We start from the raw sequence: 44,753 nt of genomic DNA, 5'->3' as shown, positions 1-44,753 counted from the left end.
GGCCGGCGACACGCGCCGGCCCGGGAGACTTCAGCGGCCGGACGTGGTGGTCGTCGCGCCCGGCTCCTGGATGCCGAAGCAGCCGCGATAGGTCGCGTAGAACGAGCAGTACAGCATCGTGACGATGACGATCGTCAGCGGCATCATGATCGTCAGCGCATAGGCGCCGGCGCCGAGCGCCTGCAGCAGCAGCGACAGCGCGAGCGACGTGCCGAGCGCGACGCCGAACCACAGCGCGCCGTACACGACGAACGCGCCGCGATTGCGCCAGCAACTGACGACGCTGAAGAACAGCGCCTTGGCGGGCGGCACGTCGTGCCACGCGACCAGCACCGGCGCGAACCAGAACAGCATTGCGACCGGCAGGTAGAGCAGCGTCGCGAACATCAGCGCGCCGAACGTGCCTTGCGCGGCGAGCGTTTCCGGCGTCGCGCTCGCTTCGTCGGCCGCGCCCATCATCACGTGGAACAGCGCGCCGCCGTCCACGAACGACGAGGCGGCGAACACGAGCACCATCGACGCGACGTAGATCACGCCGAGCACGAGCAGCCGCTGGGTCGCGACGGTGCCGTACGAGCGGAAGCCGTCGACGAGGATCGTCGGCATCACGGTCTTGCCGGCCACCGTGTCGCGGCATGCGGCCATGAAGCCGACCGCGATGCCGGGAATGAACACCAGCGGCAGCGCGGAGCCGATCACGGGCACCTGCGACACCAGCGTGATCGCCAGCAGGTACGTGAAGAACAGCGTGATGAACGCGAGCGGGTTCCGGCGGAACAGCCAGATGCCTTGGCGGAACCAGACATAGCCCGTTTTCGCGGGCACTTCGATCAGTTGCATGCGGTTTGGATCTCGGGAAGCGCGGGCGTATGCGCGATACGCTCGCGCAGGATGCGTTCGAAATGGCCGGGGTCGTGCGGCTTGAGCATCTCGGCCGCGCGCGGCAGGTAGAAGTCGTACAGGCGCGACACCCAGAAGCGGTACGCACCCGCGCGCAGCATGTCGCTCCAGTGGCGGCGCTCCTCGGCCGTGAACGGCCGCACGGTCTGGTACGCGCGCAGCAGCGCATCGGCGCGCGCGACGTCGAGCACGCCGGTCGCGAGGTCGACGCACCAGTCGTTGACCGTGACCGCGACGTCGAACAGCCACTTGTCGCAGCCCGCGAAATAGAAGTCGAAGAAGCCGCCGAGCCGCACGTCATGGCCGGTGCCGGGCGCCGCGTGCGCGAACAGCACGTTGTCGCGGAACAGGTCGCAATGGCACGGCCCGGCCGGCAGCGCCGTGTAATCGTCCGACGCGAAGAAGCCGGCCTGGTGCGCGAGTTCGCTTTCCAGCAGCGCGCGCTGCGCGTCGGTGATGAACGGCGAGATCGCCGGCACGTTCTCCTGCCACCACGGCAGGCTGCGCAGGTTCGGCTGGTTGCGCGGATAGTCGCGGCCGGCCAGGTGCATGCGCGCGAGCATCTGCCCGACCTCGATACAGTGTGCGACCCCCGGCGCGAGTTCCGCCGAGCCGTCGAGCTTCGTGACGATCGCGGCCGGCTTGCCGTGCAGCTCGCCGAACAGCGCGCCGTCGTCACGCGGGATCGGATCCGGCACCGGTACGCCGTGGCCGGCCAGATGGCGCATCAGGTCGAGGTAGAACGGCAGTTGCTGCGCCGTCAGCTTTTCGAAGATCGTGAGGACGTACTCGCCGCGCGTCGTCGTCAGGAAGAAATTGCTGTTTTCGATACCGGACGGAATGCCGCGGAACGCAAGCACGTCGCCCAGTTCGTAGTGGCGCATCCATTGCGCGAGATCGGAGTCGGAAACAGCTGTGAAAACGGCCATGCGGGATGCGTCAGGTCAGGGTGTCGGCACGCGGGCGGCGTGCGTCGCGACAGCAGGTGAAGGAAGGCGGCGCGCGGCGTTCGGTGCGGCGCGCCACGGAATCAGTAGCGCAGGTTCAGCGACGGCAGGCGCGTGATCGGGATGCCCGCGTCGTGCGGCTTCGGCGACGTGTCGGGCGTCGAGCTCATCTGGTAGCGCGTGCCGAAGTTCGACTTCACGTCGATCTCGACCGGCTTGCCGCGATCGCGGTACTCGGTAACTTCGGTGCCGTTCTTGCTCTTTTCGTGGAAGCTCGGCGTGCGGCGGATGTCGGCGAAGTCGACTTTCGACGTGACTTCGGCGCCCGGCCGGTTGATCTTGCGGAGATCGGGCAGGCCGGCGGCCTCGTTGGCCTCGGCCCGTGCCTGCGCGTCGGCGTCAGGCGTGCCGCCGGCGGCGTAAGCGGCGCTGGCGGCGGCAAACGCGGCGGCAGCGACGACGAGAATGAGCGGCTTCATGATGAGTCTCCAGTGAACCCACCGATTTTAGCAAATACTGCGCACCATCCGGCCCTCGCGTGCGTGGGGGCAGCCACAAGGGCGACCGGGTTCCGTGGTAATGTCGCCGGATCAGACGAGGTGATGAAAATGAAGAACGATTTGAGCCGCCGGCACCGTGTGCTGACGCCCGAGAGCCCGTCGGTCGAGGCTTTCGACGATCCGGTCGCCGCCGTCGCGCGGCTGTCCGCCATTTACGACACGAACACGGGTTTCCTGCGTGACGCATTCGCGCGCTATCGCCGCCACGAACCGATCACCGAGCACGTGCGCGCGTGCTACCCGTTCGTGCGGATCCGCACCGATGTCAACACGCACGTCGATTCGCGCCGCTCGTACGGATTCGTCGCGGGCCCCGGCGTGTTCGAGACGACGGTCACGCGCCCCGACCTCTTCGCGAACTACTATCGCGAGCAACTGCGCCTGCTGGCGAAGAACCACCATGTGAAGATCGAGATCGGCGTGTCGTCGCAGCCGATTCCGATCCATTTCGCGTTTCCCGAAGGCATCCATCTCGAGGGCGAGCTCGACCGCGACCGCCTGCTCGCGATGCGCGACATCTTCGATACGCCCGACCTGTCGTATCTCGACGATCGCATCGTCAACGGCACGTTCGAGCCGGCGCCGGGCGAGCCGCATCCGCTCGCGCTGTTCACGGCCGCGCGCGTCGACTTCTCGCTGCACCGGTTGCGCCACTACACGGCGACGTCGCCCACGCATTTCCAGAACTACGTGCTCTACACGAACTACCAGTTCTACATCGACGAGTTCGTGAAGCTGGGCCGCACGGTGATGACGGAGAGCGACGATCCCGAGGTGCGCGCGTATCGCAGCCAGTACAGCTCGTTCGTCGAGCCGGGCGATGTCGTGACCTACAACGCGAACCTCGGCAGCGAGCCGGCCGAGGGTGCCGCGCCGCCGCGCCTGCCGCAGATGCCCGCGTATCACCTGAAGCGCGCGGACGGCAGCGGGATCACGATGGTCAACATCGGCGTCGGCCCGTCGAACGCGAAGACGATCACCGATCACATCGCGGTGCTGCGTCCGCACGCATGGGTGATGCTCGGTCACTGCGCGGGGCTGCGCAATACGCAGCGTCTCGGCGACTACGTGCTCGCACACGGCTACGTGCGCGAGGATCACGTGCTGGATGCCGACCTGCCGCTGTGGGTGCCGATTCCGGCGCTCGCCGAAGTGCAGCTCGCGCTCGAGCGCGGGGTGGCCGACGTCACGCAGCTCGATGGCGTCGAACTGAAGCGCGTGATGCGCACGGGCACCGTCGCGAGCGTCGACAACCGCAACTGGGAGCTGCGCGATCATCGCGAACCCGTGCAGCGCCTGTCGCAGAGCCGCGCGATCGCGCTCGACATGGAAAGCGCGACGATCGCCGCGAACGGTTTCCGCTTCCGCGTGCCGTACGGCACGTTGCTCTGCGTGTCGGACAAGCCGCTGCACGGCGAGCTCAAGTTGCCGGGCATGGCCGACACGTTCTATCGCGGGCAGGTCGACCAGCATCTGCAGATCGGCGTGAAGGCGATGGAGATCCTGCGCACGAACGGGCTCGACAAGCTGCATAGCCGGAAACTGCGGAGCTTCGCGGAAGTGGCGTTTCAGTAATGTGAACGGCGGCCCCGGGTGCGGTGTGCGTCGCGATGTCAGGCGCAGTCGCGAACCGGGGCATACCGGGCTTCAAGGCGGCAGGCGTGCACTTGTACCTCTCCGTCTTGCCGTGCATAGCCACTCGCGGTGGCCGCGTCGCGGCCTTAGTACTGGAACGCGATCATTTTCTGCAATTTGGAAGTTGTCCTATTGGTTGCCCTTGTCATCGAGAATATGCTCTCCTGCGTGGCGTTATTCGACGCCCGTACGAAGGAACGGCGAACAGTCGATCCGATCGATTCCTATCGAATTGAAAGAGGGCATACCTGATGAAAATCAATTTCTTGCTGGCTTTCCTGATGCTCACCACATCTCTGTCGGCAATGGCCAGAACCGCTGTGATCGGCCCGTCCAATCCCTGTGCACCCGTCGCAGTAATCGGCCCGTCCAACCCCTGCAAACCCGTCGCGGTGATTGGCCCCGGCCCTGTCAAAAAGTGTCCGTGCTACTGACCGAATAAGTGATTAAACAGGTGCGCTCGCCCTTGGGCGCATCTCGTCCGTGTATTGCTTTCACGTGCCGTACGGCACACTGCCGTGCGTGTCGGACAAGCCGCTGCGCGCCGGTGTCAGCGCGCGGCTTGGGCGGCCGATTCATGCGGCCCACTCCGAGCCGTTTCCAACATCGAATCTCGCACCGCATCGATAACCCGACCCGCATCCGCCTGTCGCTTGATCGCCAGCCGCCATTCCCCGAGCGCCCGCAGTTCGGCGCCGCCGAAATATTCCATGATGTCCGGCAGGCGGCGCACGACGCCGCGGCTGCCCCAGCAGCCGTCGTCGATTTCCGTTGGAAAGACCCACACGCGCGTCGCGACGGCATCGACCGGCAGGCCCTCCGCGCGCGCGACGGCAGCGGTCACGTCTGCGATCAGCCCGGCACGCGCGGCATCCGTGTACTGACCTTCCGGCACGGTCGGCACGATCCGGTAGATCGGCGCAGGCGCGACAGCCCCGGCGCGGTACACGGCTGCCGGCCGATGGACGAAGATCCAGGTCACGTCCCGCGTGCGCGGATTGTCGGGATCGAGTCCCTCGTGACGGATCAGCGTTCCCGTCAGTTCTTCCATCAGTTGGGCTTCGGCCTGCGGTGCGAGCGCACCTTCGGGGATGTAGACGTCGATCATCGGCATGATGGTGTCCTGGTTCGGTGAGGATGGCGTCGCCCCGATGCCGGGCGACGTGAATCCAGTGTACGAACCGCATGCCGGCGCGCGGAGTGGCGAAACTGCCATTCGACGATGCCATTTCCGACACCGCCCCCGACGATGGTTGCGCGCGCTTATCGCGTGAAGCGACGGCGATACTCGCCGGGGGAGATGCCGGTCTCGCGCTTGAACAGTTGCCGGAAGCCGCTGATGTCCATATAGCCGACGCGCTCGCAGACGGTGTCGATCGCGAGCGTCGTTTCCGCGAGCAGCCGTTTCGCGACTTCGATCCTGAGCGTCTGCAGATACCTGAGCGGCGGCGCGCCCACGGCGTCCCTGAAACGGCGATGGAGCGTGCGTTCGCTCATCGCGACGTGATCGCTCAGCCGGGCGAGGCTGAACGGCTCGCGCAGGTGCTTTTCCATCCAGCGTTGGGCGCGTGCAATGGCCGCATCGGCGTGCCCGTCATGCCCCATCCGGCCGAGATCGATGAATGAATCCTGCGACACGCGGTTCACGTCGATCAGCATGACCTTGGCGACGGCCGCGGCAAGGCGCGCGTTCGCGAGTTTGTCGACGACCCGCAACGCGAGATTCTGATACGACGTGATGGCGCCGCCGCACAATATGCCGTCCTGTTCGGTCAGGACGTCCGACGCGCGCAATGCCACGTCCGGATAGCGTACGCGGAAGCTCGATGCTTTCGACCAGTGCGTCGTGGCGACGCGGCCGTCGAGCAGCCCGGCTTCCGCGAGCAGGAACGCGCCCGTGCAGTACGTCGCGATCAGTGTGCCGCGCGCATGTTGCCGGCGCAGCGCGTCGAACAGCGGCGCGAGTGACGCGGGCCGGGCGAGCAGCCGCTCGAGATCGGCGACGAACGGAGCGGTGAGCCAGATCGCATCGGCGGTGCCGTGACCGTCGATCGTGCCGTCGACCGCGGCGGCCTGGCCGGAAGCCGTGCGCACCGGCTTGCCGTCGATCGATTCGATGCGCCAGCGAAACGGGGCCTGCGGCCGGCCGTTACGTAATGACGGGGCGAGATGATTGGCTGCCGTGAAGATGTCGGTTGGCGCGGCGATGCCAGACGCAAGGGCATGGTCGACAGCCCAGATCCGGATGAGTGGCATGGGTGGCGGGAATGGCCATGGACAGGGTCGATCCTACCATCGGTGCCACGCGGTCATGGAGGCGGTTGCAGGCGCGCGATGCGCCGGCTCGCAGCGTGCGCGGCAGTCGGGCTTTCCGCTCGCATCGTCGGTAGGGGGCAGGGATGGCACGGAACGCGCCGCTGAAAGCGACAAGGCCGCCCGGCGCTGAAGCGCACGGGCGGCCTTGCCGGTCAGGCGAGTGCGTTGTCGCTCAGCACTCGCCCTTCTTCGCGTGCCCCGGCGGGCAGTGATAGCCGCGGCGATCCGGGCCGTGTTCGCGGTCGCGATAACGCTGGTGATCTTCCCATTCGCGGCGTTCCCAGTAGCGGTGGCCGTCCCAGTAGCGGTCGCCGTGCCAGCCGACGATGACCGCGGGTGCCGGGGCGACCACGACGGGCGCGGGCGCGACGACGACCGGTGCGGGCGTGCCGATGTTGACGTCGACGTTGACGGCGTGGGCGAGGCCGGACAGCGAAAGGCCGAGGCCGGCGAAGGCAAGGGCGATCAGGGAGCGTTGCATGTTCTTTTCCGTGATGTCGTTGTAAAAGGCCGGCGCGACGCGATGGAAGCGAGGGGGGGATCGTTCCACCGGGGGAAACGCCGCACCGACACATGCAGTGTGCTGGTGCGCGACGGAAAACGCGAGGCGGGTTTGTTACGGCGGATTGGCGGCCGGCAGGGGCAGGGTACAGGCGCCGGGTCGCGTCATTTGACAATGGCGGCCCGCGTTTGCGGATGATTGCGCGCGTCGCACGGCACCGGCCTCGCGAATTTGACATTCGACGGCGAACGGCGCGCCAGGCGCGATTAATGGCACGTTACAAAGTGACACGCGGCAGGTGGTGGGATCGCCAAGCCTGCCGCGCGGAAAGCGGGATGCCGGCCCTCGGGCCGGCGGTCTTCATCGACCGGTTACAGGTAGAACATCCGGTCTTCTTCGGGGCGCGGCGGATGGCCATCGTCGTCCGAACCTTCTTCCTCGCCGCTGTCCTCGTAGAACGCGAGCACGGCGTCGAGCACCTGGTCGGGATCGTCGATCACCTGCATCAGGTTCATGTCTTCCGGATTGATGAGGCCCATCGGGATCAGCTGGTCGCGGAACCACTGCAGCAGCCCCTTCCAGAACTCGCTGCCGACGAGGATGATCGGCACGAGGCGCGACTTCTTCGTCTGGATCAGCGTGAGCACTTCCGACAGCTCGTCGAGCGTGCCGAAGCCGCCCGGCATCACGATCACCGCATCCGAATTCTTCACGAACGTGACCTTGCGCGTGAAGAAGTGGCGGAAGCGCAGCGAGATGTCCTGGTAGTGGTTGCCGGCCTGTTCGTGCGGCAGCTCGATGTTCAGGCCGACCGACGGTGCCTTGCCGGCGTGCGCGCCCTTGTTCGCGGCTTCCATGATGCCGGGGCCGCCGCCGGAGATCACGGCGAAGCCTGCATCGGACAGCTTGCGCGCGATCTGCGCGGCCAGCTTGTAGTGCGGCGTATCGGGTTTGAGGCGGGCAGAACCGTAGATGCTGACGGCCGGGCGGATCTCCGACAGGTACTCGGTCGCCTCGATAAACTCTGCCATAATCGTGAACATCTGCCACGATGCGCGGGCCTTCTTGGCTGTCGCGCGCTCTTGATCTGCGAGCGAACGCAGACTCGGAATCACTTTTCTCTTGTTCATAATGCCTGAAGAACGAAATCTGGAAGGTAAGACCCTGCTATTGGTTGACGGTTCGAGCTATCTGTATCGGGCTTACCATGCGATGCCTGATTTGCGTGGCCCTGGCGGGGAGCCGACCGGAGCGCTCTACGGAATCATCAACATGCTGCGCCGTATGCGCAAGGAAGTCAGTGCAGAGTATAGCGCTTGCGTGTTCGATGCAAAGGGCAAGACGTTCCGTGACGACCTTTATGCCGACTATAAGGCAAACCGTCCGTCGATGCCGCCCGATCTTGCGTTGCAGGTCGAGCCGATCCACGGCGCCGTGCGTGCGCTCGGCTGGCCGCTGCTGATGGTCGAAGGCGTCGAGGCCGACGACGTGATCGGCACGCTCGCGCGCGAAGCCGAGCGGCACGGGATGAACGTGATCGTGTCGACGGGCGACAAGGATCTCGCACAGCTCGTGACCGACCGCGTCACGCTCGTCAACACGATGACCAACGAGACGCTCGATCGCGACGGCGTGATCGCGAAGTTTGGCGTACCGCCCGAGCGCATCATCGATTACCTCGCGCTGATCGGCGACACCGTCGACAACGTGCCGGGCGTCGAGAAGTGCGGGCCGAAGACGGCCGTGAAATGGCTGGCCCAATACGACAGCCTCGACGGCGTGATCGAGCATGCGGGCGACATCAAGGGCGTGGTGGGCGACAACCTGCGTCGCGCGCTCGACTTCCTGCCGCTCGGCCGCAAGCTCGTGACCGTCGAGACGGCCTGCGATCTCGCGCCGCACCTCGAATCGATCGAAGCGTCGTTGAAGACGGACGGCGAAGCCCGCGACCTGATGCGCGACATCTTCGCACGCTACGGCTTCAAGACCTGGCTGCGCGAAGTCGACAGCGCGCCGCCCGAAGGCGGCGGCGCCGATGCGCCGGAAGGCGAGCCTGCACCGGTGGTGGCGGCCGACATCGTGCGCGAATACGACACGATCCAGACCTGGGAGCAGTTCGACGCGTGGTTCGCGAAGATCGATGCGGCCGCATTGACCGCGTTCGACACCGAGACGACTGCGCTCGACCCGATGCTCGCGCGGCTCGTCGGCCTGTCGTTTTCGGTCGAGCCGGGCAAGGCCGCGTACCTGCCGGTCGCACACCGCGGCCCCGACATGCCCGAGCAACTGCCGATCGACGAGGTGCTTGCGCGCTTGAAGCCGTGGCTCGAATCGGCCGATCGCAAGAAGGTCGGCCAGCACCTGAAATACGACGCGCAGGTGCTCGCGAACTACGACATCGAACTGAACGGCATCGAGCACGACACGCTGCTCGAATCGTACGTCGTCGAATCGCACCGCACGCACGACATGGACAGCCTCGCGCTGCGCCATCTGGGCGTCAAGACGATCAAGTACGAAGACGTGGCCGGCAAGGGCGCGAAGCAGATCGGTTTCGACGAAGTGGCGCTTGCGGAGGCCGCCGCATACGCGGCCGAAGATGCGGAGATCACGCTGCAGCTGCATCACGTGCTGTATCCGCAGGTTGCACGCGAACCGGGCCTCGAGCGCGTGTATCGCGAGATCGAAATGCCCGTGTCGCTCGTGCTGCGCAAGATGGAACGCACGGGCGTGCTGATCGACGATGCGCGCCTGCATGCGCAGAGCACCGAAATCGCGACGCGCCTGATCGAGCTCGAAGCGCAGGCGTACGAACTGGCCGGCGGCGAATTCAATCTCGGCTCGCCGAAGCAGATCGGGCAGATCTTCTTCGAGAAGCTGCAGCTGCCGGTCGTGAAAAAGACGCCGAGCGGCGCGCCGTCGACCGACGAGGAAGTGCTGCAGAAACTCGCCGAGGACTACCCGCTGCCGAAGCTGTTGCTCGAGCATCGCGGGCTGTCGAAGCTGAAGTCGACCTATACCGACAAGCTGCCGCGCATGGTGAATCCTTCGACGGGCCGTGTGCACACGAACTACGCGCAGGCCGTCGCGGTCACGGGCCGTCTCGCGTCGAACGACCCCAATCTTCAGAACATTCCGGTGCGCACGGCCGAGGGCCGGCGGATCCGCGAGGCGTTCATCGCGTCGCCGGGCCACCGGATCGTGTCGGCCGATTATTCGCAGATCGAACTGCGGATCATGGCGCATATCTCGGGCGACGCTTCGCTGCTGCGCGCGTTCTCGCAGGGCGAGGACATTCACCGCGCGACGGCCGCCGAGGTGTTCGGCGTGACGCCGCTGGAGGTCAATTCCGACCAGCGCCGGATCGCGAAGGTGATCAACTTCGGGCTCATCTACGGGATGAGCGCGTTCGGGCTCGCGTCGAACCTCGGCATTACGCGCGATGCGGCGAAGCTCTACATCGACCGGTATTTCGCCCGTTATCCGGGCGTCGCGCAGTACATGGAAGACACGCGCTCGGCGGCGAAGGAGAAGGGCTACGTCGAAACCGTTTTCGGTCGCCGCCTGTGGCTGCCCGAGATCAACGGCGGCAACGGCCCGCGCCGCCAGGCGGCCGAGCGCGCGGCAATCAACGCGCCGATGCAGGGCACGGCGGCCGACCTGATCAAGCTGTCGATGATCGCGGTGGACGACTGGCTCACGCGGGACAAGCTCGCGTCGCGGATGATCATGCAGGTGCACGATGAACTGGTGCTCGAGGTGCCCGACGAGGAACTGTCGCTGGTGCGCGAGAAACTGCCGGAAATGATGTGCGGCGTCGCGAAGCTCAAGGTGCCGCTCGTCGCCGAAGTGGGTGCCGGCGCGAACTGGGAAGAGGCACACTGACGCACCGCCACGCGGTTCCCGATTCCTGCGGCATATTGTTGCAGGGATGCTGAATATCGAGATGGTTTGCTTGTGGTCAACGCGCAAGCTCCCGGACAATGCATGTCATGGACACGGGGGCTTGCGCACCCCGCGTTCCCGGGGCGGTTGCATCGAAGTGCTTCGAACTGCACATCGATGATGTCCGAACCGGTTAATCCAACGGGTGGCGCGAATGCATTGCGTTCGCGCTGTCCGGCGGCAGCAGTGTCGAATCGCAAAGGGGGAACAGATGCATCGGATCATCATCGTAGGCGGAGGCGCGGGCGGCCTGGAACTGGCGACGCGGCTCGGCGACCGTTACGGCGCGCGCGGCAATCGTCCCGCGCGTGCGCTTGTCACGCTCGTCGACCGCAATCCGACCCACATCTGGAAACCGCTGCTGCATGAGGTCGCGGCCGGCAGCATGGATCCGTTTACGCAGGAGCTCGAATATGCGGCGCAGGCGCGCTGGCATGGCTTCGAATTCCAGCAGGGCGAGCTGACCGGGCTCGACCGCGCGGCGAAACGCTTGACGCTGTCACCCATCAACGACAGCGACGGCGAGGAACTGCTGCCGGCGCGCGAGCTGGAATACGACACGCTCGTGATCGCGATCGGCAGCACGACCCACTTCTTCGGCGTGCAGGGCGCATCGGAAAACGCGATCGCGCTCGATACGGTCGGCGAGGCCGAGCGTTTCCGCAAGCGGCTGATCGCCGCGTGCATGCGTGCGGAACATCAGGCGCCGGCGCCGACCGCGCCTGGCGAGGCGGCCGAGCCGCGCATCCAGGTCGTGATCGTCGGTGGCGGCGCGACGGGCGTCGAGTTGTCCGCCGAGTTGCGCAACACCGCGCAGGTGTTGTCGGCCTACGGGCTGCACAAGCTCGACCCGCGGCACGACGTCGGCATCGTGCTGATCGAATCGGGGCCGCGAATTCTCCCGGCGTTGCCGGAGCGCGTGTCGTCGGCGACGGCCGAACTGCTCGAAAAGATCGGCGTGCGGCTGATGCTTGCCGAGCGCGTGACCGAGGTGGCGCCCGGCGCCGTCCATACGGCGAGCGGCAAGACGGTGCGCGCCGACCTGACGGTCTGGGCCGCGGGCATCAAGGCGCCGTCCGTGCTCGCCAATCTCGATGGCCTCCAGGTCAACAAGCTCGGCCAGCTTGACGTGCGCCGCACGCTGCAGACCTTTACCGACGACAACGTGTTCGCGCTAGGCGATTGTGCGGCATGCGCATGGCCCGGCAACGAGCGCAACGTGCCGCCGCGCGCGCAGGCTGCGCATCAGCAGGCGAGCTTCCTGCTGAAGGCAATCGGCTGTCGGCTCGACGGGCGCCCGCTGCCCGAATTCACCTATCGCGACCTCGGCTCGCTCGTGTCGCTCGGCCACTTCAGCGCGGTCGGCAATCTGATGGGCGGGCTGATCGGCGGCAACATGCTGATCGAAGGGCTGTTCGCGCGCTTCATGTACATGTCGCTGTACCGGATGCACATCGCCGCGCTGCACGGCTATCCGCGCATGATGCTCGACACGGTTGCGCACTGGCTGCGGCGCACGACGCTGCCGCGCGTCAAGTTGCACTGAGCGCGCGTTCGCGCGGGAAGCGGGCGGGGAGTGCACGTCGTGCGTCGTCCCTGCCCGTCTTTTTTTTGCGTGCTGCCGTGCCGGCATGTGGCGGGCAACATCGACCGCGTGTTTTCCGTTTCAATTCGCCACCATCCGATCGCGCGATGGCGATCGACATGCGGCTTGTTGCATCGCGATTCGATGGGGCGCCTGCGGTTTTTGCGCGGCGATCGACGTGTCGAAGCAACGCGCCGTAATCGAGTCTTACATATCCGACAGTTGACGTGACAACGGATTATTGGGCATCTTGTCCGGGTTTCCGTTTGCGGCGGGGTGCCAACCGCCGCGACATCCGCGCCGCATGCCGGCGCGATGCCACGTCATGCCGTATCCGCGATCGTGACGGCGGCGCCCAATCGAGGAGTGCATTCATGTTGAAACCCGAAGTCGACAGCCTGGTTCCCCACGTTCCGTTCTCGCGCCGCAAGTTCATGCAGGCCGCGCTGGGCGGTGCCTTCGCAGCGGCGGTGCTGCCCGTGTCGGCGCAAACGGTCACGACCGACAGCGAAGGGCTGGACGTCGACACCGTCGAGATCCGCTCGGGAGACGCGAGCGTGCCCGCGTATCGCGCGCAGCCGAAGGACAAGACGAACCTGCCGGTCGTCATCGTGATTCACGAGATCTTCGGCGTGCACGCGCACATCGCCGACGTCTGCCGCCGCTTCGCGAAGCTCGGTTATCTCGCCATCGCGCCCGACCTGTTCGTGCGGCAGGGCAATGCGGCGAAGTATCCGACGATCAAGGATCTGTCCGAGCACATCATCAGCAAGGTACCGGACCGGCAGGTGACCGAGGATCTCGATGCGACCGTCGCGTGGGCCGGCAGGAACGGTGGCGACCTGTCGCGTCTCGGCGTGGTCGGGTTCTGCTGGGGCGGCCGTCAGAGCTGGCTGTATGCCGAGCACAACCCGCACGTGCGTGCGGCCGTTGCATGGTACGGGTTCGTCGAAGGCAAGACCGACGAGATGACGCCGTTCAACCCGGTCGATCATGCATCGTTGCTGAAGGTGCCCGTGCTCGGGCTCTATGGCGAGAAGGACGCGAACATCACGCAGGTATCGCTTGCCGACATGCGCAAGGCGATCCAGGCGAGCGATTCGAAGCTCGCGCGCGAATCGGAGATCGTCGTGTATCCGGATGCCGGCCACGCGTTCTTTGCCGATTACCGGCCGAGTTATGTGAAGGCCGATGCGGAGGAGAGCTGGAAGCGCGCGATCGCGTGGTTCCACAAGTACGGCGTGATGTAAACGGCAAGCGGCGGCACATGCCGCCGCTGTGTTGTGGCCGCGCTTACGGTGTCGGGCCGGTTGCGATCGGTCGCGACGGATCGGCGCTCCATTCGCTCCACGAGCCCGGATACAGCGACGCGCCGTGCAGGCCCGCCACCTCCAGTGCAAGCGCATTGTGGCAGGCGGTGACGCCGGAGCCGCATTGCAGGATCACGCGGTTCGGTTCGGTGCCCGCCAGCACCGCGGAAAACGCTTCGCGCAGTTCATGGCCGGTCTTGAAGCGGCCGTCCGCGGCGAGGTTGTCCTTGAAGAAGCGGTTGCGCGCACCGGGGATGTGGCCGCCCACACGATCGATCGTTTCGTTTTCGCCGCGGTAGCGGTCGGGTGCGCGCGCATCGATCACGACGCGCGTGGGTGTGCTCACGTTGGCGAGCACGGCTGCCGCGTCGACCGTCGATTCGAGCGGCGCCGCCGCGCGGAAATCGCCGGCGGCCGGGTGCGGCACGTCGGTCGCCAGAGGCTGGCCGGCTGCTTCCCAGGCCTGCAGGCCGCCGTCGAGCACGGCGACCGAATCGTGGCCGAGCCAGCGCAGCAGCCACCACAGGCGCGCCGCATAGGCGCCGCCCTGCGCGTCATACGCGACGACTTGCTGGCCCTGCTTGAGGCCTCGGCTCGCGAGCAGCGTGGCGAGTGCGTCGCGGGTCGGCAGCGGATGGCGGCCGTTGGTGCCCGTCTTGCGGCCCGACAGGTCGCGGTCGAGATGAAGATACTGTGCGCCGGGGATATGGCCGGCCGCATACGCGGCTTCGCCGGCGGCGGGATCGGCGAGATCGAAGCGGCAATCGAACAGTACGACGCTGCCGGGCGCCGCCGCCAGGCGCTCGGCGAGATTGGCGGCGGAAATGAGCGTGGTGTAGTGGGTGTGTGGCATGACGGCTCCCTGGAGTGCGAATGGCCTGACATTCCAAGTCTAAACAAAAAAAGACGGGCCGAAGCCCGTCTTTTCGTCTGCCGGATGCCGTGCGGCGTCAAAGCGCCGCACCGGCTGTCAGATGTCGCCGAGGTGGCGGCGCAGGAACTCGTGGAAGTGCTGCATGCCGTCTTCCATCGGGCTCTGGTACGGGCCGACCTGCGACTCGCCGCGTGCCATTAGCGCACGGCGGCCTGCGTCCATCCGCATCGCGATCTCGTCGTCCTCGACGGCCGTTTCCATATAGGCGGCGCGTTCCGCCTCGACGAATTCGCGTTCGAACAGCGCGATTTCCTCGGGGTAATAGAACTCGACGATGTTGGTCGTCTTTTGCGGGCCTTGCGGGATCAGCCACGACACGACGAGCACGTGCGGATACCACTCGATCATCAGGCCCGGGTAGTAGACCATCCAGATCGCGCCGAACTCCGGCGGCACGCCGTTGCGGAACTTGAGCACCTGCTCGTGCCATTTCTGGTAAGTCGCGCTGCCCGGTTTCGCGAGTGCGTTGTGCACGCCGACCGTCTGCACGCTGTACCAGTCGCCGAACTCCCACTTGAGATCGTCGCACGACACGAAGCTGCCGAGGCCCGGGTGGAACGGGACGACATGGTAATCCTCGAGATAGACCTCGATGAACGTCTTCCAGTTGTAATCGCACTCGTGCACTTCGACGTGATCGAAGTGGTACTCGGAGAAATCGAAGTGATGCTTCGTGCCGAGATCGGCGAGATCGCGCGCGACATTCCGGCCTTCGGCTTCGAACAGCAGCCCCTGCCAGTTCTGCAGCGGGCTCTTGCCGAGGTTCAGGCACGGCTTGTCGGGGAAGTGCGGCGCGCCGAGCAGCTGGCCTTCCAGGTCGTACGTCCAGCGATGCAGCGGGCACACGATGTTCTGTGTGTGGCCGCGCCCGTTGAGCATGATCGCCTGCCGGTGGCGGCAGACGTTCGACAGCAGTTCGATCTGGTTCGCGGGGTTGCGGACCAGCACGCGACCTTCCTTCTCGGACGGCAGCGCAAAATAATCCCCCGCCTCGGGCACCATCAACTCGTGCCCGACGTAACGAGGTCCTTTCTTGAAGAGGGTTTCGATCTCGCGCTCGAGTAGCGCCTCATCGAAGTATGCAGTGACTGGAAGCTGGCTGTGGGCCGACTTCAACTGAAGCGCATCGCTCAGATTGGACATTCCCACTCCCGGTGTTAGCGTGAAAGCAGTGAACAACCCAACCATCGAAAAATCGATTTAGGGAAACGGGGAATTATACCCGGTTCGCCTCGCAAGGCTAGGATTAAGTGCCTGATTTGTGTCAATTTTTTGTCGGGCGGCAATCGGAAGGCGCACAATGTGCGTCGAAGGTGGGGCCGGAATATGTAGCGGGTGCCCAAGACGGCAGGTCGGAAAATTCTCTTTTGCCGTAGAATGTCCGACTTGTTTTGAAATTTGACACCCTCGTCCATGGCGAAAACCGCATCCCCAGGCGCCACGCCGCCCGGCAATGGCACCGAACCGTTGCCGGACAATTATGAGATGGCGCTCGCGGAGCTCGAGACGCTGGTTGCCCGGATGGAAGGCGGCGCGTTGAGCCTCGAGGATTCACTGACGGCATACCGCCGCGGTGCGACCCTCGTTGCGTTTTGCCAACAGCAGCTTGAGAAGGTGGAACAGCAGGTTCGCGTGCTCGACGGCGCGACGCTGAAGCCGCTTTCGTCCGGAACGGCCGCCACGGACGGCGAAGACGACGATCTATGACATTCGAACAATGGATGCGGTCCGTGCTTGACCGTGTCGAGGACGCACTCGGCCACTATTTGCCCGCTGAAACCGCGGTGCCGGTGAAACTCCACGAGGCGATGCGCTACGCGGTCCTCGGCGGCGGCAAACGCGTTCGCCCGCTGCTGTGCCATGCAGCAGGCGAACTGACCGGCGCGACGGAAGCGGCGCGCAATGCGGCGGCGGCGGCACTGGAGATGATCCATGTCTACTCGCTCGTGCACGACGACATGCCGTGCATGGACGACGACGCACTGCGTCGCGGCAAGCCGACCGTGCACGTGCAGTACGACGAGCCGACGGCACTGCTGGTCGGCGACGCGCTGCAGTCGCAGGCGTTCGTCGCGCTGACCGATGCCGCTGCGCTGTCGCCGGTGCAGCAGGCCGCGCTCGTGCGCGAGCTGGCGCTGGCGAGCGGCTCGATCGGCATGGCCGGCGGGCAGGCGATCGACCTGGCGAGCGTCGGCCTCAAGCTGACGCGCGAGCAGCTCGAGACGATGCACCGGATGAAGACGGGCGCACTGCTGCGCGCGGCCGTGCGGATGGGCGCGCTGGCCGGCGAGACGCCGTCGGCGGAAACGATGGCGGCGCTCGATGTGTACGCAGGGGCCGTGGGTCTGGCCTTCCAGGTCGTCGACGACATTCTCGACGTCACGACCGATTCGGCGACGCTCGGCAAGACGGCCGGCAAGGATGCGGCGAACGACAAGCCGACCTACGTATCGATCCTCGGCCTCGAGGCGTCGCGCGAGCTCGCAGCACAGCTGCGCGCCGAAGCGCACGACGCGCTGAAACCGTTCGGCGCACGCGCTCAGCGTCTCGCCGAACTTGCCGACCTGGTAGTGAACCGGGTCAGCTGACGCGAAAGCCCGCCGCCGCGCACATGCTACGGTGCGTGCAACAGAATGCGGGCGCGTTTGATTTCCTACAATGGAACGACGATGTACGACTTGCTGAAAACCATCGACGACCCGGCGGACTTGCGCCGCCTCGATCGTCGCCAACTTCAACCGCTCGCGGATGAACTGCGCGCGTTCGTGCTCGACAGTGTGTCGAAGACGGGCGGCCATTTGTCGTCCAACCTCGGGACGGTCGAGCTGACGATCGCGTTGCACTACGTGTTCAACACGCCGAACGATCGCATCGTCTGGGACGTGGGGCACCAGACCTACCCGCACAAGATCCTGACGGGGCGTCGCGACCAGATGCATTCGCTGCGTCAGCAGGACGGCATCTCGGGTTTCCCGCGCCGTTCGGAGTCGGAATACGACACGTTCGGCACCGCGCACTCGAGCACGTCGATCTCGGCCGCGCTCGGCATGGCGATCGGCAGCCAGCTGAACGGCGACGACCGCTTCTCGATCGCCGTGATCGGCGACGGCGCGATGACCGCCGGCATGGCGTTCGAGGCGATGAACAACGCGGGCGTGTCGGAAGACGCGAAAGTGCTCGTGATCCTCAACGACAACGACATGTCGATCTCGCCGCCGGTCGGTGCGCTGAATCGCCATCTCGCACGCCTGATGTCGGGCCGCTTCTACGCGGCTGCGCGCGCGGGCGTCGAGCGCGTGCTGAGCGTTGCGCCGCCGGTGCTCGAACTCGCACGCAAGCTCGAGGAGCACGCGAAGGGCATGGTCGTGCCGGCCACGCTGTTCGAAGAGTTCGGCTTCAACTACATCGGCCCGATCGACGGTCACGATCTCGATTCGCTGATCCCGACGCTGCAGAACATCCGCGAATTGCGCGGCCCGCAGTTCCTGCACGTGGTGACGAAGAAAGGCCAGGGCTACAAGCTCGCCGAAGCCGATCCCGTGCTCTACCACGGCCCGGGCAAGTTCAATCCGGCCGAAGGCATCAAGCCGTCCGCCACGCCCGCGAAGAAGACGTACACGCAGGTGTTCGGCGAGTGGCTGTGCGATGAAGCCGAGCGCGACACGCGCGTCGTCGGCATCACGCCCGCGATGCGCGAAGGCTCGGGCATGGTCGAGTTCGAGAAGCGCTTCAAGGATCGCTACTACGACGTCGGCATCGCCGAGCAGCACGCGGTGACGTTCGCCGGCGGCCTCGCGACCGAAGGGCTCAAGCCGGTCGTCGCGATTTACTCGACGTTCCTGCAACGTGCGTACGATCAGCTGATCCACGACGTCGCGCTGCAGAACCTGCCGGTCGTGTTCGCGATCGACCGCGCGGGCCTCGTCGGCGCGGACGGCGCGACGCATGCGGGCGCGTACGATCTCGCGTTCATGCGCTGCATTCCGAACATGACGATCATGGCCGCATCCGACGAGAACGAATGCCGCCAGATGCTGCACACGGCGCTGCAACAGCCGAACCCGACCGCGGTGCGTTATCCGCGCGGCGCGGGTACGGGCGTGGCGACGGTGAAGGAGTTCACCGAGATCCCGCTCGGCAAGGGTGAGGTGCGTCGCCACACGTCGCAGCCGGAAGGCAAGCGCGTCGCGATCCTCGCGTTCGGCACGATGGTCGCACCGTCGCTTGCCGCCGCCGAGGAACTCGATGCAACCGTCGCGAACATGCGCTTCGTGAAGCCGGTCGACGCTGCGCTCGTGCGTGAACTCGCCGAGACGCACGACTACCTCGTCACGGTCGAGGAAGGCTGCGTGATGGGCGGCGCGGGCTCGGCCTGCGTGGAAGCCCTGATGGAGAGTGGGGTTATCCGACCCGTACTACAATTGGGCCTCCCTGACCTGTTCATCGATCACGGCGACCCCGCGAAGCTGCTGTCGCAATGCGGCCTCGACGGCGCGGGTATCGCGAAATCGATTCGCGAACGCTTTCTGAATCCGGCGGCCGATGTCGCCGGTCAGGCGAAGCGCGTCGCATAAGCTGGCGCCGCCCGCGGGCGGTGCCGGTGCGACTGACGCGACCGGTCTTCATTGATGCGGAAAACATGGGCCTGCGGGCCCATGTTGCTTTTCCGGCTGCCGCATGACGCGGCGTGCGCGTCATCGAACGCGCGGCTTACAAGGATTGAACAAGATGAACCAGATGAATCCCGCCTTCGTGATGCCCGACGTGCAGAGCACGGTGGATACCCGCCAGATTCCGATTCAGCGCGTGGGCGTGAAGGCGGTCCGGCATCCGTTGACGGTGTGTACCGAAGGCGGCGACGTGCAGCCGACCGTCGGCGTCTGGAATCTCGACGTCCGCCTGCCGGCCGACCAGAAGGGTACGCACATGTCGCGCTTCGTCGCGCTGCTCGAAGAGAATCGCGCACCGCTGACGGTCGAGCGTTTTCGCGCGATGCTCGCGTCGATGCTCGAGAAGCTGGAAGCCGAGGCGGGCCGCATCGAGGTCACGTTCCCGTACTTCGTGAACAAGACGGCGCCGGTGTCGGGTGTGCAGAGCCTGCTCGACTATGAAGTGACGCTCGCGGGCGAAAGCCGCAACGGCGACACGCGCCTGTTCCTCAAGGTGCTCGTGCCGGTGACGAGCCTGTGCCCGTGCTCGAAGAAGATCTCGCAATACGGCGCGCACAACCAGCGCTCGCACGTGACGATCGACGCGGAGCTCGCGGCCGACCTGCCGGTCGAGGCACTGATCCGCATCGCGGAGGAAGAGGCGTCGTGCGAGCTGTGGGGCCTGTTGAAGCGTCCGGATGAGAAGTTCGTCACCGAGCGCGCATACGAGAACCCGAAGTTCGTCGAGGATCTCGTGCGCGACGTCGCGCAGCGTCTCGACGCGGACGAGCGCGTGGTCGCGTATGTGCTCGAAGCCGAGAACTTCGAGTCGATCCACAATCACAGCGCGTATGCATTGATCGAGCGCGACAAGCGGCAGGCTGCATAACGCTGCGTCGTTTTGCCGCGCCGATGAAAAAGGCCGCTCGTATGAGCGGCCTTTTCGTTTGTCGGTGTGGCGTTGTGTCGCGGGGCGTCGCTCAGCGTGCGAGCGACGCGAGATCCCAGCGCGGCTTCACCGTGAAGGCGTAGTCGGCATTCGCCTGCTCGGGCCAGCGGCCGAGCCGCAATGCGCCCGCGAGCGCGATCATCGCGCCGTTGTCGGTGCAGAGCGCGAGGTCGGGGTAGTGCACGTCGAAACCGCGCTTGGTCGCGGCGGCCGACAGCGCGGCGCGCAACTGGCGGTTCGCGCCGACACCGCCCGCGACCACGAGGCGCTTGAGCTTCGTTTTCTTCAGCGCGGCGAGCGACTTCGCGACGAGCACGTCGACGGCCGCGTCGACGAAGCCGCGCGCGAGGTCGGCCTTTGCGCGTTCGAGCGCAACGCCCTCCAGCTTCGCCGCTTCGAACTTCTTCATCTGCGTGAGCACGGCCGTCTTCAGGCCGCTGAAGCTGAAGTCGAGATCGCCCGAATGCAGCATCGGGCGCGGCAGCACGACCGCACCCGGCGTGCCGGTTTCGGCGAGCTTCGAGACTTCCGGGCCGCCCGGGTAGCCGAGGCCGATCAGCTTGGCCGTCTTGTCGAATGCTTCGCCGGCCGCGTCGTCGAGTGTTTCGCCGAGCGTCTCGTACACGCCGACGTCGGTCACGCGCATCAGTTGCGTGTGGCCGCCCGACACCAGCAGGGCGACGAACGGGAACGGCGGCGGCTCGTCGACGAGCAGCGGCGACAGCAAGTGGCCTTCGAGGTGATGGATGCCGACGGTCGGCTTGTTCCAGGCAAGCGCGAGCGCATTCGCGATGCTCGCGCCGACCAGCAGCGCGCCAGCGAGGCCGGGGCCCTGGGTGAACGCGATCGCGTCGATGTCGTCGCGGCGCGTGCCGCTTTGTGCCATCACTTCCTCGAGCAGCGGCAGCGCGCGGCGGATGTGGTCGCGCGACGCGAGCTCGGGCACGACGCCGCCGTACTCGCGGTGCATCGCGATCTGCGAATGGAGCGCGTGCGCGAGCAGGCCGCGCTGCGTGTCGTAGAGCGCGAGGCCGGTTTCGTCACAGGAGCTTTCGATGCCGAGAACGAGCATGGGTGCGGGGCAGGGCGCGCCGTATCGAGCGCGCCGCAGGAAGGTCAACGTAACCCGAAATTATAGCAGGCGGGGGTAGGTCGCCGCCGCAGGCAGCCCGGGCCGGAGGCCGGGCGGGTACAATCCGCGCCATGGAAACTTATGACATCGCCGTGATCGGCGCGGGCGCCGCCGGGATGATGAGCGCCGCGGTTGCCGGGCAGCTCGGCCGCCGCGTCGTGCTGATCGACCACGCGCCACGGCTCGCCGAGAAGATCCGCATCTCGGGCGGCGGCCGCTGCAACTTCACGAATCTTTACGCGGGCCCCGACAACTATCTGTCGGCGAATCCGCATTTCGCGCGCTCGGCGCTGGCGCGCTATACGCCGCGCGACTTCCTCGGGCTGCTCAAGCGCCATCATGTGACCTGGCACGAAAAGCACAAGGGCCAGCTCTTTTGCGACCACGGCAGCGACGCGATCATCGACGCGCTGAAGCACGAGTGCGACGCGGGCGGCATCGCGTGGCGCAGGCCCGTCGTCGTCGACGCGGTGCGCCACGCGCCGGCCGACGGCTTCGCGCTCGACACGCAGCAGGCGGGGACGATCGGCGCGCGCGCACTGATCATCGCGACCGGCGGCCTGTCGATTCCGAAAATCGGCGCGACCGACTTCGGTTACCGGCTCGCCAAGCAGTTCGGCCACAAGCTGATCGACACGCGGCCCGCGCTCGTGCCGCTGACGTTCGCGCAGCAGGACTGGGAGCCGTTCGCGGCGTTGTCCGGTGTATCGCTCGAAGTGCGCGTTTCGACCGGCGACAAGAAGCGCGGCGGAGAATTCGTCGAGGACCTGTTGCTGACCCATCGCGGCCTGTCCGGGCCAGGGATCCTGCAGATTTCGAGTTACTGGCAGCCGGGCGACCCGATCCGCGTCGATCTGTTGCCGCAACGCGATACGGTGGCCGACCTGCTCGACGCGAAGCGCACGTCGAAGCGCCAGATCGGCTCGCTGCTCGCGGACTGGGTGCCGTCGCGCCTTGCGCATGCGTGGCTCGACACGCATCGTGTCGCGGCCGACGCGCGGCTCGCGGACCTGCCCGACAAGACGCTGCGCCAGATCGGCGACGCGCTGTCCGGCTGGACGCTGACGCCGAACGGCACCGAGGGCTACAAGAAAGCCGAAGTGACGAAGGGCGGGGTCGATACGCGCGACCTGTCGTCGGCGACGATGATGAGCGCGCGTGTGCCGGGGCTGTTCTTCGTCGGCGAGGCGGTGGACGTGACGGGCTGGCTCGGCGGCTACAACTTCCAGTGGGCGTGGGCATCCGGCACGGCGGCCGGGCAGGCTGCCGCGGAGTATTCGCGTGGCGCCTGACATGCCGGGCCGACGCCGTTTTGGCGGGACCAGGCCCCGTGCCTTTGGGCAATCGCTCTGCTATACTCGGTAGTCTTTCCCTGCAAACCTTTATTCGTGTCGGATCATGACGATCATTCGCGTTAAAGAGAACGAGCCGTTCGAAGTTGCAATGCGTCGCTTCAAGCGCACGATCGAGAAGAACGGGTTGTTGACCGAACTTCGCGCGCGCGAGTTTTACGAGAAGCCGACCGCGGAGCGCAAGCGCAAGAAGGCGGCAGCGGTGAAGCGTCATTACAAGCGTATCCGCAGCCAGACGCTGCCGAAGAAGCTGTACTGAACGATTGGGCGCCGCGCGGTTCGCTGAGCGGCGCACCGGCGACTCCGCGCGATCGGGCGATCGCGGAAGATCGAGCATGATCGTGCGACCGATCAGGCGAGCCGCCGATGCCGGATTCGAGCAACCCGCTTGAGACACAGTCCCAAGCGGGTTTTTGTGTTGACGCCCGTATGGCGGGCGTCGGATTCACGTTTCCTTCCCGGGTGAAAGATGAGTTTGAAAGAGCAGATCAGCGAAGACATGAAGGCCGCGATGCGCGCGAAGGAAAGCGAGCGCCTGGCAACGATTCGCCTGCTGATGGCCGCGATCAAGCAGCGCGAAGTCGACGATCAGATCACCCTCGACGACGCGGGCATCACGGCCGTGATCGACAAGATGATCAAGCAGCGCAAGGATTCGATCAGCCAGTTCCAGGCCGCCGGCCGTGACGACCTCGTCGCGAAGGAGCAGGCGGAACTGGTCGTGCTGAGCGGCTACATGCCCGAGCAGCTGTCGGAGGCCGAGGTGGCCGCTGAAGTCCAGGCCGCGGTCGCGCAGACGGGCGCCGCGGGCCCGCAGGACATGGGCAAGGTGATGGGCGTCCTGAAGGGCAAGCTCGCCGGCCGTGCCGACATGACGGCCATTTCCGCACTGGTCAAGGCCGCGCTTTCGAAGTAACACCTGTCTCCCCGGCGCGCGCGGTGCGTGCGCCGGGGTGTCGTATTGTCTTTTTTCGCTCGATCCCACGGTGATTCCGCATTCGTTCCTGCAGGATTTGCTGAACCGCGTCGATATCGTCGACGTGGTGGGCCGGTACGTGCAGCTCAAGAAGGGCGGCGCCAACTTCATGGGGCTGTGCCCGTTCCATAACGAGAAAAGCCCGTCGTTTACGGTCAGCCCGACCAAGCAGTTCTATCACTGCTTCGGCTGCGGCGCGCACGGCACGGCGATCGGCTTCCTGATGGAACACGCGGGTCTCACGTTCCCGGAAGCCGTGCAGGAGCTCGCGCAGTCGGTCGGCCTGACCGTACCGCACGAGCCGTCGATGCGTGGCGGCGGTGGGGGCGGAGGCGGTGGCGACTATCCGGCGCCGGTGTCGAAATCGGTTGCGACCGCGCTGTCCGATGCAATGACCGCCGCGTGCGACTACTACCGCAAGCAGTTGCGTGGCGCGACCGTCGCGATCCAGTACCTGAAAAACCGGGGCCTGACCGGCGAGATCGCCGCGCGCTTCGGGCTCGGCTATGCGCCGGACGGCTGGCAGAACCTCGAGGCAGCATTCCCCGACTATCGCGACGAGTCGCTCGTCGAGTCGGGGCTCGTGATCGTCAGCGAGAAGACCGATGCGCAGGGCGTCGCGCGCCGCTACGACCGGTTCCGCGAGCGGATCATGTTCCCGATCCGCAATGTGAAGGGGCAGGTGATCGGCTTCGGCGGCCGCGTGCTCGGCAGCGGCGAGCCGAAGTACCTGAACTCGCCTGAAACCCCGTTGTTCAACAAGGGGAGCGAGCTGTACGGCCTGTTCGAGGCGCGGCTCGCGATTCGCGAGCGCAAGTACGTGCTGGTCGTCGAAGGCTACATGGACGTCGTCGCGCTCGCGCAGCTCGGGTTCCCGAACGCGGTCGCGACACTCGGCACCGCGTGTACGCCGATTCACGTGCAGAAGCTGCTGCGCCAGACCGATACGGTCATTTTCAGTTTCGACGGCGATTCGGCCGGGCGGCGGGCGGCCCGGCGCGCGCTCGAGGCATGCCTGCCGCATGCCGGCGACAACCGTACGATCCGGTTCCTGTTTTTGCCGGCCGAGCACGATCCGGACAGCTACGTGCGCGAATTCGGCGCGGATGCGTTCTCCGAACAGGTCGAGCGCGCGATGCCGCTGTCGCAATTTCTGCTGAACGAAGCAATTGCCGGCAAGGCGCTCGATCAGCCGGAAGGCCGCGCGAAGGCGTTGTTCGATGCGAAGCCGATGTTGCAGGCGCTGCCCGCGAACGCGTTGCGCGCGCAGATCATGCACATGTTCGCCGACCGCCTCGATATCCCGTTCGAAGAGGTCGCGGGGCTGTCCGACGTCGATACGCGGATCGCGGCACCGCCGCGCCAGGCGCCCGCACGCAGCGAGCGGCGCCGCGTGACGGACAGTGAAAAGCGTGCGTTGCGCACGCTGGTGATGCATCCGCGCATCGCGTCGCAGCTCGACGATGAACAGCTTGCGACCCTGCGTGCGTTGCCGCGCATCGGCGAACTGTTCGCGGAGGTCGTCGATCATGCCCGCGCGCTGGGCGACGGCGCGGAGTTCCGGCTGCTTTCCGATGTCCTGCGGACGTCCTCGAATGGAGCGACTTACGAGGAAATCTTCCGCGAAATTCTGGACTATGATGAAAACGTCCGCGATTTGCTGTTACAGAATCCGGAAGACGAGACGGTGCCCGAGCGGCAGCGTGAGCAGGAACGGATCGCGGGGGAGGAGTTGCAGGCCGCGGTGCTCAAGATGCGTTACGACGCTTGCTGCGACCGGCTTGACAGGCTGGCGCGGCAATCCACCTTCACACCCGAGGAATTGGCCGAATTGACGGAATTGAACCAGCAGCGAACCGACATGAAGCGTCGGCTCGGGCTGTAGGCGGCCGGGGAGCTTAGAGAGGGTTCCCCAGCGTGCTATAATATAAGGTTTCCAGCGGTTTGTTTTCCAAGCAAAGGCGAGAATCGCGATGGCAAAGACGACAGGCGGAAAGAAAGCAACAGGCAAGGGCTCGACGGAGCCGACCAAGAAGGTCACAGCGGCCAAGTCTGCTTCTTCCACCAGGACAACGTCTTCAGCCACGTCAGCCCCAGCAGGAAAAAAAACCGCGGCCGGCACTGCTCAGGCTGCGCCGGCGCCGGCAGCCAGAACACGGGCTGCCGCCAGACCCGACTCCGGGCCGGCCAAGCCGGCGGCGAAGCGGGCAAGTGCGAAAAGCGCAAGGGACACGACTGCCGCCGCGGACGAAACGGCAGTACGTACTACTCATGCACCCACGGTTCAACCGGCTGTCGTCCAGCAGCCGCGAGTCGATATAGCCGGTACGGCGAACTCCATGACCAAAAAGCTGAACGAAGTATCCGTCGAAGACGACGCAAATCAGAGCGACGAGCAGCCCGCAGCAGCAGCGGCTGCACCGGGCAAATCCAAGGTGCGCGACCGTCGCGCCAAGGAAAAGGCGCTGCTGAAGGAAGCGTTCGCGACGAGCACGCCGGGTACGGCCGAGGAGCTCGAAGAGCGCCGCGTGAAACTGCGCGCGCTGATCAAGCTCGGCAAGGAGCGCGGCTTCCTCACGTACGCCGAAATCAACGACCACCTGCCGGACAACTTCACCGAGACCGAAGCCCTCGAAGGCATCATCGGCACGTTCAACGACATGGGCGTGGCGGTCTACGAGCAGGCGCCGGACGCGGAAACGCTGCTCCTGAACGACAACGCGCCCGCCGCGTCGTCGGACGATGAAGTCGAAGAGGAAGCGGAAGTCGCGCTGTCCACCGTCGATTCGGAATTCGGCCGCACGACCGATCCGGTCCGGATGTACATGCGCGAAATGGGCACGGTCGAGCTGCTCACGCGTGAAGGCGAAATCGAGATCGCGAAGCGGATCGAGGACGGCCTGCGCCACATGGTGATGGCCATCTCCGCGTGCCCGACGACGATCGCCGACATCCTCGCGATGGCCGAACGCGTCGCGAACGAAGAGATCCGCGTCGACGAGCTCGTCGACGGCCTGCTCGATCCGAATGCTGCGGACGCCGCCGATACGGACGGCTTCTCCGCGAAGGAAGCGGAAGCCATCGAGAACGAGGACGAGGAAGCCGAAGAGGAAGAGGAAGAAGAGGAAGAGGAGGAAGATGACGGTGCCGCACAGGCATCGGCCAACGCCGCCCAGCTCGAAGCTCTCAAGCGCGCGTCGCTCGAGAAGTTCTCGCAGATCAGCGAGTGGTTCGACAAGATGCGCCGCGCGTTCGAAAAGGAAGGCTACAAGTCGAAGGCCTACCTGAAGGCGCAGGAAACGATCCAGACCGAACTGATGACGATCCGCTTCACCGCGCGTACCGTCGAACGCCTGTGCGACACGCTGCGTGCGCAGGTGGACGAAGTGCGTCAGGTCGAACGCCAGATCCTGCACATCGTCGTCGACAAGTGCGGCATGCCGCGTTCGGAATTCATCGCGCGCTTCCCGGGCAGCGAAACCGACCTCGACTGGGCCGAGAAGATCATGGCCGAAGGCCATTCGTACAGCGCGGTGCTGTCGCGTAACATTCCGGCGATTCGCGAACAGCAGCAGCGCCTGCTCGACCTGCAGGCGCGTGTCGTGCTGCCGCTGAAGGACCTGAAGGAAACCAACCGCCAGATGGCGGCCGGCGAACTGAAGGCGCGCCAGGCGAAGCGTGAAATGACCGAGGCCAACCTGCGTCTCGTGATCTCGATCGCGAAGAAGTACACGAACCGCGGCCTGCAGTTCCTCGACCTGATCCAGGAAGGCAACATCGGCCTGATGAAGGCGGTGGACAAGTTCGAATACCGTCGCGGCTACAAGTTCTCGACCTATGCGACGTGGTGGATCCGCCAGGCCATCACGCGCTCGATCGCGGACCAGGCGCGCACGATCCGTATTCCGGTTCACATGATCGAGACGATCAACAAGATGAACCGCATCTCGCGGCAGATCCTGCAGGAAACCGGTCTCGAGCCGGATCCGGCAACGCTCGCCGAGAAGATGGAGATGCCGGAAGACAAGATCCGCAAGATCATGAAGATCGCGAAGGAGCCGATCTCGATGGAAACGCCGATCGGTGACGACGACGATTCCCATCTCGGCGACTTCATCGAGGACACCAACACGGTCGCGCCGGCGGATGCCGCGCTGCATGCGAGCATGCGCGACGTCGTGAAGGACGTGCTCGATTCGCTGACGCCGCGCGAGGCGAAGGTGCTGCGGATGCGCTTCGGTATCGAGATGAGCACCGATCACACGCTCGAGGAAGTCGGCAAGCAGTTCGACGTCACGCGTGAACGGATCCGTCAGATCGAGGCCAAGGCGCTGCGCAAGCTGCGTCACCCGAGCCGTTCCGACAAGCTGAAGTCGTTCCTCGAAGGGAACTGATTTCCAGCGTCTCTCCTGCGAACGCCGCCGGTATCCGCGTGATGCCGGTGGCGTTTGTCTCCTTTGTTGTTACAATGCCGGCCCGGCTTCTTTGCCGGGGCAGCGTGTGACACGCTTCGATTCTTTTCAGGGCTTGTAGCTCAGCGGTTAGAGCAGTCGACTCATAATCGATTGGTCGCGGGTTCGAACCCCGCCGGGCCCACCAGATTTCATGCGCGCGCTCGCGCCGCATGCCGAGAACCCGCGATGGCTTCATGCGTCGCGGGTTTTTCTTTGTATCGACGCGTGCCGCGATCAGGAAAGTACCGAGAGGGTGCCGCGCCGCTGTCAATCGAAGTATGCTGTAGCGCGGCCGTTCCACACGCGACACCGGGTACGGCCGAACAAAAACCAGGCAGCCCCGCGATCCGTCCGGCGGCGAGAACAAACAGACTTCGGCCGGGAGCGGGACTGCAATCATGACCATGCTGCGTTCGTGGGGTGCGATTCTTTCGTTGCTGGCGCTCGTCGCATGCGCGAGCCTGCCGCCGCAGGCCGATCGCGCGCCGACGCACGCGTACACCGATACGGACAACACACGGCTGGGCGTCGCGTTCCAGCAGCAAGCCAGCGCCCATCCCGGGCAGGACGCGTTTCACCTGCTGACCGATCCGGTCGACGCGCTGGATGCGCGCGTGTTGCTCGCCGATCGCGCGGACCGTTCGCTCGACCTTCAGTACTACATCTGGCACGACGACCTGACCGGGCACGAACTGGCCGACGCGATCATTCGCGCGGCGGATCGCGGCGTCCGCGTGCGTGCGCTGCTCGACGATCTCGGCACGAACGCGGACGACCGCAAGCTGCTCGAGATCAGTTCACACCCGAACATCGAGATCCGGCTGTTCAATCCGGTCGCCACGCGGCGGTTCAAGAAGATCGGCACGGTGTTCGAGTTCGCGCGCGTCAACCGGCGCATGCACAACAAGGCGATGATCGCGGACAACCAGGCGGCGATCGTCGGCGGCCGCAATATCGGCGACGAGTATTTCGGCGCATCGTCGATGCTGGAGTTCGGCGATCTCGATGTCGTCGTCCACGGCCCGGTCGTGAAGGACATCTCGACCGAATTCGACACGTTCTGGAATTCCCCGTACGCGTATCCGATCAGCGCGCTGGTCGGGCACGAGGCGGCACCGGGCGGGCTGGACCGCGAGCGCGAACGGTTGCGCGACTACCTGAGGGCCATGGAGGACAATCCGTACGTGCTCGAGGCCAGGCAGCGGCTCGACCGGATCGTTCACGGGCAGGGCACGGAACTGTCGTGGGGGCGCGCAACGGTGCTGTACGACGATCCGTCGAAGATCGCGCACGCGCCGAAGGACAGCGACGGGCATTTGATGCCGCAACTGCGGGCGCTCGCGTTGCAGCCCGAACATGACCTGCTGATCGTGTCGCCGTATTTCGTGCCGGGCAAGGATGTCGTCGAGCGGCTGCGCGCGCTCACGGCGCGCGGCGTGCGCGTCACGGTGCTGACCAACTCGCTCGCGTCGACCGACGTGGCGGCCGTGCATGCGGGCTACCGGCATTACCGGAGCGATCTCGTGGCAGCCGGCGTGCGGCTTTACGAACGGCGGCCGTCGGGCGACAAGAGCATCTCGAAGCAGGTCATCATCGGATCGTCGCGTGCGTCGCTGCATGCGAAGACCTACGTGTTCGACCACAAGAGCATTTTCATCGGTTCGATGAATCTCGATCCGCGTTCGCTGAACCTCAATACGGAGATCGGCGTTTACTGCGAGAGCCCGGCGATTGCGTCGCAGGTGGCGAACGATCTGGAGGCGCGGCTCGATCGAATCGCGTGGCGCGTCGAGCCGAGGACCGATCCGGCAGGCAACGGGCAGCTCAAGTGGATTCAGACCGATTCGGACGGGAAGGTCACCGAGCTCGATCACGAACCGGAAGTGTCGGCCGGGCGGCGGATGGAAGTCTGGTTTCTCGGGCTGTTTCCGCTGGAATCGCAACTGTGAGCGAGGATGCCGCGTGTGACGCTCAGTCACGCGTGCGGCTCTGCTCGTCGATGACGGCTGCGAGCTGCATCGTCGCGGTCTCGATCGTCGCATCGCTCAGCCCGGAGTATCCCAGCACGAAGCCGTTGTACGGCCGGCCGTCGCCGACCCGGTAGCTGCTCAGCGGCTGAAGCAGCAGGCCACGCGAGGCTGCGGCGCGGGCGACGTCGGTATCGCGCAGCGGAAGCGCGAGATCCGCCGACAGATGCATGCCGCCCGGGCTTTCCCGAACGCACAGCGCGGTGCCGAGGTGGCGGGCGAGTGACGTTTCCAGGTTGTTCCGCCGCTCGGCATACAGCGTCCTCATCCTGCGCAGGTGCCGCGCAAAGAGGCCGGTGTCGATGAACTCGGCCATCGCGAGTTGATCGGCCGGGTGGCCGCGATGAACGAGTTCGCGCAGCGTTCGGGTGAAGCGGTCGACCAGAACCGGCGGAACCACCATGAAGCCGAGCCGAAGGGCGGGAAACATCGTCTTGCTGAAGGTGCCGAGATAGCAGACCGGTGCGTCGGCATGCAGGCCCTGGATCGCGGGCAGCGGCTCGCCGTCGTGGCGGAACTCGCTGTCGTAGTCGTCCTCGATGATCCACGCACCGCACGCACGTGCGTGCTCGACGAGCGCCGCTCGTCGCCGGGGGCTCATCAGCGCGCCGAGCGGGTATTGATGCGACGGCGTCGTATAGATCAGCCGGGGTGGCCGGGTGCGCCACTGTTCGTCGGTGGGCGCCATCCCTTCGTGGTCGACCTCGATCGGCACGAGATCGAGGCCGGTCGAGCGGAATGCGGTACGGGCGCCGTTGTAGCAGGGGTTCTCGAGCCAGCTGGGTTCGCCGGGATTCGCCAGCATGCGCGCGCACAGTTCGAGGCTGCCTTGCGTGCCGTCGGTGATGAATACCTGGCCTGTTTCGCAGCGCACGCCTCGCGAGACGCGAATATAGGCCGCCACGGCACGCCGCAATTCGGGCAGCCCTTCGACCGGACCGTATGCGAGCTGCGCGGGCTTGATGACTTTCCATGCACGCTCGATGCAACGGCGCCATTGGGCAACGGGGAATTCGTCGAGCGACGGAAGACCGGGAACGAACGGCAGCATGCGTTCGGGTTCGGGATCGGCGTTCTCCAGCCCGTGCACGCGCTCGGACAAGCGAACCGTGGCCGGCCCGCTCTCGAGCCCGGCGCTCGAACGGCCGCATCCGTCCCAGCGCGTGATCGTACCGTTGCGCGTGGCCGACACGAAGCCTTCCTCGGCAAGGCGCTCGTACGCATAGACCGCCGAATTGCGCGCGATGCCCAACTCGGCCGCGAGCACGCGGGTCGACACGAGCCTTGTGCCGGACGGGATATGCCCGTCCAGCAGCATGTTGCGCAGGCTCCGGTAGAGGGCCTCCTGCTGGCTGTGGCGTGTCGTGCCGTCCTGTCTGGAAAGCGATGAGCGGAGCAGCGCGAGATCCATGGGTTGGTTCCAGAATTTTTCGGTGAGCTGGTTCTTTTGAAGATTCGGCGCGCATCATATCGTTCACGTTCTCGCGGTGCCGGCCGGTGCGCGGGGCCTTCCGGCGATCGTCCCCGATTGCGGCACGCGCGTATTTTGATCGATTTGAAGCGCGACTGTCGACGGGGCGATCGATCGGTCGTTCAGGCGTGGAAGTCGCACGCGTTCAATTCGATTAACTTCGCAGTACAAATATATTCCGTGCGGATCATCGAGCCTTGCCGGAACGCGGGCCGCTCGATGTGCGCAAGGGCGCGCGAACAGGAAAACGAAACATGAAAGACCAGACCGTCATCGCTTCCACACCCCGCACCACCATTCGCCGCCTGCCGGAATTGGCGAATCGCGATCGCACGACGCTTCATCGCATCGTGGACGAAGCCTACGTCTGCCACATCGCGTTCGGTGCAGGCGACGACACGCATTGCATCCCGACCGCGCACTGGAGACGGGGCGATGACCTCTATATTCACGGGTCCAACGGTAGCCGGATGATCAAGGCGCTGTCGGCGGGCGCGCCGGCCTCCGTCGCGATTACGTTGCTGGACGGGCTCGTGCTGGCCAGGTCGGCCTTCAACCATTCGATGAATTATCGATCCGCGGTGATCTACGGGCGGTTCGACGTCGTGGCGGGTCGTGACGACAAGCTGGCGGCACTGGATGCGTTGATGGACAAGATCGCACCCGGTCGCAAGCATGACGCGCGGCCCGGCAACGAGAAGGAAATCAATGCGACCAGCGTGCTGCGGATTGCGCTCGCGGAAGCGGCGGTGAAAGTCAGCGATTCGCTGCCTTCCGACAAGGATGAAGATCTCGCGCTTGCTGTCTGGACGGGAGTCCTGCCGCTGAAGACGACGCGCGGCGCACCGGTTCATGCCGACGGCAACATGCCGGCGCCGGACTACGTCCGGAACTGGGCCGAGTGAGTTGTGCGGCAAGGCCGCGCGGTTTCGCGGAAGGCGGCGGGGTACGGCGTCGGGGGCGTGCTCGCGTCGCGTGGCGGCACGACGCGCGTTTCGCCGGCAGGCAGCGTGAATACCGCGCTGCCGTGACGGGGTGCGTTTCACTCGGTGCGATGCTCATGCAAGGGTAACGAACATGAAAGTTGCGTGAGCAACTATTTCAAGGTCGGCTAGTGCGTCGTCGCACCGGATGCTGCCCTGCGAGATCGCGCGGAACGCAAAAAAACCGCGACGGCCTGGCAGCCCTCGGGGGTTATTTGAACGACCACATCCGGTTCCAGACGTGCGCTCCGGAGCGCACGCGGAACCGGTGCAGTCAACGGTTCATCAGCGCGCGAAATCCGGCGTGCTCTGGATGAACGCGTTCAGCTTCGAGATGTTCACGCTGCCGAAACCCGTCGTCGCGTCCCAGCCGGCCTTCGCCTTGTAGCCGTAGGTGCCGCTGCCGTTGTTGCCGGACGTGACATCGTGCAGCAGCGCCGCGTTGCTCGGGAAGTACTTGTAGAGGCTCGATGCGGGGAACCCGAGCGCATTGTTGTTCGCGGACTGCAGCCGCGCCCAGATGCCCGTGAAGATCGGCGCGGCGAGGCTCGTGCCGCCTTCGTTGTTCAGGTAGCCCGAGCCCCACAGCGTGTCGGACGTCTGGCCGTTCACGACGAGTATCGCGCCGGTGCGCAGGTCGGCATCGAAGCCGACGTCGGGCAGTGCGCGCTTGGTCGATCCCGTGAGGCTCGACGATTGCCACGACGGCGCGGCTTCGTACTTGCTGTACCCGCCGCCCGTCGACCACACGGTGCCCGGCTGCCAGCTCGGATCGTTCCAGACGATCTCGCTGTTGTAAGCGTTGGTCGACGTATTGGTGAACAGCGTCGTGCCGCCCACTGCGATCACGTACGGCGACGTTGCCGGCTCGCTCACCGTGTAGGTCGAGCGCGACGGCGTGCCGCCCGCGCATTCGTATGCGCCGTGGTCGCCGGCGGATACCGAGAAGGTTTGCCCCTGCGCGATCGCCTGCTTGAAGATGGTGTCGTCGGTTGCCTGCGAGCCGGTGCTGTTCGCGGACGATTCGCACACGCCGAGCGACACGTTGATTACCTTCGCGACGTTGTCGGTCACGGCCTTGTTGTACGCGGCGGTGATCGCCGTGAGCGTCATCGACGGTGCGACGTAGAACACGACCTGCTTCACGCTGCCGCCGGCCGCGCCGACGATCGACTGGCTGTCGAGGTTCCATTCGACGGTGCCGTCGGTGTCGGTGTACGAACTGCCGGACGGGCCCGTCTTCACGATGCTGCTGCTGATCGTGCCGAGGCCGTTGTTTGCGGCGAACGTGTTGAGGTCGCTCACGGTCTGCGACAGGTCGCCTTCGGAGATGATGCCGACGGTGGTCTGCGAGGCCGTCGGCGTACCGTTGCCGCCGTAGATCGACGAGAACTCGGTCGGGTTGTGCGGCACCGCCGATGCGCCGGCCGGAATCGTCAGGTTGCTGGTGTTGCCTTGCGGCTTGCTGCCCGCGCCCGTGTGCATCAGTTCGACGTTCTGCAGGCCCAGCACCGCGCCCACGACGCCGCCGATCGCGTTCGGCACCTGCGCGGCGTCGGTATTCGCATAGACGCTGCGGCCGTTGCGCGTGAAGCGCTTGAGCGTCGTGCGGAACGCGGACTTGATGGTCGCTGCGGTGCCGGACGCGGACACCAGCAGGCGGTTCGGTGCGACCACGATGTTCACGAAGCCTTCCTTGCGCAGGTGCGCGACGACCGAGGCGACCTGCTGGTCGGTCGGTGCATATTGCGCGGCGAACTGCGCCGGTGTGAGGAACTGCCGGTAGTGCGGCGAGCCGGGCGTATGCAGGTCGTGCAGGTATTGGTCGAGCTGTGCTTCGTTGCGCAGGTTCAGTCCGAGCACGATGTCCACCGATTCGCCAGGCGCCATCTCGATGGCTGCCGTGGCAGCGGCGGCCGTGCTGGCGGCAGGCGCGCCGGCCGTACCGGCTTCGCTCTGCTGCACGAGCGGCAGGAAGCCCTTGGTGCGCGTTTCCGTCCAGCCGGCCGCGGGCGCGGCATGGACGGTCGCGATGCCGAACGATGCGGCTGCCGCGGCGGCGAAGGCGAGCTTGACGAAGCGATTGTGCTTTTGATTCTTGTCTGCAACCTGATTCATTTGAATTACCCCTCCGGTTGAACATCGAACGGCACGAACAACAACGGTCGACAGCGGTGCGGATCGTGCACCGCCGATTTCTGTCGCATGCGTGCGGATGGCACGGACGCGACAGGGCCTTTCGCCCGATCCGGAAAGGTGTTGTTTCTCCGGGGGCGAAATTCGGAAAATGCGGTAGCGAGAGGGCTGCGTCGCGATACGGCGCAGTCGCGCGGACTGGGCGCGGGCGGGATTGCTAGAGCAACAGTTTCGTTGTCCTGCTCATTTGATTCGATCCTTCGGCCCGCTGCCGGATGGCAGTCGTCCAATGAAATGCATCGGGATGTCGCATGGCCGGCGCGCGAACGATACGGCCGGCGGCTGGCACTTCGGTGCGGCGGAAACGAAAAAAACGTGGAGCGGAAGCGATTGCGCAGTGAGCAATTTGTCAGATTGCTTGCATCGGACGGTATCAAGAACGAAAGCGGCGTGTCAAACTTTTTTTGGTTATATGAAACAAATTTAAAGCGAATAAATGCAATGTTTTTGAAAATATTGGCAGTAATTTGTAATATTCGGCGCCAACGAAGAAAGTAATGCTGAATGCGGTTCGCCGATCGTTTCCGGTTCGATGCGTAATTGGCGCGACTGCGTCGACCGTGTTCGAGGCGCGACTCGAATCACCGAGGCGAGATATCGAAGCCGAGCTCGGCAGTGAATGGGTCGCGCCTTTCGTCGACCGGTACGGAATCGGGCAGCCCGATCCGGGCCGGATCGCGTTCTCTTTCTACCGGCTGCTCGACGAGTTTTTCTGATTCATCGGGTGGTCACGGGCGGCGCGCGAAACGGTTTTTCTGTCCCGCGCGTCGCCGTGGTCGATGCGGTTGCAGCCGCGACAAACCCGGCCGCACGGCACCGCTCGACTCACCGTCAACCCGCGCCCGTCTGCCACCCGAGCCCGAGGCTCTTCTGCACCGACACGTAGTCCTTGATCAGTTCGGCCTGCCCGGCAATCACGTTCTGTTGCGCGGAAAGCGCTTCGCGCTGCGTATCGAGCAGGTCGATCATCGATGCGACGCCCGCGCGATAGCGTTCATCCATCAGCGATCGCGAATGCACGGCGGAGGTTTGAACCCTGGTGAGCGCAACGACATGCTCGCGCTGGTGCCCGTAGCGCTGCAATGCCGTATTGGCATCCTGCAACGCACCGAGCACCGCCTTCTGATAGTTCGCTTCCGCTTCGTCGCGCGATGCTTCGGCCGCGCGCACCGCGCCACGCGTGCGCCCGAAGTCGAGAATGTTCCATTGCAGATACGGCGCGCCGACCCACGTGAAGTTCTGCTTGCGGAGCAGGTGGCCCGGGTCCGTCGCGCTGAAGCCGAGATCGCCGAGCAGCGTCACCTTCGGGAAGTAATCGGCGACATGCTCGCCGATCTGCGCATTGCTCGATGCGAGCCGGCGCTCGGCCGCGCGAATGTCGGGGCGCTGCTTCAGCAGCGTGGCCGGATCGCCGATCGCGACGCTGCCGGGCAGCGTCGGCAGCGGGGCGGCCGGTGTCGTCAGCGCCGCGTCGAGCGCACCCGGCGCGCGCCCCGTCAGGATCGCGAGCCGGTCGAGCGATTCCGTCACCTGCGCGTCGAGCGGGATCAGCGAGGCTCGCGTGTTCTCGACCTGTGTCGTCAGGCGTTCGATGTCGGCATCGGCCGCGACGCCGCGCGCGCGGCGCTGCTGCGTGAGTTCAAGCATCTTCTGTTGCAACTCGGCGGTGCGTCGCGACAGCGCAAGCCGCTGCTGCTGATCGCGGAGGTCGACATACGCGTTCGCGACTTCTGCCGCGATCGACACCTGCGTGTCGGCGAGATCGGCGTCGACTGCTTCCGCTTGCGCGGACGCGGCTTCGACCGCCCGGCGCGTACCGCCGAACAGGTCGATTTCCCAGGTTGCGTCGAAGCCTGCCGAATAGAGCTGCAGCGGACCCGAGCCGCCCAGCGACGGCGATGCACTGCCCGACTGGTTCGAGCCGTTCGACGGCAGCAGCGAACCGAGCGCGCCGACGTCCGGCTCGCGCATGCGGATGGCGGCGACGGTGGCGGACGATTTCGGCAACTGCGCCGCGCGCTGTTGCGAGAGCTGCGCGCGCGATGCGCGCAAGCGTGCCTGCGCAGCGTGCAGATCGGGGTTGTACGCGAGCGCCGCAGTGATCAGGTCGTCGAGCTGGCGATCGTTGAGCGCGTGCCACCACGCGCTCGGCGCGGGCGCGGCGGTGTCGACACCGGAGGCCGGCGCGCGCACGAAGATCGGCGCATCCGGTGTGGCGGGCGCGCCGCGGTAGTCGGGGCCGACCGTGCAGCCGGCGAGCAGGCACGCGGCCGCACACAGCGTGAGCACGGGGCGGCGGGGCAGGAAGAAGGGTTTCATCGCGTAAGACGGTTCAGTGGCCGGACGACATCGGCTGCGGCCCGCGCGGCGTTCTCAGCAGCAGCGCGAGCGGCACGCAGGCGAGCAGTGCAAGGCCCAGCAGATAGAAGGTTTCGGAATAGGTCATCACGACGGCCTGGACCTGGATCTGCTGCGCCAGCTGTCCGAGCGCGCGCATGTTCGAATACGCGAGATCGCCGGTGTGTGCGAACCAGTTGGCCGCGTAGGCCGACAGCCGGTCCTGCCCGATCAGCGAGTTCGCCGTCACCGATTCGCGCAGCGCGGCCGTATGGAAGGTCGTGCGCCGGTCGATCACGGTGCCGATGATCGCGAGCCCGATCGAGCCGCCGAGGTTGCGTGCCATGTTGTAGAGCCCGGCTGCATCGCCGGAGTCTTCGCGTGCGACGGCCGCCATCGATGCCTGGTTGAGCGGCATCATCGCGAGCATCTGCGCGACGCCGCGAATCAGTTGCGACCAGACGAAGTCGTGGCCGACGCTCTGCGCGGTCAGGCTGATGTCGAGCATGCAGCTCAGGCAGAACAGCAGCAGCCCGGAGATCACGAGAATGCGGAAATCGACCTTGCCGAGCAGGCGCGGCAGGATCGGCATCACGAGAAAGGCCGGCAGCCCCGACAGCAGCATGATTGCGCCCGCCTGTTCCGCGTTGTAGCCGGCGACGATCGCGAGGAACTGCGGCAGCAGGTAGGACACGCCGTACAGGCCAGCACCGACCGCGGACACGATCACGATCACGCTCGCGTAGCGCGGGTTGCGCATCAGCGACAGCCGCATGATCGGCCGCTTCGCGAAGCGTTGCGACAGCGCGATCAGGATCATCCCGGCGAGCGACACCAGGCTCAACGTGACGATCATCTGCGATTCGAACCAGCGTTCGCGCTGGCCTTCCTCGAGCACGACGGTGAGCGAGCTCAGCCCGATCGCGAGGCCGGCGATCCCGAGCCAGTCGGCGTTGAAGAACGTGCTCCATTGCGGACGGTCGGACGGCAGCCCGAACCACAGCAGCCCCATCAACAGCACGCACACCGGCAGGTTCAGGAAAAAGCACCAGCTCCAGTTCACGTTTTCCGCGAGCCAGCCGCCGAGCACCGGGCCGAACAGCGGCCCGAGCAGCACGATCAGGCCGAACAGCGTCATGCCGACCGGCAACTGAGACAGCGGCAGCCGCGTGCGGATGATGGTCTGCGCGGTCGGGATCAGCGCGCCGCCGGTGAAGCCCTGGCCGATCCGGCCGGCGATCATCATCGGCAGCGAATGCGACCAGCCGCACATCATCGAGAACGCGATGAACAGCGCGGAATTCGTCAGCAGGAAATTGCGCAGCCCGAACACGCGCGTGAGCCACGCGGCGAGCGGGATCATCACGATCTCCGACATCAGGTAGCCGGTCGAGATCCACGTGCCTTCGGTGCCGGTCGCGCCGATTTCACCCTGGATCTGCGGCAGCGCGGAATTCGTGATCGAGATGTCGAGCGTCGCCATCAGCGCGCCGAGCGCGCCGGCCGCGACCGCGATCCAGTCGGTCACGCTCGCACGGCCTTCATGCGGCGGCGCGGGCATCGTGGCGGACGGTTCAGCCATGATGCGACTCGTCGCGGGCCGAGCGTGTATCGACGTCGACCGTCACCGACAACCCCGGCAGCAGCATGCGCTGCGCGCGGGCGTTCGCGGCGAGGCGGATGCGCACCGGCACGCGCTGGACGATCTTCGTGAAGTTGCCGGTCGCATTCTCGGGCGGCAGGAGGGCGAACTGCGCACCGGTGCCGGGTGCGAAGCTGTCGACGACGCCGGACAGCGCACCGTCCGGCAATGCGTCGACATGCAGTTCGACCGGCTGGCCGATACGCATGTTGCCGATCTGCGTTTCCTTGAAGTTCGCGACGAGGTAGATCGAATCGACGGGCACCACGGTCAGCAGGCGCGTGCCGGGCTGCACGTATTGACCGACGCGCACCGTGCGATCGCCGACGCGGCCGGCGAGAGTGCTGCGCACGATCGTGTTGTCGAGGTCGAGCTGCGCCTGTGCGGCACTGGCCTGCGCGGCTTCGAGCTGCGCGCGCGCCTGCTGGAGCTGGGCGGTGAACGACGCGATCTGCGTGCGTGCGGCCGCGATCGACGCAGTGTTCGCGGCGAGCGTCGCGACCGCCTGATCGCGCGTGCTCTTCAGGTCTGCCACACGTTCGTGCGTCTCCGCACCGGTCGCCGCGAGCGGCGCATAACGCGCGTATTCGTCGCCGGCGTGCTGCGCATTGATCCGCGACACCTTCGCCTGCGCGTCGGCCTGTTCGAGATTCGCGCGCTGCTGGCTGATGTCGGCCTCGGCGCGTGCGATATCCGCGCGGCGTGCATCGACGGTCGCAAGCGATTGCGCGAGCGCAACCTGGTACTGGCGGACGTCGAGTCGCACGAGCGGATCGCCGGCCTTCACGGCCTGGTTGTCGCGGACATACACATCGGTCACGTAGCCGGCGACCTTCGGCGCGGCAGTCATGCTGTCCGCCTGCAGGTACGCGTCGTTGGTACTTTCGATGAAACGGCCGACCGTCCACCAGCGGCCGAGCCAGACGGCGCCGCCGATCGCCGCGAGCACGGCGACGACGAGCAGGATGCGCCGTTTCGATCCGTTTCCGGATTTGCCTCCCGAGCCGCTGCCATTTCGCGGTGTTGTTCCGTTTTCCTGACGATCTGCTTGCTGTGGCGGGTCTTGCGGCGTCGACATTCCGGTGTCCAATTTATTCCAAGTGGAAGAATTATTCCAGTTGATAAAATTGTGTCAAGTAGAATATCGATCGATCGAATGACGGGGAAGGCATGAACGAAGCGAAGAAGCTGCGCCGGACGTCGGCGGGCGGCTACGCCCGCGGCGACGAAACGCGCCAGCGGATCATCGAGGCGGCGATCGAACTGTTCGGCGAGCGCGGGTTCGCGGGTGCATCGACACGCGAGATCGCCGCGATGGCCGGCGTGAACGCGCCGGCGCTCCAGTATTACTTCGAGAACAAGGAGGGCGTGTACCGCGCGTGCGTCGAGGCGATCGCGGAGAACGGCAGGGAAGTGTTCGCACCGTCGGTCGGCCATGCGAGGGCGATGCTCGATGCGGACGCGGACGTCGACGTGCTGATCGACGCGTTCATCGGGCTGCTGCGCGCGCTGTCGGACCGGATGTTCACCGCGCCGAAGACGATGAACCAGCGGATGTTCTTCGCACGCGAGCAAGGCGGCCAGGAGCCGGCGAGCGCGAGCGAGATCCTGATGAAGCGCATGCGCAAGCCGCTCAACGACGTGAGCGCCGAACTGATCGGCCGTATCTCGGGCCGGCCGGCCAACGATCCCGTCACCCGATTGCGCGCGCTGAGCCTGTTCGGGCAGATCACGGTGTTCCACATCGCGCAGCGTTCGGCGCTGCAGTTGCTCGAATGGGAGGCGTTCGAGGGCGAGCGCGCGGCATTGCTGATCGACACGATCGCCGACCAGACACGCGTGCTGCTCGAGCAATGGCATGCGCAGCGCGACGTATCGGCTGCCGATCCGGAAGCCGGCGCGAAGCGCGGGCAGGGCGCGGCGGCGAAACGTGCGGCCAAGGCGAAGGCGGGGGCATCGGCGCCCGCCGCGAAAAGCACGCGGCGCGTGAACAAGCCCGCCTCGCGTTGAGCGCGGGGCGGCATCGCCCCAGGCCGGTCAACCCGGCTTGCGCCCCGGTTCGGCGGGCGACGGCGGCCGGGCCGCCGGTTCTGCAGCATGGCCGTTGCCGCTGTTGTCACCGTCGCCGCCATTGCCGCCGTTTTCGCCTTCGGCGACAGGCCGCGATCCGTCCGCATAGGCGACGACGTTGCGCTGCGGATCGGCGATACGGATGCCGCGTTCGCGGAACGTCTCCGCGATCCGCCGGTTGAATTCACGCTGCACGCTCCAGCGCGTCGCGTCCGTGCATTGCATCTGTCCGGACAGCGCGAGTGCCGCGCCGTCGACCTGGTCGATCCCCCAGTAGCTGAAGTCCGACAGGATGCCGTCGCGGTATTTCGGATCGTCGCGCAACGCCGCGCCGATCTCCTTGAGCGTCGCGATCGCGCGATCGATATCCTCGCCGTAGGCAATACTGATCTTGACGGCGGCGTTGCCGAGCCCGCGATTCGTGTTGTTGACGGTCGTCACGGAGCTGAACGGAATCGTGTACAGCGACCCATCGCCCGCGCGCAGCCGCACGGTGCGGATCGACAGGTACTCGACCGTACCCGACACGCCGGCGAGCGTGACCCAGTCGCCGACCTGCATCGCGTTTTCCATCAGCAGGAAGATCCCGGTGATGAAATCCTGCACGAGCTTCTGCGAACCGAAGCCGAGCGCGACACCGAAGATGCTTGCGCCGGCAAGCAGCGGGCCGACGTTCACGCCGAGCTGGCTGAGGCCCGTCAGCACGACGACGAGCGCGATCATCACGAACAGCAGCGAGCGCAACATCGGCAGCAGCGTGCGCAGTCGCGCCGCGCGCACGAGATTGCCTTCGCGCGTCCACCGCTGCAGGCGGCGCTCGATCGCGATGTTCGCGGCTTCCCACACGAGGAGCGCGACGATGGCCGCGATCGCGATCGTCACCAGCGCCGACGCGAGGCGGTGGCCGATGGTGCCGGTTTCGAACGCGCGGAAGATCGGCACGCCCCAGATCTGCAGCAGCAACACGACGGTCACGATGCCGATCGCGCCCGACACGATCTGGCGCAGCAGCGGGTAGTAGCGGTACGCGTGCAGGTGGACGAGCGTGCGGTCTTCGTCGCGGCCCTGGAACAGCCGCGCGAGCGCGCCGAACACGACGATCGAGACCATCCGCATGCCGATCATCACGGCGATCGAGCGGCCGCCGAGCGTGATCAGCACGCGATAGCCGTTGTGGACGTCGAGCGCCCACACGAACCACAGCGCCATCACGATGAATACCGACACAGGGGCCCACGCGTCCGCGAGCGCATTCGCGACCATCTCGAAGGACGCACGGTCGTCGCCGGCCGCGCGAATCCGCGCGGCGACCGGCTGGCGGCACCGCAGGATCAGCGCCGACACCATCAGGTGCCCGACGAGCGCGACGGCTTTCAGCAGGGCGACATGACCGGCCTCGCTGAGGCCGAAGCTCGCGGCGATCTCGACAGCGGCCGTGCAGGCGCCGACCACGATCACGATCCGCGCGATCGAGCGTTGCGCGAAATCGGCCCACGCATCGCTGATGTGCAGCAACCGCAATTGCCGCGCATCGGGCTGGAAGAACAGCCGGCTGACGATCGTGACGAGCCGGCAGATCACGTAGATGTCGATCAGCGCTTCGAGCGCGGATTCGATCGGGGTGCCCGTCTCTCCGATCGCGGACATCGTCAGGCTCGCGACACCGACGAACACGAGCAGCGGCACGGCCCGCAACGCAAGGCTGACGAGCGCGCGCGGCATCCGGTGCAGCAGCGTGGTGTGGCGGCGTGCGTGGCCTCGGCCTGGTGACGACGCGGGGGCGGTGTCGGGTGCATTGGCGGGATCGGCGGCGTCGGGTTTGGCGGGGGTGTCCGGCGGCGCGTCGTCGTCATCGGGCGTGGCGGAGTCCGGCGCGGTGCGGCGCGACGTGTCGGCACGCCGTGCGGCCACCGCGGCCAGCGCGCGTCGCAACAGCCGCTTTGCCAACCATTCGACGAAGAGCGCGGGCACGAGCACGGCGACGATGATCCAGAACGCGTGCGCGAGATCCGCGCGCTCGTCGGCTCGCACCAGCCTGTCGTGCCACCAGCTTCCGACCGAGCCGACATCGAGCAGCGAGTGCAGCGACTCCTTCAGCGCGCCGCCGATTTCGGTGGCCCAGCGCGATCCCTGCCGGACGAGCATCGACGCGAGCCCGTTCGACGTGAGCGCGCCCGGGGCCGCGGCAGCCGATGCGCCGCTGGCCGCCGCCGCATTGCTTGCAACGACCGCGGGTGCGCTCAGCGCGCCGACGGCCGCGATCGCACGCAGCGTCGTTTCGACCTGCGCACGATCGCGGGGATTTTCGAGCACGTCGAGTGCCTGCCGAGCCTGTTGCGGCGTCAGCGCGGGCGCGGTGCCGGAAGCGGCCGACGCGGCGGCCGGGGCGGGAGCGGCCGCGTGAGCGGCCGTGACGACGGTGGCAAGCAGCCAGCCGAGGAGGATATGTCGCATGGAGTGGGCATGCGGGCGCGCATCGGCGCGCGGCCCGCCGGGCTGAACGATGGACGGGAAGTTAACATGATCGCGCCCGGAACCGAATAGTTCCGTCGACGATCATTCGAATCGGGCATGCACGACGCGGCACGGCCGTTCGCGGCGCGTTTCCGCAGTCATGTGGCTGACGCAGGGAGGGTGAGGCGACTCGATTGCCGGCGTGTCAGGCGCGCGTAATGCCCGCTTGCGGGCAACGGCGAGCGCCGCGCGCATCGCGCCGAATTCATCCGGAATCCTGCCAAATCACGCTTCCCCGTCGTGAAAAACCGGCAGGACGTGTTCCGCGATTTCTTCGATGACGTCGCGCACGGGTCGGTCGGAGCCCGGATTCAGCGTGACGTGATGCGTGCCTGCCGCGCGCATGTTCCGCAGGATGTCGATCAATGCGCGGCGTCCGGTTGCATAACCGAGCGGCAATGCGGTGGCCGGCGCATCGGGATCCGCGACGAGGTCGACGCGCATCGACACGCCGAACGCGCGAAAGGCCGGCGACGCGAGCCTTTCAACCGCCGCGCGCCACATCGAATAGCGTGCGCGTTGCGTGTCCGGATCGCGGTGATACGTCATCCAGCCGATCGAGTGACGCGCGATCCAGTCGACGCTTTGCCCGCCCGAGCCGACCGCCAGCATCGGCACCGCGTCGGCGCCGCGAGGCAGCAGCGTGAAGTCGGGCGCATCGGGCGGCGCCTCGTCGGGCAGCACGCGCGATGGCACGCCGAGCGCGGCCGCGACGACGTCCCAGTGCGCGCGGTACCGGTCGCGGCGCGTTTCCGCGTCGACACCGAACGCCGCATATTCGGGCGGCCGGTCGCCGGAGCCGAGCCCGAGGATGAAGCGTCCGCCCGACAGCGTCGCGACCGACAGCGCGCCTTTCGCGATATGCAGCGGATGGCGCAGCGGCAGCACGATCGCGCCGCTGGCGAGTGCAATCCGGCGCGTGCGTGACGCCAGTGCGCCGAGCAGGACCCACGGGTCGAGGTGGCCGACCGGGTCGGGATAGTCGGCGCTGTTCAGCGGCACGTCGCGAATCCACAGCGCGCGAAAGCCGAGCGTGTCGGCCAGCGCCGCGAGTTCGAGTTGCTCGTCGAAGTCGGCGACGACATGGCCGGTGCGAAGCAGCGGCAACGTGAGGCCGATCGACAGCTGCCCGGCCGAAAAGACGCGATGCGCGACGTGCCGCTGAACAGCGCCGACTATCCCGACCCGGTCGGCCACCTCGACCCGTGGGTCCTGCTCGGCGCACTGGCGTCACGCACGCGCCGGATTGCACTCGCCAGCGGCGCGATCGTGCTGCCGCTGCGCCATCCGCTGCATATCGCGAAAGGCGCGCTGTCGGTCGCGACGCTGTCGGGCGGACGCTTCATCCTCGGGCTCGGCTCCGGCGA

Annotated in this window: 33 protein-coding genes, 1 tRNA gene and 2 pseudogenes; 19 read left to right on the top strand and 17 right to left on the bottom strand. The window is 66.0% G+C overall.

Annotation, left to right across the window (positions count from 1 at the left end; all coding sequences use genetic code 11):
- Positions 1-30: 30 nt before the first annotated feature.
- The 3 genes from FOZ70_RS27360 to FOZ70_RS27350 all read right to left on the bottom strand — a co-directional run bounded on the left by FOZ70_RS27360 (position 31) and on the right by FOZ70_RS27350 (position 2,326).
- Positions 31-840, bottom strand: coding sequence for a BPSS1780 family membrane protein (locus tag FOZ70_RS27360; protein WP_021160836.1), 810 nt, complete (start codon positions 838-840; stop codon positions 31-33).
- Positions 831-1,829 carry a homoserine kinase gene (locus FOZ70_RS27355; protein WP_059857252.1) on the bottom strand — a complete coding sequence of 333 codons (999 nt, stop codon included), beginning with the start codon at positions 1,827-1,829 and terminating at the stop codon, positions 831-833. The genes FOZ70_RS27360 and FOZ70_RS27355 overlap by 10 nt, the downstream gene beginning before the upstream one ends.
- Before the next feature lie 101 nt (positions 1,830-1,930).
- Complete coding sequence (locus tag FOZ70_RS27350) at positions 1,931-2,326, bottom strand: hypothetical protein (RefSeq protein ID WP_021160838.1); 396 nt, start codon at positions 2,324-2,326, stop codon at positions 1,931-1,933.
- Positions 2,327-2,455: 129 nt separating this feature from the next.
- Between FOZ70_RS27350 and FOZ70_RS27345 the strand changes: the two genes are divergently transcribed.
- Entirely contained in the window at positions 2,456-3,982 is a 1,527-nt protein-coding gene (locus tag FOZ70_RS27345; RefSeq protein ID WP_021160839.1) for an AMP nucleosidase, read from the top strand.
- A gap of 610 nt (positions 3,983-4,592) precedes the next feature.
- On the opposite strand, the gene FOZ70_RS27340 is transcribed toward FOZ70_RS27345, so the two are convergent.
- The 4 genes from FOZ70_RS27340 to FOZ70_RS27325 all read right to left on the bottom strand — a co-directional run bounded on the left by FOZ70_RS27340 (position 4,593) and on the right by FOZ70_RS27325 (position 7,990).
- Positions 4,593-5,156, bottom strand: a complete 564-nt coding sequence (locus tag FOZ70_RS27340; RefSeq protein WP_059857504.1) for a hypothetical protein — start codon at positions 5,154-5,156, stop codon at positions 4,593-4,595.
- A gap of 149 nt (positions 5,157-5,305) precedes the next feature.
- A complete protein-coding gene (locus FOZ70_RS27335) occupies positions 5,306-6,298 on the bottom strand; it encodes a helix-turn-helix domain-containing protein (protein WP_059857251.1) in 993 nt (330 codons plus the stop codon).
- A gap of 232 nt (positions 6,299-6,530) precedes the next feature.
- A complete protein-coding gene (locus tag FOZ70_RS27330) occupies positions 6,531-6,839 on the bottom strand; it encodes a hypothetical protein (RefSeq protein WP_021160843.1) in 309 nt (102 codons plus the stop codon).
- A gap of 392 nt (positions 6,840-7,231) precedes the next feature.
- Entirely contained in the window at positions 7,232-7,990 is a 759-nt protein-coding gene (locus FOZ70_RS27325; protein WP_048022163.1) for a TIGR00730 family Rossman fold protein, read from the bottom strand.
- Between the two features lies 1 nt (position 7,991).
- Here FOZ70_RS27325 and polA point away from each other — a divergent pair, with 1 nt between their 5' ends.
- The 3 genes from polA (at position 7,992) to FOZ70_RS27310 (ending at position 13,640) form a co-directional block, all read left to right on the top strand.
- Entirely contained in the window at positions 7,992-10,745 is a 2,754-nt protein-coding gene (gene polA / locus FOZ70_RS27320; RefSeq protein ID WP_219707229.1) for a DNA polymerase I, read from the top strand.
- Between the two features lie 271 nt (positions 10,746-11,016).
- Entirely contained in the window at positions 11,017-12,351 is a 1,335-nt protein-coding gene (locus FOZ70_RS27315) for an NAD(P)/FAD-dependent oxidoreductase (RefSeq protein ID WP_042975832.1), read from the top strand.
- 413 nt (positions 12,352-12,764) lie between these two features.
- On the top strand, positions 12,765-13,640 hold the full coding sequence (locus FOZ70_RS27310) for a dienelactone hydrolase family protein (protein ID WP_219707228.1): 876 nt from the start codon (positions 12,765-12,767) through the stop codon (positions 13,638-13,640).
- A gap of 43 nt (positions 13,641-13,683) precedes the next feature.
- On the opposite strand, the gene FOZ70_RS27305 is transcribed toward FOZ70_RS27310, so the two are convergent.
- Together FOZ70_RS27305 and FOZ70_RS27300 are read right to left on the bottom strand one after the other, a co-directional pair.
- Complete coding sequence (locus FOZ70_RS27305) at positions 13,684-14,553, bottom strand: sulfurtransferase (protein WP_021160849.1); 870 nt, start codon at positions 14,551-14,553, stop codon at positions 13,684-13,686.
- 117 nt (positions 14,554-14,670) lie between these two features.
- Positions 14,671-15,777, bottom strand: a complete 1,107-nt coding sequence (locus FOZ70_RS27300) for an aromatic ring-hydroxylating dioxygenase subunit alpha (protein WP_048022159.1) — start codon at positions 15,775-15,777, stop codon at positions 14,671-14,673.
- A gap of 270 nt (positions 15,778-16,047) precedes the next feature.
- On the opposite strand from FOZ70_RS27300, the gene FOZ70_RS27295 reads away from it, so the two are divergent.
- From FOZ70_RS27295 to folE2, 4 genes are all read left to right on the top strand, one after another.
- Positions 16,048-16,341, top strand: coding sequence for an exodeoxyribonuclease VII small subunit (locus FOZ70_RS27295; protein ID WP_011355806.1), 294 nt, complete (start codon positions 16,048-16,050; stop codon positions 16,339-16,341).
- Positions 16,338-17,222 (top strand): polyprenyl synthetase family protein, encoded by an 885-nt coding sequence (locus tag FOZ70_RS27290; protein ID WP_042975833.1) that lies wholly within the window; start codon positions 16,338-16,340, stop codon positions 17,220-17,222. Before FOZ70_RS27295 ends, FOZ70_RS27290 begins: the two co-directional genes overlap by 4 nt.
- 81 nt (positions 17,223-17,303) lie before the next feature.
- Positions 17,304-19,208 carry a 1-deoxy-D-xylulose-5-phosphate synthase gene (gene dxs, locus FOZ70_RS27285; protein WP_021160852.1) on the top strand — a complete coding sequence of 635 codons (1,905 nt, stop codon included), beginning with the start codon at positions 17,304-17,306 and terminating at the stop codon, positions 19,206-19,208.
- Positions 19,209-19,362: 154 nt separating this feature from the next.
- Positions 19,363-20,172, top strand: coding sequence for a GTP cyclohydrolase FolE2 (folE2, locus tag FOZ70_RS27280; protein WP_021160853.1), 810 nt, complete (start codon positions 19,363-19,365; stop codon positions 20,170-20,172).
- Between the two features lie 91 nt (positions 20,173-20,263).
- Here folE2 and tsaD read toward each other — a convergent pair whose 3' ends face one another.
- Complete coding sequence (gene tsaD, locus FOZ70_RS27275) at positions 20,264-21,304, bottom strand: tRNA (adenosine(37)-N6)-threonylcarbamoyltransferase complex transferase subunit TsaD (protein ID WP_042975834.1); 1,041 nt, start codon at positions 21,302-21,304, stop codon at positions 20,264-20,266.
- A 131-nt stretch (positions 21,305-21,435) separates the two neighbouring features.
- Between tsaD and FOZ70_RS27270 the strand changes: the two genes are divergently transcribed.
- The 7 genes from FOZ70_RS27270 (at position 21,436) to FOZ70_RS27240 (ending at position 30,095) form a co-directional block, all read left to right on the top strand.
- Positions 21,436-22,656 (top strand): NAD(P)/FAD-dependent oxidoreductase, encoded by a 1,221-nt coding sequence (locus tag FOZ70_RS27270; RefSeq protein WP_111996884.1) that lies wholly within the window; start codon positions 21,436-21,438, stop codon positions 22,654-22,656.
- 106 nt (positions 22,657-22,762) lie between these two features.
- Entirely contained in the window at positions 22,763-22,975 is a 213-nt protein-coding gene (rpsU, locus tag FOZ70_RS27265; RefSeq protein WP_006479415.1) for a 30S ribosomal protein S21, read from the top strand.
- A 210-nt stretch (positions 22,976-23,185) separates the two neighbouring features.
- Positions 23,186-23,632, top strand: a complete 447-nt coding sequence (locus tag FOZ70_RS27260; RefSeq protein ID WP_021160855.1) for a GatB/YqeY domain-containing protein — start codon at positions 23,186-23,188, stop codon at positions 23,630-23,632.
- 70 nt (positions 23,633-23,702) lie between these two features.
- On the top strand, positions 23,703-25,577 hold the full coding sequence (dnaG, locus tag FOZ70_RS27255; protein WP_059554647.1) for a DNA primase: 1,875 nt from the start codon (positions 23,703-23,705) through the stop codon (positions 25,575-25,577).
- A gap of 88 nt (positions 25,578-25,665) precedes the next feature.
- A complete protein-coding gene (rpoD, locus tag FOZ70_RS27250) occupies positions 25,666-28,086 on the top strand; it encodes an RNA polymerase sigma factor RpoD (protein WP_081052572.1) in 2,421 nt (806 codons plus the stop codon).
- 129 nt (positions 28,087-28,215) lie between these two features.
- Positions 28,216-28,291 (top strand) — tRNA-Ile (locus FOZ70_RS27245).
- Positions 28,292-28,544: 253 nt separating this feature from the next.
- Positions 28,545-30,095: a phospholipase D family protein gene (locus FOZ70_RS27240; RefSeq protein WP_042975839.1), complete on the top strand. Its 1,551-nt coding sequence runs from the start codon at positions 28,545-28,547 to the stop codon at positions 30,093-30,095.
- A 22-nt stretch (positions 30,096-30,117) separates the two neighbouring features.
- Here the strand turns inward: FOZ70_RS27240 and FOZ70_RS27235 are convergent, their stop codons facing one another.
- On the bottom strand, positions 30,118-31,584 hold the full coding sequence (locus tag FOZ70_RS27235; protein WP_219707227.1) for a PLP-dependent aminotransferase family protein: 1,467 nt from the start codon (positions 31,582-31,584) through the stop codon (positions 30,118-30,120).
- A gap of 314 nt (positions 31,585-31,898) precedes the next feature.
- Here FOZ70_RS27235 and FOZ70_RS27230 point away from each other — a divergent pair, with 314 nt between their 5' ends.
- Positions 31,899-32,549, top strand: a complete 651-nt coding sequence (locus FOZ70_RS27230; RefSeq protein WP_219707226.1) for a pyridoxamine 5'-phosphate oxidase family protein — start codon at positions 31,899-31,901, stop codon at positions 32,547-32,549.
- A gap of 363 nt (positions 32,550-32,912) precedes the next feature.
- Here the strand turns inward: FOZ70_RS27230 and FOZ70_RS27225 are convergent, their stop codons facing one another.
- Positions 32,913-34,745, bottom strand: coding sequence for a S53 family peptidase (locus FOZ70_RS27225; RefSeq protein WP_021160862.1), 1,833 nt, complete (start codon positions 34,743-34,745; stop codon positions 32,913-32,915).
- 668 nt (positions 34,746-35,413) lie between these two features.
- Between FOZ70_RS27225 and FOZ70_RS38225 the strand changes: the two are divergent.
- Positions 35,414-35,539, top strand: a pseudogene (locus FOZ70_RS38225) (APH(3') family aminoglycoside O-phosphotransferase); the annotation flags it as partial.
- 115 nt (positions 35,540-35,654) lie between these two features.
- Here FOZ70_RS38225 and FOZ70_RS27220 read toward each other — a convergent pair.
- From FOZ70_RS27220 to FOZ70_RS27210, 3 genes are read right to left on the bottom strand one after another with little or no spacing between them, the layout of a single operon-like run.
- Positions 35,655-37,142 carry an efflux transporter outer membrane subunit gene (locus tag FOZ70_RS27220; protein ID WP_060050649.1) on the bottom strand — a complete coding sequence of 496 codons (1,488 nt, stop codon included), beginning with the start codon at positions 37,140-37,142 and terminating at the stop codon, positions 35,655-35,657.
- Positions 37,143-37,155: 13 nt separating this feature from the next.
- Positions 37,156-38,742, bottom strand: coding sequence for an MDR family MFS transporter (locus tag FOZ70_RS27215; RefSeq protein WP_021160866.1), 1,587 nt, complete (start codon positions 38,740-38,742; stop codon positions 37,156-37,158).
- On the bottom strand, positions 38,735-39,880 hold the full coding sequence (locus tag FOZ70_RS27210) for an HlyD family secretion protein (protein WP_059674990.1): 1,146 nt from the start codon (positions 39,878-39,880) through the stop codon (positions 38,735-38,737). The genes FOZ70_RS27215 and FOZ70_RS27210 overlap by 8 nt, the downstream gene beginning before the upstream one ends.
- Positions 39,881-39,972: 92 nt before the next feature.
- Here FOZ70_RS27210 and FOZ70_RS27205 point away from each other — a divergent pair, with 92 nt between their 5' ends.
- Positions 39,973-40,812 (top strand): CerR family C-terminal domain-containing protein, encoded by an 840-nt coding sequence (locus tag FOZ70_RS27205; RefSeq protein ID WP_059649092.1) that lies wholly within the window; start codon positions 39,973-39,975, stop codon positions 40,810-40,812.
- A 27-nt stretch (positions 40,813-40,839) separates the two neighbouring features.
- Here the strand turns inward: FOZ70_RS27205 and FOZ70_RS27200 are convergent, their stop codons facing one another.
- Together FOZ70_RS27200 and FOZ70_RS27195 are read right to left on the bottom strand one after the other, a co-directional pair.
- Entirely contained in the window at positions 40,840-43,326 is a 2,487-nt protein-coding gene (locus tag FOZ70_RS27200) for a mechanosensitive ion channel domain-containing protein (protein WP_219707225.1), read from the bottom strand.
- Positions 43,327-43,611: 285 nt separating this feature from the next.
- Positions 43,612-44,565, bottom strand: coding sequence for an LLM class oxidoreductase (locus tag FOZ70_RS27195; RefSeq protein WP_219707230.1), 954 nt, complete (start codon positions 44,563-44,565; stop codon positions 43,612-43,614).
- Between FOZ70_RS27195 and FOZ70_RS27190 the strand changes: the two are divergent.
- Positions 44,533-44,753 (top strand): annotated as a pseudogene (locus FOZ70_RS27190) (LLM class flavin-dependent oxidoreductase); the annotation flags it as partial. The gene FOZ70_RS27195 and the pseudogene FOZ70_RS27190 sit on opposite strands and share 33 nt — an antisense overlap.

Source organism: Burkholderia sp. COPS (assembly GCF_019425585.1).
In the GTDB taxonomy this organism is placed as follows: Bacteria; Pseudomonadota; Gammaproteobacteria; order Burkholderiales; family Burkholderiaceae; genus Burkholderia; species Burkholderia cepacia.
Note: the sequence above shows the minus strand (reverse complement) of the source record. Positions and strands in the feature narration are given on the sequence as shown.

Coding starts and splice junctions, on each gene's coding strand:
- FOZ70_RS27360 (WP_021160836.1), bottom strand. CDS start 840: ATGCAACTGATCGAAGTGCCCGCGAAAACGGGCTATGTCTGGTTCCGC.
- FOZ70_RS27355 (WP_059857252.1), bottom strand. CDS start 1,829: ATGGCCGTTTTCACAGCTGTTTCCGACTCCGATCTCGCGCAATGGATG.
- FOZ70_RS27350 (WP_021160838.1), bottom strand. CDS start 2,326: ATGAAGCCGCTCATTCTCGTCGTCGCTGCCGCCGCGTTTGCCGCCGCC.
- FOZ70_RS27345 (WP_021160839.1), top strand. CDS start 2,456: ATGAAGAACGATTTGAGCCGCCGGCACCGTGTGCTGACGCCCGAGAGC.
- FOZ70_RS27340 (WP_059857504.1), bottom strand. CDS start 5,156: ATGCCGATGATCGACGTCTACATCCCCGAAGGTGCGCTCGCACCGCAG.
- FOZ70_RS27335 (WP_059857251.1), bottom strand. CDS start 6,298: ATGCCACTCATCCGGATCTGGGCTGTCGACCATGCCCTTGCGTCTGGC.
- FOZ70_RS27330 (WP_021160843.1), bottom strand. CDS start 6,839: ATGCAACGCTCCCTGATCGCCCTTGCCTTCGCCGGCCTCGGCCTTTCG.
- FOZ70_RS27325 (WP_048022163.1), bottom strand. CDS start 7,990: ATGAACAAGAGAAAAGTGATTCCGAGTCTGCGTTCGCTCGCAGATCAA.
- polA (WP_219707229.1), top strand. CDS start 7,992: ATGCCTGAAGAACGAAATCTGGAAGGTAAGACCCTGCTATTGGTTGAC.
- FOZ70_RS27315 (WP_042975832.1), top strand. CDS start 11,017: ATGCATCGGATCATCATCGTAGGCGGAGGCGCGGGCGGCCTGGAACTG.
- FOZ70_RS27310 (WP_219707228.1), top strand. CDS start 12,765: ATGTTGAAACCCGAAGTCGACAGCCTGGTTCCCCACGTTCCGTTCTCG.
- FOZ70_RS27305 (WP_021160849.1), bottom strand. CDS start 14,553: ATGCCACACACCCACTACACCACGCTCATTTCCGCCGCCAATCTCGCC.
- FOZ70_RS27300 (WP_048022159.1), bottom strand. CDS start 15,777: ATGTCCAATCTGAGCGATGCGCTTCAGTTGAAGTCGGCCCACAGCCAG.
- FOZ70_RS27295 (WP_011355806.1), top strand. CDS start 16,048: ATGGCGAAAACCGCATCCCCAGGCGCCACGCCGCCCGGCAATGGCACC.
- FOZ70_RS27290 (WP_042975833.1), top strand. CDS start 16,338: ATGACATTCGAACAATGGATGCGGTCCGTGCTTGACCGTGTCGAGGAC.
- dxs (WP_021160852.1), top strand. CDS start 17,304: ATGTACGACTTGCTGAAAACCATCGACGACCCGGCGGACTTGCGCCGC.
- folE2 (WP_021160853.1), top strand. CDS start 19,363: ATGAACCAGATGAATCCCGCCTTCGTGATGCCCGACGTGCAGAGCACG.
- tsaD (WP_042975834.1), bottom strand. CDS start 21,304: ATGCTCGTTCTCGGCATCGAAAGCTCCTGTGACGAAACCGGCCTCGCG.
- FOZ70_RS27270 (WP_111996884.1), top strand. CDS start 21,436: ATGGAAACTTATGACATCGCCGTGATCGGCGCGGGCGCCGCCGGGATG.
- rpsU (WP_006479415.1), top strand. CDS start 22,763: ATGACGATCATTCGCGTTAAAGAGAACGAGCCGTTCGAAGTTGCAATG.
- FOZ70_RS27260 (WP_021160855.1), top strand. CDS start 23,186: ATGAGTTTGAAAGAGCAGATCAGCGAAGACATGAAGGCCGCGATGCGC.
- rpoD (WP_081052572.1), top strand. CDS start 25,666: ATGGCAAAGACGACAGGCGGAAAGAAAGCAACAGGCAAGGGCTCGACG.
- FOZ70_RS27240 (WP_042975839.1), top strand. CDS start 28,545: ATGACCATGCTGCGTTCGTGGGGTGCGATTCTTTCGTTGCTGGCGCTC.
- FOZ70_RS27235 (WP_219707227.1), bottom strand. CDS start 31,584: ATGGATCTCGCGCTGCTCCGCTCATCGCTTTCCAGACAGGACGGCACG.
- FOZ70_RS27230 (WP_219707226.1), top strand. CDS start 31,899: ATGAAAGACCAGACCGTCATCGCTTCCACACCCCGCACCACCATTCGC.
- FOZ70_RS27225 (WP_021160862.1), bottom strand. CDS start 34,745: ATGAATCAGGTTGCAGACAAGAATCAAAAGCACAATCGCTTCGTCAAG.
- FOZ70_RS27220 (WP_060050649.1), bottom strand. CDS start 37,142: ATGAAACCCTTCTTCCTGCCCCGCCGCCCCGTGCTCACGCTGTGTGCG.
- FOZ70_RS27215 (WP_021160866.1), bottom strand. CDS start 38,742: ATGGCTGAACCGTCCGCCACGATGCCCGCGCCGCCGCATGAAGGCCGT.
- FOZ70_RS27210 (WP_059674990.1), bottom strand. CDS start 39,880: ATGTCGACGCCGCAAGACCCGCCACAGCAAGCAGATCGTCAGGAAAAC.
- FOZ70_RS27205 (WP_059649092.1), top strand. CDS start 39,973: ATGAACGAAGCGAAGAAGCTGCGCCGGACGTCGGCGGGCGGCTACGCC.
- FOZ70_RS27200 (WP_219707225.1), bottom strand. CDS start 43,326: ATGCGACATATCCTCCTCGGCTGGCTGCTTGCCACCGTCGTCACGGCC.